Annotated in this window: 26 protein-coding genes (1 of these 26 running past the window's edge); 19 read left to right on the top strand and 7 right to left on the bottom strand. The window is 74.0% G+C overall.

Features of this window, described 5'->3' with window-relative positions; translation table 11 throughout:
- The 6 genes from ACH4NX_RS33340 to ACH4NX_RS33315 all read left to right on the top strand — a co-directional run.
- Positions 1–6,650: the 3' portion of an amino acid adenylation domain-containing protein gene (locus ACH4NX_RS33340; protein WP_398129921.1), read on the top strand. Its footprint begins 1,132 nt before the window's first position; the window shows 6,650 of its 7,782 coding nt (coding positions 1,133–7,782); its start codon lies beyond the left edge, outside the window; it ends in the stop codon at positions 6,648–6,650.
- A gap of 12 nt (positions 6,651–6,662) precedes the next feature.
- Positions 6,663–14,411, top strand: coding sequence for an amino acid adenylation domain-containing protein (locus ACH4NX_RS33335; RefSeq protein ID WP_398129922.1), 7,749 nt, complete (start codon positions 6,663–6,665; stop codon positions 14,409–14,411).
- Between the two features lie 4 nt (positions 14,412–14,415).
- The gene (locus tag ACH4NX_RS33330; protein ID WP_398129923.1) at positions 14,416–18,306 is read left to right on the top strand and encodes an amino acid adenylation domain-containing protein; all 3,891 of its coding nucleotides are present in this window, start codon (positions 14,416–14,418) and stop codon (positions 18,304–18,306) included.
- Between the two features lie 75 nt (positions 18,307–18,381).
- The gene (locus ACH4NX_RS33325; protein WP_398129924.1) at positions 18,382–19,125 is read left to right on the top strand and encodes a thioesterase II family protein; all 744 of its coding nucleotides are present in this window, start codon (positions 18,382–18,384) and stop codon (positions 19,123–19,125) included.
- 25 nt (positions 19,126–19,150) lie between these two features.
- Positions 19,151–20,116: an ATP-binding cassette domain-containing protein gene (locus ACH4NX_RS33320; protein WP_351399783.1), complete on the top strand. Its 966-nt coding sequence runs from the start codon at positions 19,151–19,153 to the stop codon at positions 20,114–20,116.
- The gene (locus tag ACH4NX_RS33315; RefSeq protein WP_351399781.1) at positions 20,113–20,874 is read left to right on the top strand and encodes an ABC transporter permease; all 762 of its coding nucleotides are present in this window, start codon (positions 20,113–20,115) and stop codon (positions 20,872–20,874) included. The genes ACH4NX_RS33320 and ACH4NX_RS33315 overlap by 4 nt, the downstream gene beginning before the upstream one ends.
- Here the strand turns inward: ACH4NX_RS33315 and ACH4NX_RS33310 are convergent.
- Positions 20,858–21,376, bottom strand: coding sequence for a hypothetical protein (locus tag ACH4NX_RS33310; RefSeq protein ID WP_398129925.1), 519 nt, complete (start codon positions 21,374–21,376; stop codon positions 20,858–20,860). The genes ACH4NX_RS33315 and ACH4NX_RS33310 overlap by 17 nt on opposite strands.
- Before the next feature lie 302 nt (positions 21,377–21,678).
- On the opposite strand from ACH4NX_RS33310, the gene ACH4NX_RS33305 reads away from it, so the two are divergent.
- Complete coding sequence (locus tag ACH4NX_RS33305) at positions 21,679–22,905, top strand: cytochrome P450 (RefSeq protein ID WP_398129926.1); 1,227 nt, start codon at positions 21,679–21,681, stop codon at positions 22,903–22,905.
- 18 nt (positions 22,906–22,923) lie between these two features.
- Here the strand turns inward: ACH4NX_RS33305 and ACH4NX_RS33300 are convergent, their stop codons facing one another.
- The 3 genes from ACH4NX_RS33300 to ACH4NX_RS33290 form a co-directional block, all read right to left on the bottom strand.
- Positions 22,924–23,766 carry a DUF4097 family beta strand repeat-containing protein gene (locus ACH4NX_RS33300; RefSeq protein ID WP_351399775.1) on the bottom strand — a complete coding sequence of 281 codons (843 nt, stop codon included), beginning with the start codon at positions 23,764–23,766 and terminating at the stop codon, positions 22,924–22,926.
- A 50-nt stretch (positions 23,767–23,816) separates the two neighbouring features.
- Positions 23,817–24,335: a hypothetical protein gene (locus ACH4NX_RS33295; RefSeq protein WP_351399773.1), complete on the bottom strand. Its 519-nt coding sequence runs from the start codon at positions 24,333–24,335 to the stop codon at positions 23,817–23,819.
- A 141-nt stretch (positions 24,336–24,476) separates the two neighbouring features.
- Positions 24,477–25,979: an FAD-dependent monooxygenase gene (locus ACH4NX_RS33290; RefSeq protein WP_398129936.1), complete on the bottom strand. Its 1,503-nt coding sequence runs from the start codon at positions 25,977–25,979 to the stop codon at positions 24,477–24,479.
- A gap of 409 nt (positions 25,980–26,388) precedes the next feature.
- Here ACH4NX_RS33290 and ACH4NX_RS33285 point away from each other — a divergent pair, with 409 nt between their 5' ends.
- From ACH4NX_RS33285 to ACH4NX_RS33240, 10 genes are all read left to right on the top strand, one after another.
- Positions 26,389–26,652, top strand: a complete 264-nt coding sequence (locus ACH4NX_RS33285) for a phosphopantetheine-binding protein (protein WP_398129927.1) — start codon at positions 26,389–26,391, stop codon at positions 26,650–26,652.
- Positions 26,649–27,899: a cytochrome P450 gene (locus tag ACH4NX_RS33280; RefSeq protein ID WP_351399766.1), complete on the top strand. Its 1,251-nt coding sequence runs from the start codon at positions 26,649–26,651 to the stop codon at positions 27,897–27,899. The genes ACH4NX_RS33285 and ACH4NX_RS33280 overlap by 4 nt, the downstream gene beginning before the upstream one ends.
- Complete coding sequence (locus ACH4NX_RS33275; RefSeq protein WP_351399764.1) at positions 27,896–28,633, top strand: thioesterase domain-containing protein; 738 nt, start codon at positions 27,896–27,898, stop codon at positions 28,631–28,633. Before ACH4NX_RS33280 ends, ACH4NX_RS33275 begins: the two co-directional genes overlap by 4 nt.
- A 55-nt stretch (positions 28,634–28,688) precedes the next feature.
- The gene (locus ACH4NX_RS33270; RefSeq protein WP_398129928.1) at positions 28,689–31,817 is read left to right on the top strand and encodes a type I polyketide synthase; all 3,129 of its coding nucleotides are present in this window, start codon (positions 28,689–28,691) and stop codon (positions 31,815–31,817) included.
- Between the two features lie 40 nt (positions 31,818–31,857).
- Positions 31,858–37,635 carry an SDR family NAD(P)-dependent oxidoreductase gene (locus ACH4NX_RS33265; protein WP_398129929.1) on the top strand — a complete coding sequence of 1,926 codons (5,778 nt, stop codon included), beginning with the start codon at positions 31,858–31,860 and terminating at the stop codon, positions 37,633–37,635.
- Positions 37,636–37,643: 8 nt separating this feature from the next.
- Positions 37,644–44,120: a type I polyketide synthase gene (locus ACH4NX_RS33260; protein ID WP_398153376.1), complete on the top strand. Its 6,477-nt coding sequence runs from the start codon at positions 37,644–37,646 to the stop codon at positions 44,118–44,120.
- Between the two features lie 5 nt (positions 44,121–44,125).
- Complete coding sequence (locus tag ACH4NX_RS33255; protein WP_398129930.1) at positions 44,126–47,248, top strand: type I polyketide synthase; 3,123 nt, start codon at positions 44,126–44,128, stop codon at positions 47,246–47,248.
- A gap of 150 nt (positions 47,249–47,398) precedes the next feature.
- Entirely contained in the window at positions 47,399–50,599 is a 3,201-nt protein-coding gene (locus ACH4NX_RS33250) for an AMP-binding protein (protein ID WP_398129931.1), read from the top strand.
- A 52-nt stretch (positions 50,600–50,651) separates the two neighbouring features.
- Positions 50,652–50,828: a hypothetical protein gene (locus ACH4NX_RS33245; RefSeq protein WP_398129932.1), complete on the top strand. Its 177-nt coding sequence runs from the start codon at positions 50,652–50,654 to the stop codon at positions 50,826–50,828.
- 1 nt (position 50,829) lies between these two features.
- On the top strand, positions 50,830–51,819 hold the full coding sequence (locus ACH4NX_RS33240; RefSeq protein WP_351399752.1) for a ketoacyl-ACP synthase III: 990 nt from the start codon (positions 50,830–50,832) through the stop codon (positions 51,817–51,819).
- 75 nt (positions 51,820–51,894) lie between these two features.
- Here ACH4NX_RS33240 and ACH4NX_RS33235 read toward each other — a convergent pair whose 3' ends face one another.
- Positions 51,895–52,653, bottom strand: coding sequence for an alpha/beta fold hydrolase (locus ACH4NX_RS33235; protein ID WP_351399750.1), 759 nt, complete (start codon positions 52,651–52,653; stop codon positions 51,895–51,897).
- Between the two features lie 224 nt (positions 52,654–52,877).
- A complete protein-coding gene (locus ACH4NX_RS33230) occupies positions 52,878–55,142 on the bottom strand; it encodes an MMPL family transporter (protein WP_398129933.1) in 2,265 nt (754 codons plus the stop codon).
- Positions 55,143–55,419: 277 nt separating this feature from the next.
- On the opposite strand from ACH4NX_RS33230, the gene ACH4NX_RS33225 reads away from it, so the two are divergent.
- Positions 55,420–56,286: a GNAT family N-acetyltransferase gene (locus ACH4NX_RS33225; RefSeq protein ID WP_398129934.1), complete on the top strand. Its 867-nt coding sequence runs from the start codon at positions 55,420–55,422 to the stop codon at positions 56,284–56,286.
- A 61-nt stretch (positions 56,287–56,347) separates the two neighbouring features.
- Here ACH4NX_RS33225 and ACH4NX_RS33220 read toward each other — a convergent pair whose 3' ends face one another.
- The gene (locus ACH4NX_RS33220) at positions 56,348–57,109 is read right to left on the bottom strand and encodes an alpha/beta fold hydrolase (RefSeq protein WP_351399744.1); all 762 of its coding nucleotides are present in this window, start codon (positions 57,107–57,109) and stop codon (positions 56,348–56,350) included.
- Positions 57,110–57,502: 393 nt separating this feature from the next.
- On the opposite strand from ACH4NX_RS33220, the gene ACH4NX_RS33215 reads away from it, so the two are divergent.
- The coding region (locus ACH4NX_RS33215) for a methylmalonyl-CoA mutase family protein (protein WP_398129937.1) at positions 57,503–57,671 on the top strand (169 nt) is incomplete at its 3' end.

The raw sequence follows: 57,671 nt of genomic DNA, 5'->3' as shown, positions 1-57,671 counted from the left end.
CCAAGTTCGACCTCTTCTTCGACCTGCTGCCGGGCGCCTCCGGCGGGGCCGACTGCCGCCTGGAGTACGCCACCGGCCTGTTCGACCGGGAGACGGCCGCGGGCATCGCCGAGCGGTTCGTCCGCGTCCTGGGCCTGCTCGTGGCCGACCCGGAGCGCGCCGTCGCCACCGTCGACGTCCTCGACGCGACCGAGCGGGACCGCTGGCTCACCCGGGCCGCCGGCACCCCGGCCGAGCTGCCCGGGCTGACGGTCCCCGGGATGTTCGAGCGGCAGGCGGCCGCCACGCCCGACGCCCCGGCGCTCGTGTGCGACGGCCGGACCCTGACCTACCGGGAGCTGGAGGACCGGGCGAACCGGGTCGCCTGGGAACTGATCGGGCGCGGAGCGGGCCCCGAGGACCTGGTGCTGCTCGCGCTGCCGCGCACCGAGGACCTCGTCGCCGGCCTGCTCGGCATCCTCAAGTCCGGCGCCGGATACGTTCCGATGGACCCGCGGTACCTCGGCGGGCGGGCGCGGACCGTGCTGTCCGAGGCCCGCCCCCGGTTCGCGGTCACCGACACGGCGACCTGGCGGGAGCTGCCGCCCGGCGACATCACGCCGGTCAACGTCGACGACCGCGCCGACTGGGACGGGCCGGCCGGGGCGCCGGACGACACCGCCCGGACCTCGCCGCTCGGCCCGGACAACCTGGCGTACGTGATGTACACCTCCGGCTCCACCGGCAAGCCGAAGGGCGCGGCGATCACCCACCGCAACGTCGTCAACGGCGTGCGGGAACTGGTCCGCGTCCTCGACACCCCGCCCGGATGGCGGATGCCGGCCGGCACCTCGGTCAACTTCGACGTCTCGGTCTTCGAGCTGCTGACCACCCTGACCACCGGCGGCACGGCCGAGATCCTGCCCGACGCGCTGGCGCTCGGCGAGCGGGACGGCTTCGACGGCCACATCCTCAGCGGCGTCCCCTCCGTACTCGGAGAACTGGTCGGGCACCTCGACAAGGCGGCCGACGTGCGCACCGTCGTCTTCGCGGGCGACGTCCTTCCGGCCCGGCTGGTCCGGCAGGTGCGCGACGCCCTGCCCGACGCGCGGATCGTCAATTCCTACGGGCAGAGCGAGAGCTTCTACGCCACCACCTTCTCCCTCGCCCCGGGCGAGGAGTGGCCCGACGGCGACGTCGCGCCCATCGGCACCCCGCTGGGCAACATGCGCGCCTACGTCCTCGGCCCGGGCCTCGCCCCCGTACCGCAGGGTGTGGTCGGCGAGCTGTACGTGGCCGGGGCCTGCCTGGGCCGCGGCTACCACGGCCGCCCGGGCCTGACCGCCGAACGCTACCTGCCCAGTCCCTTCGGCCCCGTCGGCGAGCGGATGTACCGCACCGGAGACCTGGCCCGCTGGAACGCGCGGGGCGAACTGGAGTGCGTCGGCCGCGGCGACGGCCAGGTGAAGGTGCGCGGCTTCCGTATCGAGACGGCCGAGGTCGAGGCGGTCATCACCCGGCATCCCGGCATCAGCGAGGCCGTGGTGATCGGCCGCGAGCTGCCCTCGGGCGGCAAGCGGCTCGTCGCGTACGTGGTGCACACCGGTGAGGGGGCCGTCGGCGACGACGGCGTCGGCGGCATCGGCGACGTCGACGTGCAGTCCGGGGCCTCCGCCGCCGAACTGCGCAAGTTCGTCGCGGCGCGGCTGCCCGACTACATGGTGCCCTCGGCCTTCGTCGCCCTCGGCGGGCTGCCGCTGGGACCGACCGGCAAGCTGGACCGCTCGGCGCTGCCCGAGCCGGAGTTCCTCGGCGAGACCTACCGGGAGCCCCGCACCGAGGCGGAGCGAATCATCACCGCCGCGTACGCGGACGTCCTCGGCGTGGACCGGGTCGGCGCCGACGACGACTTCTTCGCGGTCGGCGGGGACAGCCTGCGCTCCATCCAGGTGGTGGCGCGGGCCCGCGCCAAGGGCGTGGAACTGACCACCCGGGAGATCTTCGAGTGTCGCACGGCGGCCCGGCTGGCCGAGGTGGCCGCCGACCGCCGCGACCGGGCGCCCGTACTGACCGAACTCGACGGCGCGGGCGTCGGTCCGATGCCGTTGCAGCCGGTGGCGCGGCAGGTGTTCGAGCACGGTGGCGGCACCGACCGGTTCGCCATGTCGATGGTCCTGGAACTGCCCGAGGGCATCGACGCCGACGGCCTCGCCGCGACCCTGGACGCCGTGCTCGACCGGCACGACCTGCTGCGCGCCCGCCTGGTGCGCGGCGACGAGCCCTCCCTCGTCGTACGGGAGACCGGCACCGTCCGCGCGGCGGACCTGATCCGCCGGGTCGGCTGCGACGGCCGCTGGGACGAGCCGGCCACGCTCGAGGCGGCCCGGGCGGAACTGGACGACGCGGTCGGACGCCTCGACCCGGAGGCCGGCACCATGGCGGACTTCGTCTGGTTCGCCGCCGGCTCCGGCCGGGGCCGGCTGCTGGTGGTGCTGCACCACCTGGTCGTGGACGGCGTCTCCTGGCGCATCCTGATGTCGGACCTCGCCGAGGCCTGGCAGCAGGTCCGCTCGGGCCGGGCACCCGAACTGCCGGCGGTCGGCACCTCGGCCCGGCGCTGGGCGTCCGCGCTGGAGGACGAGGCGTACTCCCCCGAGCGGGAGGCGGAACTGGCCCACTGGCAGAACGTGCTGGAGGAGTCCGACCCGCCGCTGGGCGGGCGGCCGTTCGACCCGGCGGTGGACGTGTGGTCCACGGTCGACACCGTGCGGGTGGAGCTGCCCGCCGACGTCACCGAGGCGGTCCTGAGCACGCTCCCCACGGCGTTCCGGGGCACCGGCACCGACGTGCTGCTCGCCGCCCTCGCCCTGGCGATGAAGCGGTGGCGCGGCGCCAACGCCTCGACCCTGGTCCGCCTGGAGGGACACGGCCGCGAGGAGGACGTCGTCCCCGGGGCCGACCTCTCCCGCACCGTCGGCTGGTTCACCAGCATGTACCCGGCCCGGGTCGACGTGCGGGACATGGACCTGGCCGACGTGCTGGCGGGCGGCGCCGCCGCCGGGCAGGCCGTCAAGCTGGTCAAGGAGCAACTGCGCGCCGTTCCCGACAAGGGCGTCGGCTACGGGCTGCTGCGCTGGCTCAACGAGGAGACCGGCGAGCAGCTCGCCGACTGCCCCACACCGCAGATCGGGTTCAACTACCTCGGCCGCATCTCCGACTCCGACGTGCCCGAGCACCTGCGCGCCGAGGGATGGGGGCCGGCGTCCTGGTCCGCGGAGCTGATCGCCCTGCCGGACCCGGACCTGCCGGCGCTGTCCGCGCTGGAGGTCAACTCGGTCGCCACCGACACCCCCGAGGGCACCCGGCTGCGGGCTGCCTTCATGTTCCCCACCGGCGTCCTGACCCGGGAGCGGACCACGGAGCTGGCCGAGCTGTGGGTCGAGGTGCTGCGCGGCATGGCCGCGTACGCCGCACGGCCCGGCATCGGCGGACTCACCCCCGCGGACGCCCCGCTGGTCGCGGTGCGGCAGCACGAGATCGAGGCGTGGGAGGAGCGGTACGGCCGGCTGACCGAGGTGTGGCCGCAGGCCCCCGGACAGTCCGGCATCCAGTTCCAGGCCGCCCTCGCCGAGGGTTCCTTCGACGTCTACCACATGCAGTTCGCGCTGCACCTGACCGGCCACGTCGACCCCGCGCGCATGCGCGCGGCCGGTCAGGCGCTGCTGGAGCGGTACCCGAACCTGCGCTCCGCGTTCCTCACCACCGACGAGGGCGACCCGGTGCAGGTCGTGCCGGAACACGTCGACATCCCCTGGCGGCACCTGGACCTGACCGGCCTGAGCGAGGCCGAGCAGGACGCGGCGCTCGACCGGGCGCTGGCCGACGACCGGGCCGACCAGCTGGACCCGGCCCGGCCGCCGCTGATCCGCCTGGCGCTGCTCACCTGCGGGCCGCGACGCGCCAAGCTCATCGTCACCGCGCACCACACCCTGTTCGACGGCTGGTCGTCACCGATGGTGATCACGGACCTGATCAGGCTGTACTCCGGAACCCGGGAGCTGACGCCGGTCCGTAACTACGGCGACTACCTGACCTGGCTGTCCACGCGGGACCAGAAGGTCTCCGAGGCACGGTGGAAGGCCGAACTGGACGGATTCGACCAGCCGACCCTCGTCGCCCCGAACGCCGCCCTGAAGGGGACGGCGTCCGCCCTCGGACGGGTCGAGGTACCGCTGCCGATCGACAAGGGACGCGAACTCGCCCGCCGCGCCGCGGAGCTGGGCGTCACCCTGAACACCCTCCTCCAGGGCGCCTGGGCGATCCTGCTGTCGCAGCTCACCGGGGAGCGCGACGTGGTCTTCGGCGCCGCCGTCAACGGCCGTCCGGCCGACCTGGCCGGCTCCGACGAGATGGTCGGCCTGTTCATCAACACCCTGCCCACCCGGGTGGTCTGCGGCCCCGACCACACCATGGGCGAGGTCATCACCGACCTCCAGGACCGGCAGACCGCCCTGCTCGACCACCACCACTACGGGCTGGCCGACATCCAGCGCAGCGTCGGACTGCCCGCCCTGTTCGACACACTGATCGTGTTCGAGAACTACCCGATCGACCGCGAAGGCATGGTGGAGGCCAACACCTCGGCGGGCTTCACCATCGACGGCATCCGCCCGTTCGCGGGCTCGCACTACCCGCTCACGCTCAACTCCTCCGACCCCTACCTGAGGCTCTCCCTCGACTACCAGAACAACCTCTACGACCGCGACGCGGCCGAGGAGATCGCCGTCCGGCTCGTGCGGGTCCTCGACCGGCTCCTGGCCGACCCGGCCACGCGCCTCGGCGACATCGACGTACTCGGTGACCGGGAGCGGAACTGGCTGCTGCGCGAGGTCAACGACACCGCCGAGCCGACCCCGGAGGCGGGCCTGGTGGAGGCCGTGCGCCGGCAGGCCGAGGCCACCCCCGAGGCTCTCGCCGTCATCGCCGAGGACGAGTCCCTCACCTACGCCGGACTGGACGAACGCGCCAACCGTCTCGCGCACTGGCTGATCGACCGCGACGTACGGCCCGAGTCGCTGGTGGCCGTGCGGCTGCCGCGGTCCGCGCAGCTCGTGGCCGCCCTGCTGGCGGTGCTGAAGACCGGCGCCACCTACGTCCCGATCGACCCGGACCACCCCCGGTCCCGGATCGACCACATCCTCGAGGACGCCCGTCCCGCGCTCGTCCTGGACGCCGACACGCTCGCCGGCGCCGACTGCTCGGGATACCCGGCCTCGGCGCCCGCCGCGGCCGTCCGCCCGGACAACGCCGCGTACGTCATCTACACCTCGGGTTCCACCGGCAGGCCCAAGGGTGTGTCGGTCACCCACCGGGGACTGGCCAACTTCCTGGCGACCATGCGGCGGCGATTCCCGCTGGCCCCCTCGGACCGGCTGCTGGCCGTGACGACGGTCTCCTTCGACATCGCGGGACTGGAGCTCTACCTTCCGCTGATCTCCGGGGCGGCGGTGGTGCTGGCGGGCAAGGAGACCGTCTCCCAGCCCTCGGCCGTGCGCGAGGTGATGCGCCGACACCGGGTGAGCGTCGTACAGGCGACACCGGCGTTCTGGCAGATCCTGCTCATGGAGGAGCCCGACGGCGCCGCGGGCCTGCGGGTCCTGGTCGGCGGGGAGGCACTGCCGCCGCACCTCGCCGAGGCACTGGCCGGGCAGGCCGCCGAGGTCGCCAACGTCTACGGTCCGACCGAGACGACGATCTGGTCGACGAGCGCGCCGGTCACGCCCGGCGCGGGCGCCCCCTCCATCGGGACACCGATCGGCAACACCCGGGTGTACGTGCTCGACGCCCGGCTGCGGCCCGTCCCACGCGGGGTGCGGGGCGAGCTGTACATCGCCGGCGACGGCCTGGCCCGCGGGTACCAGGGCCGGCCCGACCTCACCGTGGGACGGTTCACGGCCTGCCCGTTCGGTGACCCCGGCACGCGGATGTACCGCACCGGCGACCTGGTGCGCTGGCGCGAGGACGGCCGGCTGGAGTACGTCGGGCGCACCGACTTCCAGGTCAAGATCCGGGGCTTCAGGATCGAACTGGGCGAGATCGAGCACGTCCTGGCCGAGCATCCCGCCGTGGCGCGGGCGGTCGCCCTGGTACGGGAGGACCGCCCCGGCGATCCGCGGCTGGTCGCCTACGTGGTGCCGGCCGACAGGACCGACCCGGCGGCGACGGACCTCGCGCCCCTGGCGGAACTGCTGCGCCGGCGTCTGCCGGACTACATGGTCCCGTCGGCGATCGTGCCGCTCGCCGACTTCCCCACGAACCCGAGCGGCAAGCTCGACCGCGGCGCGTTCCCCGCCCCCGACCAGGGCAAGGCCCAGGCCGGACGGGCGCCGCGCACCCCCACCGAGGAAGTCCTGTGCCGGCTCTTCGCCGACCTGCTCGGCAGGGAGGAGATCGGCATCGACGACGACTTCTTCGGCAACGGCGGCCACTCCCTGCTGGCCACCCGGCTCAGCGGACGCGTCCGCAACCAGTTCGGCGTCGACTCCAAGGTCACGATGGTGTTCCGCAATCCGACCGTCGCTCAACTGGCGGAACGTATCGAGGAACTGACCGCGGACGACTCCCGGCCGCGCAAGAAGAACCGCCCCCAGCTGCGCCCGATGACCGTGTAGGAGTTTGCGCCGATGATTCCGCTGTCGTTCGCCCAACGCCGGCTGTGGTTCCTCCACCGTCTGGAAGGCCCGTCCGCGACCTACAACATCCCCTTCGCGCTGCGCCTGGAAGGGCCGCTGGACACCGCGGCCCTGGCCGCGGCCGTGACGGACGTCGTGACCCGGCACGAGACGCTGCGCACCCTGGTCGCCGAGAACCCGGACGGCACACCGGAGCAGCGCGTCCTGCCCCCGCAGGAGGCACCCGTCCCGTTCCGCGTGGCCGACGTGACGGCGGACGCGGTCGACGCCGCGCTGGGCGAGGTCCTGCGCGAGGGGTTCGACCTGGAGACGGAGCTGCCGCTGCGCACCACCGTCCTGCGGCTCTCCCCCGAGGAGCACGTCGTCGCGTTCGTGTTCCACCACATCGCCGTGGACGGCGCCTCCATGGCGCCGTTCCTCAAGGGGCTGGTGTCGGCGTACGCGGCCCGCCACCGGGGTGAGGCCCCCCGGTGGGAGCCGCTGCCGGTGCAGTACAAGGACTACACGCTGTGGCAGCGGGAGGTGCTGGGCGACGAGGCGGACCCGGAGTCGGTCGCCGCGGCGCAGATCGACTACTGGCGCCAGGAACTGGAAGGGGTGCCGCAGCCGGTCCAGCTCCCCCTGGACCGGCCCCGCCCGACGATGTCCGACCACCGCGGCGGACACGTCTCCTTCGAGCTGGAACCCGAGCTGCTCACCGGACTCGGCAGGCTGGCCGCCGAGCGCGGCGCCACACCGCCGATGGCCGCCCAGGCCGCGCTGGCGGTGCTCCTGCACAAGCTCGGCGGCGGCACCGACCTGACGATCGGCAGCCCCATCGAGGGCCGCGCCGACGAGCAGCTCGACGACCTGATCGGGTTCTTCGTCAACACCTGGGTGCTGCGCGCCGACCTGTCGGGCGACCCGTCGTTCGGCGAACTGCTGGAGCAGGTGCGCGACAAGGCCCTGGCCGCGTACGACAACCAGGACGTGCCCTTCGAGCGCCTGGTGGAGCTGCTGGGCCCGGAACGCGCCACCTCCTACCAGCCGCTGTTCCAGACGATGCTGGCCTGGCAGTTCGTGTGGCCGCCCATCGAGATGCCGGGGCTGAGGGCGACGCCCGTCGCGGCGGACACCGGGACCGCCAAGTTCGACCTCTTCCTCAACGTCGTCCCGCACGCGGACGGGGGCGCCTACGGGCGGCTGGAGTACGCGACGGAACTGTTCGACCACACCACGGCCCGGGCGATCGTCGACCGCTTCGTGCGCGTCCTGCGACAGGTGGTGGCAGACCCCCGGGCGCCGCTGGGCGCGGTGGACGTCCTCACCGACGCCGAACGGGACCTGCTGACACGGGTGAACGACACGGCGGCAGCGGTGCGCGGATCCACGGTGCCGGAGCTGGTCGCCGCCCAGGCCGCCCGCACCCCCGACGCGACGGCGGTGGTGTCCGCGGGCACCTCGCTGACGTACCGGGAACTGGACGCCCGCGCCGGCCGGCTCGCCGCGGTGCTGCGGGAGCACGGCGTCGGGCCGGACGTCCTGGTCGCCGTGGCCCTGCCCCGCTCCGCCGACCTGGTGGTCGGGATGCTCGCCGTGCTCAAGGCCGGCGGCGCCCACCTGCCGGTCGACCCCGGCCACCCGTCCTCACGGATCGGCCTGCTGCTCGACACCGCCCGTCCGGCGCTGGTGCTGACCGGCCACGAGGCGGCGGCGGCCGTGGCCGGCTGCGCGGCGCCGGTGCTGCGCCTGGAGGACCTGAGCCTGGACGGCCCCGGCCCCACCGCACCGGACGTCCGCCTTTCGGCGGACGACCTGGCCTACGTGATGTTCACCTCCGGCTCCACCGGCACCCCCAAGGGCGTCGCCGTCACCCACGGCGCCGTGGTCAACGGCGTACAGGACCTGAGCCGCACCGTGGGCGTCGAGGCGGGGTCCCGGATGCTCGCCGCGACGTCCGTGAACTTCGACGTCTCCGTCTTCGAGATCTTCACCGCCCTCACCACCGGGGCCACCGTGGAGATCGTCCGTGACGTGCTCGAACTGGCCGAACGCGGCACGTGGGCGGGCACCACGATCAGCGCCGTGCCCACGGTGTTCTCCGCGCTGCTCGACCAGCTCGGTACCGCGCGGGCGGACGGCGGCGGCCCCGGACTCGACGTCGCGACCGTCGTCTTCGCCGGCGAGGCCCTCACCGCCGACCTGGTGCGCAAGGTGCGCGACGCCCTGCCCGGCGTCCGCGTCGTCAACGCCTACGGGCAGACCGAGAGCTTCTACGCCACCACGCACACCCTCCCCGGGCGGCCGGACCCCGCCGGCGCGGTCCCCGTCGGACGGCCCCTGGCCAACATGCGCGCCCACGTCCTCGGCCCGGACCTCGCCCCGGTGCCGCCCGGCGTCATCGGTGAGCTGTACGTCGCCGGCCGGCTCGCCCGCGGCTACCACCGCGACGGCCGGGCCACCGCGGAGCGGTTCGTGCCCTGCCCCTTCGGCGAGCCCGGCGCGCGCATGTACCGCACCGGTGACCTGGCGCGGTGGGACGCCGAAGGCCGCCTCGTCTACGCGGGACGCGCCGACACCCAGGTGAAGGTCAACGGCATCCGCGTCGAGCCCACCGAGATCGAGACGGTCCTCGCCCAGCACCCAGCGGTCGGCCGGGCCGTGGTCACCGTGCGCGAGGACCCCGCCGGCAACGCCCGGCTCGTCGGCTACGTGGCACCGGCCCGGACCACCCCCGACGGCACGGACGCCGGCACCGTCCCGGCCGCGGAGCTGAGGCGGTTCGCCGCCCGACGGCTGCCGGACTACATGGTGCCCGCCCTGCTCGTGACGCTGGACCGGCTGCCGCTGACCGCGAGCGGCAAACTGGACCGGGCCGCGCTGCCCGAACCGGAGTTCGCCGGTGCCGAGTACCGGGCACCGCGCACCGGGACCGAGCGGATCCTCGCCGAGGTGTACGCGGACGTGCTCGGCGCCGAACGCGTCGGCATCGACGACGACTTCTTCACCAGCGGCGGCGACAGCATCCGCTCCATCCAGGTCGTCGCACGGGCCAGGACGCGCGGCGTCGTGGTCAGCACACGGGAGGTCTTCGAGCACCGCACGGTCGTCCGGCTCGCGGAACTCGTCGAGGGCCGCGCGGAACAGGAACCGGTGACCCTGGCCGAGCTGCCCGGCGGCGGCACCGGCCGCTCCCCGCTGCCGCCGACCGCGGCCCACGTCCTCGAACTCGGCGGCGGCCTCGGCCGGTTCTGCATGTCCGCGCTGCTGACCCTGCCCGAGGACATCGACCGCACGGGACTGGCCGCCACGCTGCGGGCCGTACTGGACCGCCACGACGTCCTCAGGTCCCGCCTCGACCGCACCGAGCCGTGCCTGGTCATGGCCCCGGCCGGCAGTGTGGACGCCGGCGCCCTGCTGCGCGAGATCCCCTACGACGACGCCGACGTGCGGGCCGAGCTGGACGCGGCGGCCGGCCGGCTCGACCCGGACGCGGGCGTCATGGCGCAGTTCGTGCGGTTCACCTCCGCCACGGACGCGGACCGGCTGCTGATCGTGCTGCACCACCTGGTCGTCGACGGGGTGTCCTGGCGGATCCTGCTGCCGGACCTGGTGTCCGCCTGGCAGCGGGTCCGCGACGGGCTCCCGCCACAACGCGCCGGGGCGGGCACCTCACTGCGCCGCTGGACGCACGCCCTGGCCGACGAGGCGGCCGCCCCCGAGCGCGTGGCGGAGCTGCCCGTGTGGCAGGAGATCCTGCGCGGCGAGGAGCCCCCGCTCGGCTCACGGGAGACGGACCCCGCCCGCGATGTCGCGGCCACCGTGGAAACGGTCCGCGTCCAGGTGCCGGCCGACGTCACACGGACACTGCTCGACACGGTGCCGTCGGTGTTCCGCGGCGGCGCCGACGACGGGCTGCTGGCCGCCCTGGCACTGGCGCTGGTGCGCTGGCGCCGGACGCGCGGCGTGCCCGGGTCGGCCGCCCTGGTCCGGCTGGAGGGACACGGCCGGGAGGAGCACCTGGTGCCAGGCGCCGCCCTGTCCGGCACGGTCGGCTGGTTCACCGCGATGTTCCCGGTGCGCCTGGACCTGGCCGGCGTCGACGTGGCGGACGCCTTCGCCGGCGGCCCGGCGGCCGGGCGGGCGGTCAAGGCCGTCAAGGAGCAACTGCGCGCGGTACCGGACAACGGCATCGGCTACGGCATGCTGCGCCACCTCAACCCCGCCACCGCCGCCGCCCTCACCGGGCAGCGCCGGCCCCAGATCGGGTTCAACTACCTCGGCAAGTCCTCCGCGGCGGACATCCCCGAGGAACTGCGCGGCCTGGGCTGGACGCCGGACACCACCCACCGCGACCTGATCGCCGCGCCGGACGCCGACATGCCGGTGCTCTCCGCGCTGGAGATCAACGCGGTCGCCACCGCCACCCCCGCCGGCGACGAGCTGACCGCCTACTTCGGCTTCCCGACCGGCGTGCTCTCCCGCGACGAGGTCACCGAGCTGGCCGGGTTGTGGGTGGAGGCGCTGACCGCCCTGGCCCGGCACGCCGAGGCCCCCGACGCCGGCGGGCTGACCCCGAGCGACGCGCCCCTGGTCGACGTGAGCCAGGAGGAGATCGACACCTGGGAGGCCCGCTTCGGCCGGCTGGCCGAGGTGTGGCCGGTGACGCCGGCGCAGTCCGGGATGCTGTTCCACACCATGCTGGCCGGGTCGTCCTTCGACGCCTACCACATGCAGATGGTGTTCCACCTCTCCGGCGGGATCGACGCCGAGCGGATGCGCCGCGCCGGACAGGCGCTGCTGGACCGGCACGCCAACCTCCGCGCCGCGTACGTCGAGCAGGCGGACGGCGACGTGGTCCAGGTGGTGCCGCGGGCGGTGGCCCTGCCCTGGCGCCACCTCGACCTGACCGGGGCCGGCGGGACGGAGGCGACCGGGACGTTCGAGCGGTTCCTCGCCGAGGACCGGGCCGCGCACTTCGACCGGGACGCCCCGCCGCTGTTCCGGCTGGCCCTCGCCGTCCTCGGGCCCGAGCGCACCGAACTGGTGATGACCGCCCACCACGTCCTGTTCGACGGCTGGTCCACCCCTCTGCTGATGCGGGACCTGCTGCTGCTCTACGCCTACGACGGCGACCAGTGCGCCCTGCCGGCCGTGCGCGGCTACGGCGACTTCCTGACCTGGCGCGCACGGCAGGACCGTCAGGAGTCGGCCCGGGCCTGGGCGGCCGAGCTGGAAGGGCTCCAGGAGCCCACCCTGCTCGTCCCCGGCGCCGAGGGCGCGGGCGACGACGGCCTCGGCCGGGTCGAGGTCGCGCTGCCGCCGGAGGTGGCCCGCGATGCCGGCCGCGCCGCCGCCGAGCTGGGCGTCACCGTCAACAGCCTGGTGCAGGGCGCGTGGGCGCTGCTGCTCGGCCAGCTCACCGGCCGCCAGGACGTGGTGTTCGGCGCGACCGTCTCCGGGCGCCCGCCCGCGGTGACGGACGTGGAGTCGATGGTCGGACTTTTCATCAACACCCTCCCCGTCCGCGTCCGGTACGAGCCCGGGGACACCCTCGCCGACATCCTCACCCGCCTGCAGAACCGCCAGGCCGGCCTGCTGGAGCACCACCACCACGCGCTCACGGAGATCCAGCGGGCCGCCGGGCTGCGGTCCCTGTTCGACACACTGGTCGTCTTCGAGTCCTACCCGGTCGACCGGGAGAGCCTCGGCGCCGCCCTCGACGCCACCGCCGGGATCACCCTCACCGGCATGACCGCGGACACCGGCACCAACTACCCGCTGACCCTGATGGCACTGGTCGAACCCCACCTCCAGCTGTCCCTCCAGTACGCCGAGAAGGTCCTGGACCGCGAGACGGTGGAGACCTACGCGGCCCGCCTCGTCCGGGTCGTGCGGCAGCTCACCGCCACCCCCGGGCTGCCGGCCGCCCGACTGGAGACCCTGGACGCGGCCGAGCGCCACCGGTTGCTGGCCGGCTTCAACGACACGGCCGAACCGACCCCGGACACCACGATCGGCGGGCTCGTCGAGGCGCAGACGGCGCGCACCCCGGACGAGACCGCCGTGGTCGCCGAGGGAGTGACGCTCACCTACCGCGAGCTCGACACCCGGGCCGGCCGCCTGGCGGCCGAACTGGCCCGCCGGGGCGTCGGACCGGAGTCGGTGGTCGCGGTGTCCCTGCCCCGGTCGGCGGACCTGGTCGTCGCCCTGCTCGCGGTACTGAAGTCGGGCGGCGCGTACCTGCCGGCCGACCCCCGCTACCCCGGCCACCGTCTGCGGGCCGTCCTCCGGGACGCGCGGCCGTGCCTGGTCCTGACGGACTCCGCCACGGCCGGCACGCTGCCGGAGCACGACGCCCCGGACCTGTGCCTCGACACGCTCGACCTCACCGAGGGCCCCGCCGGTCCGGTGCCGCCCACGCACGCGCAGCAGCTGGCGTACGTGATGTACACCTCCGGCTCCACCGGCACCCCCAAGGGCGTCGCCATCACCCACGCCAACGTGGTCAACGGCGTGCTCCGGCTCGCCTCCCGCGTGGGGCTCGGGCCGGGCAGGCGGATGCTGGCCGGCGCGTCCGTCAACTTCGACGTCTCCGCGTTCGAGATCTTCACCACGCTCGCCACCGGCGGCGTCGTCGAACTGGTCCGGGACGTCCTGGTGCTGGGGGAGCGGAAGAGCTGGAGCGGCGCCGTCATCTCCACCGTGCCGTCCGCCTTCGCCGAACTCGTCGACCGGATCGCGGACCGCACCAGCGTGGAGACGGTCGTCTTCGCCGGCGAGGCCCTGCCCGTCCCGCTCGCCGAGAAGGTGCGCGCCGCCTTCCCGGGGGTGCGGATCGTCAACGCCTACGGGCAGAGCGAGTCGTTCTACGCCACCACCTGCGACGTCCCCGGCGGCACACCGGACGCGTCGGGCAACGCGCCCGTCGGCACCCCGCTCGGCAACATGCGCGCCTACGTCCTCGGCCCCGGCCTCGCCCCGGTGCCGCGGGGCACGGTCGGCGAACTGTACGTCGGCGGCAGCGTGGGCCGCGGCTACCACCGCCGCGCCGCACTGACCGTCGAGCGGTTCGTCGCCGACCCGTACGGCCCGCCCGGCTCGCGCATGTACCGCACCGGCGACCTGGCCCGCTGGAACGCCGACGGCCTGCTGGAGTACGCGGGCCGCGCCGACACCCAGGTCAAGGTGCGCGGCTTCCGCGTCGAACCCGGCGAGGTCGAGGCCGCGTTCACCGCGCACCCCGACGTCGCCCAGGCCGCCGTCGTCGCCCGGGGCACCGGCGTCGGCAAGCGGCTCGTCGCCTACGTGGTGCCCTCGGGCCGGGCGACGACCGCGCAGGAGCTGCGCGGATTCGTCGCCGAGCGGCTGCCGGACTTCATGGTGCCGTCCGCCCTCGTCCTCCTGGACCGGCTGCCGCTGATGCCCAACGGCAAGCTGGACCGGGCCGCGCTGCCCGAGCCGGAGTTCACCGGCGCCCCCTACCGCGAGCCCCGCACCCCCCGTGAGAAGGCCCTGGCCGAGCTGTTCGCCGAGGTGCTCGACGTGGACCGGGTCGGCCTCGACGACGGCTTCTTCGCGCTCGGCGGGCACTCCCTGCTCGCCACCCGGCTGATCAGCCGCGCCCGCGCCGAGCTGGGCGTCGAGATCCCCATCCGCCAGGTCTTCGACCAGCCGACGGTCGCCGCGCTCGCCGCGTGGTCGCAGGCCTCGGCCGCTCCCCGTCGCCCCAGCATGCGCCAGATGTTCAATAAGGAGTGAAGCAATGATTCCGCTGTCATTCGCACAACGCCGCATGTGGCTGCTGCACAAACTGGAGCGGGGCGCGGCGACCTACAACATATCGGCGGCGTTCCGGCTGACCGGCACCCTGGACCAGGACGCCCTGGTCGCGGCGATCCACGACGTGGTCGAGCGGCACGAGATCCTGCGCACCACGTACGGGACCGACGACGCCGGCGAGCCGTACGCGCGGATCCGGCCGGTGGCCGAGGCGGCGCCGCGGGTGCCGGTGGCCGAGGTGACGCCCGAGGAGCTGCCCGCCAAGGTCGACGAGGCCGTCGCGCACCGCTTCGACCTGGCGGCCGACCTGCCGTTGCGGGCCACCCTGCTGCGCTGCTCGCCCGAGGAGCACGTCCTGGTCCTGGTCATCCACCACATCGCCTCCGACGGCAGCTCCAGCGCGCCGCTGATGCGGGACCTGGTCGACGCCTACACCGCCCGCCGGGGCGGCCGGGCACCGGCGTGGGAGCCGCTGCCGCTCCAGTACAAGGACTACGCGCTGTGGCAGCGCGAGGTGCTCGGCGACGTGGCCGACCCGGGCAGTCTCGCCGCGGCGCAGATCGAGTACTGGCGGGGGGAACTGGCGGGCGTGCCGCAGCCGCTGAACCTTCCGCTGGACCGCCCGCGGCCCGCGGAGGCCGGTTCCCACGGCGACACGGTCGGCATCGAGGCGCCCCCCGAGGTGGCGGCCGGGCTCCAGAAGCTCGCCGACGAGCGCGGGATGAGCCTGTCGATGGTCGTGCAGTCCGCGCTGGCGGTGCTGCTGAGCAAGCTCGGCGGCGGCGAGGACGTGACGATCGGCTCCCCGATCGCCGGGCGCACCGACGAGGCGCTGGCCGACATGATCGGCTGCTTCGTCAACACCCAGGTGCTGCGCGCCGACCTCTCCGGCAACCCGAGGTTCACCGACCTGCTGGCGCAGGTGCGGAACAAGGCGCTGAGCGCCTACGAGCACCAGGACGTGCCGTTCGACGTGGTCGTCGAGTCGATCAACCCGGACCGCTCCGCGGCGTACCAGCCGCTGTTCCAGGTGATCTTCTCCTGGCAGAGCTACGAGAAGCCGGACCTCGCGCTGCCCGGCCTTCAGATGAGGTTCGAGCAGGCCATCCCGTCGACCGCCATGGTCGACCTCACCTTCTTCCTCGCCGTGGACGGTACCGGCGCGCTGCGGGGCGACCTGCAGTACGCGACCGACCTGTTCGACCGCGGCACGGCCGAGGAGATCTCCGCCCGCCTGGTGCGGGTGCTGGAGCGGTTCGCCGCCGACCCGGACCTGCGCGTCGGGGACGTCGACGTGCTGAGCGCGCGGGAGCGCGAGCGGCTGCTGGTGGAGGTGAACGCCGCCGGTGAGAGAGTCGACGAGGTCACCCTGGTGGAGCTGTTCGAGCGGCAGGCGGCGCGGCGGGCCGACGAGGTCGCCGTGGTGTACGACGGCACCACCCTCACCTACGGGGAGCTGAACGCCCGCGCCAACCGGCTCGCCCGGCACCTGGTCGCCCGCGGGGTGGGCCCCGAGTCCCTGGTCGGGGTCTGCCTGGAGCGCTCGGCGGAACTGGTCGTCGCGCTGCTGGCGGTGCTCAAGGCGGGCGGCGCCTACCTGCCGATCGACCCCGACTCCCCGGCCGACCGCATCGCCCACATCGTCGAGGACGCGGCACCGGTCCTGCTGGTCACCACCGGCACCACCGGCGCCGTGCCGGATCTCGCGCACGACCTCCCCCTGGTCCACCTCGACCGGGCCGGGGCCTTCGAGGGGGAACCGGCCGCCGACCTCACCGACGCCGAGCGCCGCACGGTGCTGCGCCCCGCGCACCCCGCGTACGTCATCTACACCTCCGGGTCGACGGGCCGCCCCAAGGGCGTGCTGATCCCGCACCGCAACGTGGTCGGACTCTTCACCGCCACCCGGGACTTCGGCTTCGGCGCGGACGACGTGTGGACCCTCTTCCACTCCTACGCCTTCGACTTCTCGGTGTGGGAGCTGTGGGGCCCGCTGCTGCACGGCGGACGCCTCGTCGTGGTCCCCTTCGACGTCTCGCGCTCCCCGGCCGACTTCCTCCGGCTCCTCGCCCGCGAGCGGGTCACCGTCCTCAACCAGACGCCCTCGGCCTTCTACCAGCTGGCCCAGGCCGACGCCGACGCCCCCGGCCAGGACCTGGCCCTGCGGTACGTGGTGTTCGGCGGCGAGGCCCTGGACCTGAACCGCCTCACCGACTGGTACGCGCGCCACGCCGGTGACGCGCCGGTGCTGGTGAACATGTACGGCATCACCGAGACCACCGTCCACGTCACCCGCGTCGACCTGGACGAGCACTCCGCGGCCCGCTACCGGGGCGGCGTGATCGGCCCGGCGGTCCCGGGGCTGCGCGCCTACGTCCTGGACGCGCACCTGAGGCCGGCGCCCGCCGGCGTGATGGGCGAGCTGTACGTGGCGGGCTACGGCCTGGCCCGCGGCTACCACGGCCGCCCCGGCCTGACCGCGCAACGCTTCGTGGCCTGCCCGTTCGGCGGGCCGGGCGAGCGGATGTACCGCAGCGGCGACCTGGTCCGCTGGGGCCGCGACGGACGGCTGGAGTACGTGGGCCGCGCCGACTCCCAGGTGAAGATCCGCGGTTTCCGTATCGAGCTGGGCGAGATCGAGCACGCGCTGGCCGGGCACCCGGACGTGGCGCAGGCGGTGGTCCTGGTCCGGGAGAACCAGGAGGGCGACAAGCGCCTCGTGGGCTACGTCGTACCCGAGCCCGGCGCCGCCCGCACGGGGGAGGAGCTGACGGAGTACCTGCGCGGGCGCCTGCCGGACTACATGGTGCCGTCCGTGGTGATCCCGCTGGCACAGATCCCGCTGACCTCCAACGGCAAGCTCGACAAGCGGGCCCTGCCCGCGGAGGACGCGACGGCGACCGCGGCCGGCCGGGAGCCGCGCAACGCCTACGAGCGCGCGCTGTGCGAGCTGTTCGCCGAGCTGCTCGGCCTGGAGAAGGTCGGCATCGACGACGGCTTCTTCGCCCTGGGCGGCCACTCGCTGCTGGCCACCCGGCTCAGTGTCCGCGTCCGCGACCGGTTCGACATCGACATCCCCATCCGGACGATCATCCGGTACCCCACGGTGGCCGAACTGGCCGCGCTGATGCTCGCCGGCGGTGTCCCCGACGACGACGCCGACTCCTTCGCGGTCGTCCTGCCCCTGAACAACGACCCCGGCACGGGCAAGAAGCCGGTGTGGTTCTTCCACGGGGGCGGCGGTCTGGGCTGGGCGTACTACAGCTTCGTGCTGCACCTGCCGGACCGGCCCGCCTACGCGCTGCAGTCCCGCGGCTCGGACGGCGTGGAGCCGCTGGCCGGCTCCGTGCCGGAGATGATCGAGGACTACGTCGGCCAGATCCTGAAGACCCAGCCGGAGGGTCCGTTCAACCTCATCGGCTGGTCCTACGGCGGCTCCGTCGTCCAGGCCGTCGCGGACGCCCTGGAACGGCGCGGCCACGAGGTCGCCCTGGTGGCCGTCCTGGACGCGCAGCCGGGCGGGCACGGCTTCGAGGAGGTGCACGCCGGAAAGGACTCGTCGGACTTCCGGGCGGAACTGGAGGACGACTTCGGCCAGTACATCCGCACCGGCAACCGGCAGCGGTTCCTGGACACCATGTCGAAGGTCCTGGCGAACAACACGGCCCTGATGATGGACTTCGAGTCCCCGGTCTACCGCGGCGACGTGGTGTATTTCAACGCCACGCTCGAGGACACGTCGTACGCGCACCTGTGGCGGCCGTACGTCCAGGGCTCCCTGGAGGTGCACGACGTACGGGTCACGCACCACGAGATGCACATGCCCGGGCCCGTGGCGGAGATGTTCGAGGTCCTCCACCGAAAGCTGGCGTAGCGCACGCGCGCCCGAGCCGGTTTCAACGAACAGTCGAATGGATGATGGGGGTTGGTCGTGGTGACGGATCCAGGCGTGTCCGCGGGGCACGGCGAGGGGAGCACGCTGTTGTGCGTGCCGTTCGCGGGGGCGGGTCCCTCGTTCTTCCACCCGTGGCGGGAGCTGGCCGACGGCCGGTGGCGGGTGACCTCGGTCGAACTTCCGGGCCGGGAGCGGCGGTTCCTCCAGACGCCGTACCGCAACGTGGTCGAGGCGGCCCGGAGCGAGATCGACGACATCGTCGCGGACCTCGGTGAGGGGACGCGGACCGTGCTGTTCGGGCACAGCCTGGGCGCGGTGCTCGCCTACGAGCTGGTGCACCTGCTGAGCGCGCGCGGCGTGCCCGTCGAACGGCTGGTCGTCAGCGGCTCGCCGGGACCGTGGACGCGGCGCGAGCGGCGGGCGGCGGGGCTCGAGGGCGACGAGTTCCTCGCCCGCGTCGAGGAGTTCGCCGGATTCCGGCACGAGGCGCTCGACCATCCGGAGATGCGGGAACTGATCCTCCCCACGCTCCAGGCCGACTGCGAGATGCACGAGGCCTACGTGCCCAGCACCGACGACCCGGTGTCGGTGCCGATCACCTCGCTGCGGGGCGACCACGACGGGCTCGTCACCGCTCAGGAGGCCCGGCAGTGGCAGGCGGCGACCACGGGCCGCTTCGACTACGTGGAGTTCCCCGGCGACCACATGTACCTGGTCGACCTCGGCCGGCAGGTGCTGGACGTGATCGGGGAACGGTCCGCGCGCGAGCGCCGTGTCAGCGCCGCGACAGGCCCGTGACAGGTCCCCGGAGGAAGGTGGGACCATGAGAAGTTCAGCGATCGCGGTCTCGGGGCTGCGCAAGGCACATGGCGACAAGGTCGTGCTCGACGGCGTCGACTTCCATGTCGCCGAGGGGTCGGTCTTCTCCCTGCTCGGCCCGAACGGGGCGGGCAAGACGACGACCGTCAACGTCCTGACGACACTGATGAAGGCCGACGCCGGCACGGTGCGCGTCGCCGGACACGACGTGGTGACCGAGACCCGGCAGGTGCGCGCGGCCATCGGCGTGACCGGACAGTTCGCCGCGGTCGACGAGCTGCTGTCGGGCCGCGAGAACCTGCGGCTGATGGTGGACCTGAAGCGCGTGCGCTCGGGCGACCAGGTCGTCACGCGGCTGCTGGAGCGGTTCGACCTGGAGGAGTCGGCGGACAAGCTGGCGGGGACCTACTCCGGCGGTATGCGCCGCAAGCTCGACCTGGCGATGACGCTCGTCGGCGATCCGCGGATCATCTTCCTGGACGAGCCGACGACGGGTCTGGACCCGCGCAGCAGGCGCACCATGTGGAGCATCGTCCGCGAGCTGGTGGCCGACGGCACCACCGTCTTCCTCACCACCCAGTACCTGGAGGAGGCCGACCAGCTCGCCGACCAGATCGCCGTGCTCGACAAGGGCAGGCTGGTCGCCCGGGGCACCCCCGAGGACCTCAAGCGCCAGATCCCCGGAACCCACGTCCGGCTCCGGTTCGCCGGCGCCCACGAACTCGACGCGGCGGCGCGGCTGTTCACCGGCGCCACGCGGGACGACGAGGAGCTGACCCTGCGGGTGCCCAGCGACGGAGAGTCGCGGTCGCTGCGGCTCCTGCTCGACCGGCTCGACGAACACACACTCAACGCCCAGGGCTTCTCCGTGCACACACCGGACCTCGACGACGTCTTCCTCGCCCTGACCGACACCACCGGCGCCCCGGTCGCCGACGAGCACACGAGCAAGGAGGCGATCGCGCGATGAGCACCCTCTCGACGGCGCTGACCGACTCGTCGATCATGCTGCGCCGCAATCTGAAGCACACGATGCGCAACCCGGTCACGGTGTTCAACGGGGTCCTGCTCCCCATCGTGATCATGCTCATGTTCGTCAAGGTGTTCGGCGGTGCGTTCAGCGTCGGTGACGACTACATCGACTACGCGACCCCGGGCCTGCTCGTGATGGCCATCAGCTACGGGCTGGGAGCCACCGCGACGGCCGTGAACGACGACATGACCAAGGGCGTCATCAACCGGTTCAAGGTCATGGACGTCTCCCGCGGATCCGTCCTGACCGGGCACGTCGTGGTCACCACCGTGCGCTGCGTGGTGGCCTGCGCGGCCATCGTCGCGGTGGCCTTCGCGATGGGGTTCGACCCGGACGCGAGCGGACTGGAGTGGCTGGGCGCGATCGGACTGATCCTGCTGCTCAGCTTCGCGGCGGGCTGGCTCACCGTCGCCGTGGGGCTGGCCGCCAAGACCGCGGAGTCGGCGGGCATGGCCACCGTGCCGCTGATCATGCTGCCGTTCCTCAGCAGCGCGTTCGTGCCCGCGGACACGATGGGGGCGGGCGTACGGCAGTTCGCGGAGTACCAGCCCTTCACCCCGGTCATCGAGGCGCTGCGCGGGCTGCTGACCGGCAACCCGTCGAGCGGTGACACGATCGCGGCACTCGCCTGGTGCGCCGGGTTCGCCGTCCTCGGATACGTGTGGGCGGTCTCCACGTTCAAGAAGCGAGCGTGACGCGGGCCGGCTCGCCCGGCATCCCCTTCAGCGCCGCCCCGGTGAGGCAAGTGCCGCCGGGGCGGCGCCGCGCTGTCCGCCCGCCGCGTGCGAAGACCACGAGCCGCAGCACCAGGAACCGGCCCACACCGGCGAGCGCCGAGGCGGACAGGTAGACGGCCTGCTCCAGCACCGTGCCGGGCGCCGCCACCAGCAGGTGCAGGGCGAGCGTCGCCGCGCACGTCACCGCGTACGCGACCGCGGCCGACCCGGCCGACTGCATGTGCTGGCGCCGGGTCGCGCGCCCGCCGGCGCCGAAGGTGAAGCGCGCGTGCAGTTCGGTGGCGAGGAGCGTGGACGCCACGGTGATCACGGCGTTGGCCAGCGCCCAGGGGAGCCGGGTGGCGAGGGCCGCCACGGCGAAGCTGGAGGCGAGCCCCACCCCGCCACCGCAGAGCACGAAGCGCGCGAAGGCCGTGCAGGCGCCGGGTGCCGTCCCCGGCCGACGCGGTGCTGTCTCCATGGTCCGGCCCCCTTTCTGGCTCACTCGCAACATCGTGGTGCCATCGTGGCACACGAGTGGCGCCACGTCGAGGCGTTTTTTCGGTGACAGCCGTTGCCCAGGGAACGCCCGGCGAATTCCGGTCATGTTGGAGTGCGGGCGCGGTGATCCTCCGGCCTGGCGCTTCAAGGGGTGTGGCGGTTCACTTGACTCCGGCTCGGTGGGCGTCGGGGCCAGAATGGCTCGGTATGGCGCTATGCGTGTGCCATGGTGGAGTCACCGGTGTTGGCCGGTGCTCCAGCCGTGCTGCGAAAGGAAACCCGATGAGCCAGACGGTTCCCGTCCCGAACGGCCTGCCCACGGAGCGGGACGCGGGCCCCTTCGACCCGCCCCGCGCGATCACCCGGCTGGCCGCGGCCCGCCCGGTCAGCCCCCTGCGATTCCCCGACGGACACGAGGGCTGGCTGGTCACCGGCTACGAGGAGGTCCGCCGGCTCATGGCCGACACCCGCTTCAGCTCCCGGCAGGACCTCGGGGTGCTCCACGTGCCCTACGACATCCCCGGCATGCCCGTCCCCACCGAACCCTCCCCCCAGATCCCGGGCGTCTTCATCGCCATGGACCCGCCGGACCACACCCGGCTGCGGCGCAGGCTCACCGGTGCCTTCACCGTCAAGCGGATGAAGGAGCTGGAGGAGTACATCACCGACGTCGCCGAACGGCAGCTGGACGCTCTGGCGCGGCTGACCCCGCCGGTCGACCTGGTCGAGGAGTTCGCGCTGCCGGTGCCCTCGCTGGTCATCTGCGAACTGCTCGGTGTCCCCTACGAGGACCGGGCGACCTTCCAGAGCAACACCGCCAAGTTCCTCGTGAGGGACCAGGCGTTCGACGAGAAGATGGCCGCGTACGGCGCCATGACCGCGTACCTCGCCGAACTGGTCACCCGCAAGCGCGCCGAACCCGGCGAGGACATCCTGTCCGACCTGGCCCGCCAGGAGGACCTCACCGTCGAGGAACTGACCGGCTGCGCCTTCCTGCTGCTGCTCGCCGGCCACGAGACCACCGTCAACCAGCTCTCGCTCGGCACCTTCGCGCTCCTGGAGCACCCCGAGCAGCTGGCCGCCCTGCGGGCCGACCCGGAGCTGATCCCCGACGCCGTCGAGGAACTCATGCGCTACCTGTCCGTCGCCGACATCTTCTACCGGTACGCCACCGAGGACATCGAGCTGGGCGGCGAGACCATCGGCGAGGGGTCGACCGTCGTCGTCTCCCTGCTGGCCGCCAACCGCGACCCCCGGCGCTTCGAGAACCCCGACACCCTCGACATCCGCCGCGGGGCACGCGGGCACCTGGCCTTCGGCCACGGCGTCCACCAGTGCCTCGGCCAGCAACTGGGCCGCATCGAGATGCGCGCCGGATTCGGCGGACTGCTGCGCCGCTTCCCGACCCTGCGGCTCGCCGTCCCCGCCGGCGAGGTGCCGCTGAGGACCGACATGAACATCTACGGCGTCCACGCGCTGCCGGTCACCTGGACGACGACGGCACCGTGAGCCGCCGGCCGGGAGCGGTCAGGGCCTGGCGCGGCGGACGTCGATGTTGCCGTGGCGGGTGCGGGCCCGGATCGTGACCGTCTCCTCGGAGCCGCCCGGAGCGTCGGAGGCGGTGAGGGTGTTGCGCACCTGCCCGGAGCCGGAGTGGGCGTCGAGCCAGGCGGCCGTGCCCGCGCGGACGCCCACCTCGATGGCGCCGCTGGAGGTCTCCAACTGGACGGTGCCCCGGGCCACCTCGCCCAGCCGTACGGTGCCGTGCGCGGTGGTCGCGGTGACCGAGTCCTCGGCGCGGGCGACGTCGATGTCGCCGTGGGCGCCGCTGACCCGCAGCTCGCCGGTGGCCGCGCCGACGGTGGTGGTGCCGTGGGAGTTCTTCAGGACGGCGGGACCGTCCAGCAGACCGGCGCGCACACTGCCCGAGCTGGTGGTGATCCCGGCGGCGCCGGCCACGCGGTCCACGGTGACGGAGCCGTGGGAGGCGGTGACCGTCAGCGGACCGGTCGCCCCGAGGCGGACGTCTCCCGAGGAGGTCTTCACCCTGACCTCGCCGAGCAGGCCCTCGCCGAACACCTGTGTCCAGGCGCCGGTCAGGTCGACGCGCGAACCCGTCGGCAGGTCGACGGACACATCGACGGTGCCGGTGCGGCCGAACAGGCCCGACTTGGGGGTGCGCACGGTCAGCACGCCGCCCGCGCACGCGACCTCGGTCTGGCCGGCCGCGCGGACGTCCACATCCTTGTCCGGGTCGCGGGGCCGTACCTCGACGACGGTGTCGGCTCGGTCGCCGGCGGTGAACTGGATGGACCCGGCCTCCACACGCGCGATGACCGAGATCGCCTCGGGGGTGTCGAAGGAGGACATGGCGGTCCCGTCTGGTGAGGTGGGTGACGTGGTGCGGGAAGCGGGAGCGGTCAGCGTACCCAGCCCGTGAGGCTCTGTCCGGCGCCGCGGGCCTTCTGCGCCGGACGCGGCGGGGCGCCGTTGCCGACCGCGGCCGACACGGCGCGCACCAGCCACGCGTTGACCGACAGGCCCTCACCGGACGCGGCCTCCTCGGCGCGGACCTTGAGGTGGGACGGCAGACGCAGGTTGACGCGGACGGTGCCGCCCTCGTCGCCCGCGGGCGGTACGGAGGTCCGCGGTGGTTCGGCGGGCGTGGCGGGCTGCCCGGCACCACCGCCGTCGGCGGGCGGCGGTGTCACCACGAAGTCGGGGTCGAGCCCGCGCAGCCGTACGTCGACCGAGCCCGGGGCGAGTTCGCGGGTGATCTCGTCCATCGCGGCGGAGAGCACGCTGAGCATGGTCAGCCGGGCCGCCGACTCCAGCGGAGCGGACAGCCGGTCGGCCAGCTCGCGGGCTTCGCCCCCGCCGGCCTCGGCGGCCACCGCGAGGGTGCGGCGGAGAGTGTCGACGTACGGCGTGAGGTCCATGACGTCATGGTGGTACTGCCGTGGCGCCATACGCAAGCCCGGTGAGCTGCGACGAAACGGGACCCCGGCACCCCCGGGGGAACGGCGGGGCGCCGGGGTGGTGTGAGGTGGCGTCGTTGTGGCGCGGCGGCGGACGGCCGCTCACCCCCGCAGAGCCGGGCCGAACCAGGTGGTGAGGGCCGCCCGGAGCGCGGAGAGGTCGAGGGGACCGTCGGCGGCGGCCGCCCACGCGACATGGCCGTCGGGCCGGATGAGCAGCGCGGCGGGAGCGGGGACGCTGCCGAGGGCCGGGACCGTCCAGAGGTCGTCCGCGCTGCGCGCCTCGACCAGGTCGACGCGGTCGGCCCAGCCCTTGACGGCCGCCGCCACCTCGGCACTGCCGCCCAGGTCGAGCAGGACGGGCCGGGCGGCGTGCAGCAACTCGTGGACGAACGCGGGACCGCCGGACGTGTCGAGGTCGGCGTCGGGGACCCGGCGGCCCTCGAGCGGGTGGTCGCCGTCGACCGGGTAACGGATGTCCAGGGCGTTCAGCATGTGGCGCAGGTACCGGTTGACGTCGTCGAACACCATGAGCGAGCCGAACACCTCGCGCAGCGCGTCCGTCTGGGCGCCGGGGCGGACCAGCGCCGACTGGGCGCGGGTGTTCTGCAGCACGCGCTCCCCCACGGGGTGGCGCTCGGTGTGGTAACTGTCCAGGAGACTCTCCGGCGCCTGGCCGCGCACCACCGCGGCGAGCTTCCAGCCGAGGTTCACCGCGTCCTGCACGCCCATGTTCAGGCCCTGGCCCCCGGCCGGGAAGTGGATGTGCGCGGCGTCGCCCGCGAGCAGCACCCGGCCCGCCCGGTACCGGGCCGCCTGCCGGGCGGCGTCGGTGAAGCGGGAGGTCCACCGGGGCTCGCGCATGCCGAAGTCGGTGCCCGCGACCCTGATCAGCGACTCCCTGAGCTGCTCGAACGTCACCGGCTCGTCGCGTTCGGGGACGCGGTCGTACTCCGAGGTGATCACCCGGTACCAGCCGGGCTCGAACGCGATCGCCGAGTAGTCGCCGGCCGGGCGGCGCCGCACCCAGACGTAGTCCTCGGGCAGGTCGGGCAGTTCGACGTCGCCGATCAGCGCGGTCATCGTCGGCTCGGTGCCGGGGAAGTCGACGCCCGTCAGCTTGCGCACGGCGCTGCGCCCGCCGTCGCATCCCACCAGGTAGCGGGCGCGCAGCGTCTCGGGCGCCGCCTCCCCGGTGTCCAGCCGGGCCGTCACGCCGGTCTCGTCCTGGCTCAGGCCGCTCACCGGGGACGACCAGCGGATCCGCACGCCGAGTTCGGTCGCCCACTCCTCCAGCAGCCGCTCGATGGCGGACTGAAGGATCATCAGCGGGTACGGGTGCCGGGACTCGGACTCGTCGAAGTCCAGGTAGAGCCCCGAGAAGTGGCCCACCGGCTGCAGTTCGCCCTGGGCGAGGAAGCGGTCCAGGACGCCGCGCTGGTCCAGTACCTCCAGGGTACGGGAGTGGATCCCGCCGGCACGCGACTCGCCCGTCCGCTCCGCGAGCCGCTCGACCACCAACACGTCGGCGCCCGCGAGCCGCAGCTCACAGGCGAGCATCAGACCGGTCGGCCCGGCGCCCGCGATGACCACGTCCGCGTCCATGCCGGAGTTTCCCACGTTGTCCGCCCCTCTGCGTTCCTGCTCGTCGCGATTTCCAGTGCGTTCCAGCGGTAATCCAGTACGCCTCCAGAGCCTGTCCGGCGAAATTCCCCGTCCGCCCGCGGGGCAGGCGGAGTTGTCGGAATGGCCCTGGCGCCTCGCATCACTTTCCCCTTGCCCTGTCCCGCCGGCGGGACGGTTTCGGCAAGCGGATGCCGCGGGGGTTTCAGCATGCGAGGACGCGGGCCCATCCTCAACCTCACCGGCCGACGCGAGTCGGCAGGCCGCCGGCACGGTGGGAGCGGACCCGCGTTCACGCGACACTCGGTCCGGCCATTCACCCGGCCCTCAAGGGATTTCGTCCCGTCGGCGGGACGGCGGAAAAGAGCTCGGCGGAGGAAGGAAAATGGCAATGGAGCGACAGGCCGCGCCTTCGAGTGCGCCGGTTTCCCTGGTGCAGGAAATAGCGACGCTGTGGGGAGAGTGCCTGGGCGGCCGTGAGGTCGGGGCGGAGGACGACTTCTTCGCGCTGGGCGGCAACTCACTGGCCGGAATCAAAATCATCGAGAGGGTGGCCGAGGACTACGGCGTCCAGCTCTCCGTACGCGACTTCTACCTGGCGGGAACCCCGGCCCGCTGCGCCGAGTTGATCGAAAAGGGGAGGGCGGGGACGTGAGGCTGACGCCGGGCCCCGCGCACGACGCCGACCTCACCGGCATCGACCTGTTCGACCTGGACCTGTACACCGGGGGCGACCCACACCCCGTCTGGGACGTGATGCGGGAGAAGGCGCCACTGCACCACCAGGTGCTGCCCGACGGCCGGGAGTTCTGGTCGGTGACCCGCTTCGACGACGTCTGCCGGGTCCTCGGCGACCACCGCGAGTTCACCTCGGAGCGCGGCACCGTCCCCACCCACCTCGGGACGGACGACGTCGCGGCCGGCGTGCTGCTGACCTCCACCGACCCGCCCCGGCACACCGAGGTCCGCCGGCCGCTCGGCTCCAAGCTCACCGCGCGCGCGGTGAAGTCCTGGGAGGACTCCGTCCGGGGGACGATCATCCGCTTCCTGGAGCCCGCGCTCGACGGCGAACCCTTCGACCTGGCCGAGCGGGCGCTGCTCCTCCCGGCGATGGTCACGGGACCGCTGCTGGGCATCCCCGAGAAGGACTGGGCCGAACTCGTCCAGCTCACCGCGATGGTGACGGCCCCCTCGGACCCGCACTTCCTGGAGGGCAGCGAGGCGGCCACCCTGGCCATCGCCCACCACGAGCTGGTCACCTACGTCAGGGAGTGGGTCCGCACACGGCGGGCGTCCGGCTTCGAGGACGACAGCCTCCTGCACCACCTGATGAACGTCCGCCCGGGCGGGGCCCCGCTGTCCGATGAGGAGATCGCCCTCGACGGCTACAGCATCCTGCTCGGCGCCAACGTCACCACCCCGCACACCGTCTCGGGCACCGTGCACGCGCTCGTCGAACGGCCCGAGCAGTTCGCCAAGGCCCAGGCCGACCCCACGCTGATCCCCAACCTCGTCGAGGAGGGGCTGCGCTGGACCTCGGCCGCGTGCAACTTCATGCGGTACGCGGTGGACGACGTCGAGATCGCCGGAGGCACGATCCCGGCCCGCGGGGCGGTCGTCGCGTGGATCGGCTCGGCCAACCGGGACGCGTCCCGGTTCCCCGACCCGCACACCTTCGACATCACGCGCGCCAACGCCAAGCGCCAGGTCGCGTTCGGGTTCGGACCGCACTTCTGCATCGGGGCACCGCTGGCCCGGCTGACCCTGCGCGTCTTCTTCGAGGAACTGCTCCAGAGGTTCGGCTCGATCGACCTCGCCGGCGAACCGCAGCACCTGCGGTCGTACTTCATCGCCGGGATGACCCACCTGCCCATCACCGCCCAGAAACGGCAGACGCCATGACCTCCGGCCCCACCACCGTCGCGTCGCCGTGGTTCGTCCGGCCGCCGGCCGCCGGCCACGCCGCCCGGCTCTTCGCCTTCCCCTTCGCCGGGTCCGGCGCCTCGGCCTTCAGCGCCTGGCCGGCCGCGCTCGGCGACACCGAGATCTGTCCGGTGCAGTTCCCCGGCCGCGAGAACCGCCTGGCCCACCCCCACTACGGCACCTACGAGAACCTCGCCGCCGGCCTGGCCGAGGCGCTGCGGCCGCTGCTGGACGTGCCGTACGCGTTCTTCGGGCACTGCGCGGGCGCGCTGCCCGCCTACGAGACCGTGCTCCGGCTCGCCGAACTCGGTCTGCCCACGCCCGCGTGCCTGATCGTGTCGGGCCAGCCGGCACCGCACGACGCCTCGCGCGACCGGATGCTGGCCCTGACCGAGCCCGAACTGCGCACCGAGGTGGAGTCGTTCCTGCGCGGCCGGGGCATCGAGCCGCGGCCCGACATGGTCGACCTAGGCCTGATGGTGCTGCTCCGCGACCACGCCGCCGCGTCCGCCTACCGGCGGACCGAGCCGGTTCCCCTGCCCTGCCCCGTCGTCGTCCTGCACTGGCGCGACGACCCCGACGTGAGCCCCGACCAGCTCCAGGGCTGGCGCCGGTACGCGGACCCCGTCGAGTTCGTGTCCGTCGACGGCGGTCACTACGACTTCATGGACGCGCCGGACGAGCTGCGGAACGTGCTGACCCGTTGGCGATGAGCGCGGCACAGCCGCCCGCGAGAGCCGTACACCGAGGGAACCGGAAGGAATTCGAATGAGTGGTGCAGCCACCGGCATCGCCGTCATCGGGATGTCGTGCCGCTTTCCCGGTGTGCACGACGTGGACGCCTTCTGGCGCCTGCTGCTCGACGGCGAGTCGACCTTCGGCACGTTCCCCGAGCACCGGACGGTCCCGGACCGCACGCCGCACCCGGACGCCGCGACCGTGAACTCCGGGTCGTTCCTCGACGCCGTCGACGCCTTCGACGCGGAGTTCTTCGGCACGCCCGCGGCGGAGGCGGCCGCCATGGACCCCGTGCAGCGGCTGGGCCTGGAGCTGGCCTGGGAGGCCGTCGAGAACGCCGGCGTCCCGGCGACCGCGCTCGCGGGCCGCGAGGTCGACGTCGTGGTCGGCGCCGGCCCTTCCGGGTACGAACTGCTGCGCAGACTCTCCGGCAGCGACAGGGACGACCACTACGCCGTCCTCGGGTCGGGCGGCTCGCTGATCGCGAACCGGATCTCGCACCTGTTCGACGTGCGGGGCATGAGCCTGTGCGCGGACTCCGGTCAGTCCTCCTCCCTGGTGTCACTGGCGCTGACCTGCGAGCGGATCCGCGGCGGCGCGGTCGACATGGCGCTCGCCGGCGGTGTGCACCTGATCGCCGACCCGGAGGCGGGACTGGGCCTGGCCAACCTCGGCGCCCTGTCGCCCGACGGCCGCTGCCACCCCTTCGACGCGCGCGCCAACGGCTTCGTGCGCGGTGAGGGCGGGGCGTTCGTCCTGCTCAAGCGGCTCGACCGGGCCGTCGCCGACGGCGACCACGTCTACGCGGTGGTCCGCGGCTGGGGCGTCGGCAGCGGCGGCGCCTCCTCCCGGATGCCGGACCCCAGCCCCACCGGGCAGGCGGCGGCCGTGCTGTCCGCCCTGAAGGCCGCGGACGTCACCTTCGACGGTGTCGACTACGTCGAGGCGCACGGCACCGGCACCCGGCGCGGCGACCCGGCCGAACTCGCCGGTCTGCGCGAGGTGTCCCGGCACACCGGCCGCGGCCGCCCCCTGGTGATCGGCTCGGTGAAGGCGAACGTCGGGCACCTGGAGCCGGCCGCCGGGATCGTCGGCTTCGTGAAGGCGGCGCTCTGCCTGGACCGCGCCCACCTGGTCCCGCATCCCGGCTTCCGGTCCCCGAACCCCGACGTCCCCGGCTTCCAGGAGGACTTCGAGATCCTGAACACCGCGCGCCCCTGGCCCGACACCCCCGACCGGCCGCGGCGGGCCGGAGTGACATCGGTCGGCATGGGCGGCACCACCGCCCACGTGATCCTCGAACAGGCCCCCGAGACGCCGGCCGGACCCGAGCCCGAGGACCGGGCGCCCGGCGTCCCCGCCGCCGTGCCGTGGGTGCTGTCGGCACGTTCCGAACCGGCCCTGCGGCAGCAGGCGGCACGGCTGCGCGACCGCGTGACCGCGGACCCCTCGCTGACGGCGGCCGATGTGGGGCACTCGCTGGTGACGACGCGGACGGCGTTCGCGCACCGGGCCGTGGTGCTCGGCGCCGACCGCGAGGAGGCGCTGGCCGGTCTCAACCTGGTGGCGGCGGGCGGCGGCGCGGCCCGCGCCGTGCGCGGGGTGGCCGGCGGGCCGGCGGGGCCGGTCGTCCTCGTCTTCCCCGGCCAGGGCTCGCAGTGGCTGGGCATGGGCCGGGAGCTGTACGCGCAGTCGGAGGTCTTCGCCCGCGCGATCGACGACTGCGCGCAGGCGCTGGAGCCGTGGCTGGACTGGTCCCTGCCGGACCTGGTGACCGGCGCGCGGTCGGCGCCGTCGCTGGAGCGCGGGGACGCCGTGGTCCAGCCGGCGCTGTTCGCGATGATGGTGTCCCTGGCCCGGGTGTGGCGGTCGCTGGGTGTCGTGCCCGACGCGGTCGTGGGGCACTCGCAGGGTGAGATCGCCGCGGCGTGCGTGGCGGGCGCGCTCTCCCTCGAGGACGCGGCCCGGGTGGTCGCCCTGCGCAGCCGGGCGCTGACCGCGCTGGCGGGCCTCGGCGGGATGAACGCGGTCGCCGCGCCCCTCGCCGAGGTCGAGGAACGGCTGACCCGGTGGCCCGGGCGGCTGTCCGTGGCCGCGGTCAACGGGCCCGGCTCCGTGGTGGTCTCCGGAGATCTGGAGGCACTCGACGAGTTCGCGGCCGAGGCCGCCGCCGACGGGGCGCGGGTGCGCCGCGTCAGGATCGAGTACGCCTCCCACTCCCACCAGGTCGAGCGCATCCGCGACCAGGTGCTCGCCGCCGCCGCGGACGTGACGCCGCGGCGGACTCCGGTGGAGTTCCACTCCACGGTCACCGCGGGGCGGCTCGACACCCGCGTCCTGGACAGCGCGTACTGGTACGACAACCTGCGCTCGACGGTGCGGTTCGGCGAGGTCGTCGGCGCGCTGATGCGGGAGCGCGGCGGTGTGTACGTGGAGGTCAGTCCGCATCCCGTGCTCCAGGTGGCGATGGAGGAGACCGCCGACACGCTGGCGAGCCCGCCCCTGGTGGTGAACACCCTGGACAAGCATGACGGCGGCGCCGCCAAGATCCTCGCGTCGGCGGCCGAACTGCATGTGCGGGGTGTGCCGGTGAGCTGGGAGACGGCGTTCGCGCCGGCCCGGCCGCGCCGGATCGGCCTGCCCGCCTACCCGTTCCAGCGGCAGCGGTACTGGCTGACCGCGCCGGACGACACCCCCGCCCCGGACACGACCTCCGCGGGGCCGGACCTGGCCTCGGAGGCGTCGGTCCGCGCGCTGGTGTGCGCCGAGACGGCGGCACTGCTGACCGCGAAGGACGCGGACCTCGCGGGCGTCGACCTCACGTCGAGGTCGGGCGAGACCTTCAAGGCCCTGGGGTTCGACTCCTCGATGGTCGTGGCGCTCCGCAACCGGCTCACGGCGGTGACCGGAGTGCGTCTTTCGGCCACCGTCGCCTTCACCTACCCCACGCCGCGGCAGCTCGCCCAGCACCTCTTCTCCCTCCTGACGCCGGCGCGGCCCGGCCCGGCGGAGACGGTGCCGGGAGCAGCACGGAAGACGGCAGCGAACACGGCAGCGAACACGGCAGCGAAGACAGAGCAGGAGACAGTGCCGGATGAGCGCCCGGAAAGTCGTAGTGATGACGATCTGTACGCATTGATCGACCGTGGATACGTGTAGCAACACCGTTCGTCTCAGCAACCGTTAGGGGGAGGCCCTGGTGGAGGATGTCGACAAGCTCCGGTCCTATCTGCGTCGCGCCGTCGGTGACGCGCAGCACCTGCGTGAGCGTGTGCGCGAGCTGGAGGAGTCCGCGCGCGAGCCCATCGCGGTCGTGGGTGTGGGGTGTCGCTTCCCGGGTGGGGCGACGTCCCCCGAAGGGCTGTGGGGCCTGGTGTCCGACGGCGTGGACGCGGTGGGCGACTTCCCGTCGGACCGCGGCTGGGACGTGGAGGCGCTCTACGATCCGGACCCCGAGGCGCACGGGAAGACGTACACCCGCTCGGGCGGGTTCCTGCACGACCTCCCCGAGTTCGACGCGGAGTTCTTCGGCATCAGCCCGCGCGAGGCGCTGGCCATGGATCCGCAGCAGCGGCTGATGCTGGAGACGTCGTGGGAGGCGCTGGAGCGGGCGGGCATCGACCCGGCAGGGCTGCGGGGTTCGGCGACCGGGGTGTTCACCGGGATCTACGGCGTCGACTACGGCCCCCGGATGGGCGGCGGGGCGGCCGGCGAGGTCGAGGGATTCACGCTCACCGGCACCTACCTGAGCGTGGCCTCGGGCCGGGTGGCGTACACACTGGGCCTGCACGGTCCGGCGGTGTCGACCGACACCGCGTGCTCGGCGTCACTCGTCGCCGTCCACCAGGCCGTGCGGTCGCTGCGGTCGGGGGAGTGCACCCTGGCGCTGGCCGGTGGAGTGTCGACGCTGCCGACCCCGGGGATGTTCGTGGAGCTGTCCCGGCAGCGGGGCCTGTCCGCGGACGGGCGGTGCAAGGCATTCGCCGAGGCGGCCGACGGCACCGGTTTCTCCGAGGGGGCGGGCGTACTGGTCCTGGAGCGGCTGTCCGACGCGCGGCGGGCCGGACGTCGCGTCTGGGCGGTGATCCGGGGATCGGCGGTCAACCAGGACGGCGCGTCCAACGGGCTGACCGCGCCCAACGGTCTGGCGCAGCAGCGGGTCGTCCGGGCGGCCCTGGCCGACGCGGGACTGACGGCCCGTGAGGTGGACGCCGTGGAGGCGCACGGGACCGGCACGCGGCTGGGCGACCCGCTGGAGGCGGAGGCGCTGCTGGCCACCTACGGGCAGGAGAGGGACTCGGCCGGCCCGCTGTGGCTGGGGTCGCTGAAGTCGAACATCGGCCATACGCAGGCGGCGGCCGGTGTCGGCGGCATCATCAAGATGATCATGGCGATGCGGCACGGGGTGCTGCCCCGGACGCTGCACGTCGACCGCCCCTCCACGCACGTGGACTGGTCGGCCGGGGCGGTGGAACTGCTCACCGAGGCCCGGGAATGGACCACGGAGGCGGGCCGGCCCCGACGCGCGGGCGTGTCGTCCTTCGGCATCAGCGGCACCAACGCGCACCTGATCCTGGAGCAGGCCCCGGAGCCCGCCCAGGCCGCCGACGCTCCCGAGCCGTTCCAGGCGCCGGAGCCCGCCCAGGCCGCCGACGCTCCCGAGCCGTTCCAGGCGCCGGAGCCCGCCCAGGCCACCGACGCTCCCGAGCCGTCCCGGGCCCCGGAGCCCGCCCAGGCCACCGACGCTCCCGAGCCGTCCCGGGCTTCTGACGCCTCCGAGGAGCCCGGCCCCGCCCAGGCACCCCAGGCCCTTCGTGCCGCTCAGGCCCCCGAGGCTCACGAGCGGAACAGGCCCCCCTCCCGTGAGACCGACGTGGTGCCATGGGTGCTGTCGGCGCGCTCGCGGCAGGCGCTGCGCGAGCAGGCGCGGCGGCTGCGCGACCATGTCGCCGCCGACCCCGCCCTGCCGGTCGCGGACGTGGGCCACGCGCTGGTGACGACACGGTCGCTGTTCGAGCACCGCCAGGTGGTCGTCGGCGCCGACCGGGAGACCCTGCTCGCCGCCCTCGCCGCCGTGGCCGCGGGCGAGGAGCCCGGCTCCGCCGCCGCGGTGTCCGGCGTAGCGCGGCCCGTCGGCAGGACGGTCTTCGTCTTCCCGGGCCAGGGGGCCCAGTGGGCCGCGATGGGCCGGGAGCTGTGGGAGACCTCCCCCGTCTTCGCCGAGCGGTTGCGCGCCTGCGCCAAGGCGCTGGAGCCGTGGGTGTCCTGGTCGCTGGTCGACACCGTGTGCGGCGGACCGGACTCCGCCGACCTGGAGGACATCGCCGTCGTCCAGCCGGTGCTGTTCGCCGTGATGGTGTCCCTGGCACGGGTGTGGCAGTCACTGGGCGTGGTGCCGGACGTCGTGATCGGCCACTCCCAGGGCGAGATCGCCGCCGCCCACGTCGCGGGCGCGCTGACCCTCGAGGACGCGGCCAGGATCGTAGCCCTGCGGTCCCGGCTCCTGGCCACCGTCGCCGGACAGGGCAGCATGGCCGGGATCCTGCTGCCCGAGCAGCGCGTGCGGGAGCTGATGGCGGGCCAGGAGTCCCGGATCGGGATCGCCGCCGTGAACGGGCCCCGCTCCACCACCGTGTCGGGCGAGACCGGGGCGGTCGAGGAGCTGGTCGAGGCCTGCCGGGCCGAGGGCGCCCGCGCGCGGCTGATCAAGTCCAGCGTCCCCGGCCACTCGCCGCTGATGGACCGCTTCGCCGAGCGGCTCCCCCGGGAACTGGGCCGCGTCACCCCGGCGCCCACGCCGGTCGAGATCTACTCCACGGTCACCGGCGGCCCGATCGACCCGACGGCGCTGGACGCCGCCTACTGGTTCCGCAACCTGCGCGAGCCGGTCCAGTTCGCGGCGGCCATGGGGCGCCTGGTCGAGCAGGAGCCCGACGGCGCGGTCGTCGAACTCAGCCCGCACCCGCTGCTCGTGATGAACATCCAGGAGATGTTCGACACCACCCCCGGCGCCACCGGCTTCGTCGTGGGCTCCCTGCGCCGCGACGAAGGCGGCCTCGCCCGGCTGTACCAGTCGGCGGCGGAGGCCTTCGCGGGAGGCGTCGAGGTGGCGTGGCGGGCGGCGTTCCCCGGCCGGGACGGCCGTTGGGCCGAGCTGCCCACGTACGCCTTCCAGCGGCGGCGCTACTGGCTGAACACCCCTCAGGAGACCACCACCGGCGCCACCTCCGACCATCCGCTGCTCGACGCCGTGGTCGACCTGCCCGCCGACGGCGGGCCCGGGGGAGTGGTCGCCGGCGGACGCCTGTCGCTGGAGCGCCACCCCTGGCTCGCCGAACACGTCGTCCACGGCGCCCACCTGGTGCCGGCGACCGTACCGATGGAGCTGGCGGCGTGGGCCGCGCACAAGGCCGGGTACGACACCGTCGGCGAACTCACCCTGGAGACCCCCCTGGTGCTGTCCCGCACGGCCGAGCGGGAGATCCGCGTCGTGCTCGACGGCACCGGCACCGTCGGCGTGCACTCGCGCGGCGAGGGCGAGAGCGAGTGGACGCGCAACGCCGTCGGCACCGTCGGCACCGCGGCACCCGCCGAGGACGGCCTCGTCGCATGGCCCCCGCCGGGCGCGGACCAGGTGCCGTTCGAGGAGGAGTACACCCGGCTGTCCGACCTCGGCTTCGGCCACGGTCCCGTGTTCCGCGGCCTGAAGGCGGTGTGGCGGCAGGGCCAGACCCTGTTCGCGGAGGTGGAACCGCCCGCCGTCGGCGGCGCCGGCCAGGACCGCTTCCGGATCCACCCGGCGCTGCTGCACGCCGCGCTGCTCCCGGTCGGCCTGGGCCGGCTCGTCGACACCTCCCGCCCCGAGGGCTGGCTGCCGTACCGCGCCACCGGCATCCGGCTCGGCTCCGCCCGTCCGGCCGCGCTGCGCGTCCGGCTCGCGCCGGCGGGCGAGAACACACTGTCCGTGACCCTCGCCGACGAGCGCGGCACACCCGTCGGCGGCATCGCGTCGCTGACCCTGCGTCCCGCGGACGTCGAGCGGCTGACCGCGCTGAGCTTCGACCACCAGGACGCGTTGTTCCGCCCGGACTGGACACCTGTGCCCGCCCCGTCCGAGGCGACGGCCGCTCCCTACGCGGTGCTGGGCACGCCCGCGTTCCCGGCACCGGACACGGCGGTCGTCGCGGGCCTCGACGAACTCACCGCCGGCGGCGGTCCCGTGCCCCCGGTCGTGATCGCCGCCGTGGACCGCGCCGACCCGGACGGCGCGGACACCCCCGCCGCCGTCGAGCGCGCCCTGCACCAGGTGCTGCGCTGGACGCGCACCTGGCTGTCCGACGACCGCTTCGCCGAGTCGCGGCTGGTCGTCGTGACCCGGGGCGCGTTCCACGACGGGCAGGTGTCCCGCCCGGACCCGGCGGCAGCCGCCGTCTGGGGATTCGTGCGCAGCGCGCAGACCGAGAACCCGGGCCGGTTCACGCTCGTGGACACCGACGACCGGCCGGCCTCGTGGGACCTCCTGCCGGCCGTGACCGGAACCGGGGAGGCCCAGCTCAGGATCCGCGCCGGCGCACTGGACGCCCCCCGGCTGGCCCGCGCCGACGCCGGCGCACGGGCCGGAGCCGGGGACGTACCCGCCCTCGGCTCCGGAACGGTGCTGATCACGGGCGGCACCAGCGGCCTGGGCGCGCAGCTCGCCCGGCACCTCGTGGACCGGCACGGTGTGCGCCGCCTGCTGCTGACCAGCAGGCGGGGACCGGCGGCCCCGGAGGCGGCCGGGCTGGCCGCGGAGCTGACCGGAGCGGGCGCGCACGTCGACATCGAGGCCTGCGACGTCACCCGCCGCGACTCCGTCGCCGCGCTGCTCGCCGCCGTACCCGACGAGCACCCGCTGACGGCGGTGATCCACTGCGCCGGTGTGCTGGACGACGGTGTCGTCGAGGCGCTGACCGAGGACCGCCTGGACGCCGTCCTGGCACCGAAGGTGCGCGGCGCCTGGCACCTGCACGAGCTGACCCGGTCGCTGGACCTGTCCGCGTTCGTACTGTTCTCCTCGGTCGCGAGCGTCCTGGGCACCGCCGGACAGGCGAACTACGCGGCGGCCAACGCCTTCCTCAACGGCCTCGCGGACGCCCGCCGGGCCGACGGGCTGCCCGCCACCGCGCTGTGCTGGGGCTTGTGGGCCGAGCGCAGCGAGATGAGTGCCGGCCTCGACGCCACGGACCTCGGGCGCCTGCAACGGCAGGGCGTGCTGCCGATGTCCTCGCGGGAGGGCCTCGCGCTGTTCGACACGGCGGTCCTGGTGGACGACGCGCCGGTGCTGGTGCCCGCCCGGCTGAACCTCGCGGCCCCGCGGACCGGCCGGCTGGGCTCCCCGCTCCTGCGCGGCCTCACCGGGACGTCCGCCGCGGCAGGCGGCCCGGAGGGCCGGGAGACCGCGGACGGCTCGCTCGCGGACGACCTGGCGTCGTTGCCGCCGGCCGAGGCCGAGGCGGCGCTGCTCGACGCCGTCCGGGCCCGGACAGCGACCGTCCTCGGTCACGCCGACCCCACGCGGATCGGCCCCGCCGTGGCGTTCAGGGAACTGGGCATCGACTCGCTCACGGCGCTGGAACTGCGCAACAAACTCGCCGCGGTGACCGGTCTGAAGCTGCCCGCCACCCTGGTGTTCGACCACCCCAACCCGGGCGCCCTCGCCCGGTTCCTGACCGGGAGGATCACGCCCGGCGACACGGCCACAGGGCAGTCACCGGCCGCCCACCTGATCAAGGAGATCGAGCAACTGGGCGTCCGGCTCCAGGACGCCTTCCCCGACCTCGCGGCTCAGGAGCGGACCACCGTCTCCACGCTGCTCGGTGAACTCCAGGGCCGGGTCCGTTCGATGGCGAGCGCCGGAGCACCCGTCGGCATCGCCGACCAGATCGGTTCGGCCTCGGCGGGAGAGCTTCTCGCGCTGCTGGACAAAGAGCTCGGCTAGGGAGAGCCATGACGAACGACAACAACGCCGACGTTCTCGACTACCTGAAGCGGACGTCGATCGAACTGATCGAGACCCGCGAGCGCCTGCGGGAGCTGACCGACGCCGCCGCCGAGCCCATCGCGGTGGTGGGCGTCGCCTGCCGCTTCCCGGGCGGGGCGGCGTCCCCCGAGGAGCTGTGGGAGCTGGTGCGGTCGGGCGCGGACGTCGTGTCGGACCTCCCGCGGGACCGCGACTGGGACGTGGAGAACCTGTACGACCCCGACCCCGACCGGCCCAACAGCTGCTCCGCCCGCGCGGGCGGGTTCCTCTACGACGCGGGCGACTTCGACGCCGAGTTCTTCGGGATCAGCCCGCGCGAGGCGCTGGCCGCCGACCCGCAGCACCGGCTGCTCCTGGAAACCTCCTGGGAGTCCCTGGAACGCGCCGGCATCGACCCGCACGCGCTGCGCGGCAGCGACACCGGCGTCTTCGCGGGCCTGGCCTACTTCGGGTACGGCAACCACTTCTTCACCCCCGAGGCCATCGCGGGCTACGCGCAGACCGGCTCCCTGCTGAGCGTGGCGTCCGGGCGGGTGTCGTACGCCCTGGGCCTTCAGGGGCCGGCGGTGTCGACCGAGACCGCGTGCTCGTCGTCGCTGGTGGCGGTGCACCAGGCGGTGCAGTCGCTGCGGCAGGGAGAGTGCGGCCTCGCCCTGGCCGGCGGCGTCACCGTCATGGGGACCACGCAGGTGCTGCGGGAGATGACCCGGCAGCGGGGCCTGGCGGAGGACGGCCGGTGCAAGGCGTTCGCGGACGCCGCGGACGGCGCCGGCTTCTCCGAGGGCGTCGGCGTGCTGGTCCTGGAGCGGCTCTCCGACGCGCGGCGCAACGGGCGCCGGATCTGGGCGGTGATCCGGGGCTCGGCGATCAACCAGGACGGCGCGTCCAACGGGCTGACCGCCCCCAACGGCCCGGCGCAGCAACGGGTGATCCGGGCGGCGCTCGCCAACGCCCGGGTGCGGGCGGCCGACGTGGACGTCGTCGAGGCGCACGGAACCGGCACGACGCTGGGCGACCCCATCGAGGCCCAGGCGCTGCTGGCCACCTACGGGCAGGAGAGGGACCCCGGCAGGCCACTGTGGCTGGGTTCGCTGAAGTCCAACATCGGCCATGCCCAGGCGGCGGCCGGCGTCGGCGGCATCATCAAGATGATCATGGCGATGCGGCACGGGACCATGCCCCGCACGCTGCACATCGACCGCCCCTCGACCCACGTGGACTGGTCGGCCGGAGCGGTCGAACTGCTCACCGAGGCCAGGCCGTGGCCGAGCACCCCGGGCCGGCCCCGGCGCGCGGGCGTGTCCGCCTTCGGCGTCAGCGGCACCAACGCGCACATCCTCCTCGAAGAGGCCCCCGAGGACGAGGAGGCTCCCCACACCGCCGGGCAGATGCCCGGCGCCCTGGTGCCGTGGGTCGTCTCCGCGCGCTCGGAGCAGGCGCTGCGCGCCCAGGCGCGCAAGCTGCGCGGCCTCGCCGCCGCCGACCCGGACCTGGACCTCGCCGACGCCGGGTGGTCACTGGTGTCCGGCCGGGCCCGGCTCGAACACCGCGCCGTGGTGCTCGGACATGACCGTGACGAACTGCTCGGCGGCCTGGCGGCGCTGGCCGAGGGCGAGGAGTCGGCCGCGGTGGTGCGCGGCGTCGCCGGGGAACCGGGCGGTTCCGTCTTCCTGTTCCCCGGCCAGGGCTCGCGGTGGGCCGGCACGGCGGGCCCGCTGTACGAGGCCTTCCCCGTCTTCGCCGAGGCCCTCGACGAGGTGTGCGCGCACTTCGACGCCCACCTCCCCTTCGCCCTGAAGCCGCTGCTGCTCGCCGCCGAGCCCGCGGACCGCGAGCGGACGGACGTCGCGCAGCCCGCGCTGTTCGCCCTCCAGGTCGCCCTCTACCGGCTGCTGACCCGATACTGCCCGGCGCCGGACCGCCTGATCGGCCACTCCGTCGGCGAGATCGCCGCCGCGCACGTCTGTGGAGCGCTCGGCCTGGACACCGCGACCCGCCTCGTGGCCGCCCGCGGACGGACCATGCAGACCGTCACCGAGCAGGGCGCCATGCTGGCCGCACGCCTCCCGGAGGCCGAGGCGACCGCCCTGCTCGGCGCGTACGACCGGGTCGGCCTCGCCGCCGTCAACGGCCCCGAGTCGATGGTGTTCTCGGGCCTGCGCGAGCAGGTCCACGCCCTGCGCGACCGGCTCCTGGCCGACGGCGGGTCGGCGAAGCTCCTGCCGGTCGACCACGCCTTCCACTCCCCGCTGATGGAGCCGGTCCTGGACGACTTCGCGGCCTCGCTCGGCGAGCTGCCCGCCGTCGAGCTGCCCGCCGGCGAGCCGACGATCCCCGTCGTCTCGACCCTGCTGGGCCGTGAGGCCACGTCCGAGGAGCTGACGTCCGCCGCGCACTGGGTGTGTCACGTCCGCGAACCCGTCCGCTTCCACGACGCGGTGGAGCACGCCCGCGCGGCCGGCGCGGACGTCTTCGTCGAGGCCGGCCCGGGCGCCACCCTCACCGGCCTCACCAAGGACGCCTTCGCCACAGCCGGCGTCGACGACGTGCTCGTCGTCCCGGCGTCCCGACGGGACCGCGAGGCTGCCCCGGCACTGGCCGGCGCACTGGCCGCACTGCACGTGCGGGGCGTCCCGGTGGACTGGTCCGCGCTGTTCGGGACGCGCCGGCAGGTGGACCTGCCGACGTACGCCTTCCAGCGGCAGCGGTACTGGCTGGACTTCCTGGCCGGGACAAGGCCGGCGGACGTGGCCTCGGCCGGACTGGCGGCGCCGGACCACCCGCTGCTGGGCGCCGTGGTGGACCACCCCGGCACCGACGAGGTCGTGTTCACCGGCCTGTGGTCCCTGAGGACGGACGACTGGCTGGCCGGCCACATGGTGTTCGGCGCCGTCGTCGTACCGGCGACGGCCTATCTGGACCTGGCCCTGACGGCGGGCGGGCACGTCGGGTGCGCCACGCTGGAGGAACTCGCCCTGGAAGTCCCGCTGATCCTCCCCGAGACGGGCGACGTGCAGGTGCGGGTCGTCGTCGGCGCGGCGGACGGGACGGGGCGCCGCTCGCTGGAGGTGTACTCGCGTCCCCGCGAGGACGCCCGGACCGTCGGCGGCTGGACCCGCCACGCCCTGGGCGGCCTGGCACCGGGCACCCCGCCGGCCGGCGACGCCGCCCGTTCGCTCGCCGTCTGGCCACCGGCCGGCGCGAGCCGGCTCGCCCTCGACGGCCTCTACGACTCCTTCGCCGACGCCGGGTTCGACTACGGCCCCGCCTTCCGCGGCCTGCGGGAGGTGTGGCGGCACGGCGACGACCTCTTCGCCCTCGCGACCCTCCCGGAGAGCGCCGGGACGGGCGCCTTCGCCCTGCACCCGGCGCTGCTGGACACCGTGCTGCACGCGTCGGTGGCCGGCGGCGTCATCGAGGTGACGGGCGAGCGGGGCCGGATGCCCTTCGCGTGGGCCGGCGCGCACCTGTCCGGCGCGTGCGGACCGACCGTCCGGGTCCGGCTCACGCCGGCCGGCGAGGACGCCGTGTCGCTGACCGTCGCCGACGAGGACGGCCGCGAGATCGCCTCCGTCGCCTCGCTGACGTTCCGCCCGGCCGGCGCCGAGCAGGTGCGCTCGGCGCTCGTCGGGCGGCAGAGCCCGCTGTACGAGGTCCAGTGGCGGCCCGCTCCACGGAGCCGGCCCGCCGGCCGGCCCGGCCGGTGGGGCGTCGTCGGCGCGCGCGCCGGCCTGGCCGCCCGGCTCCTGCGGGCGGGCGGCGACCGCGCCGTGTCCTACGCGTCCCTCGACGAGCTCCGCCCCGGGGACGCCCCCGCGCACCTCGTCCTGTGCCCGGACGACCACATCACCGGCGAGCCCGATCCGCTCACCGCCGTCGGCGCCGCCGACCGGCACGTCCTGGACCAGGTCCAGCGGTTCCTGACCGAGGAGGCGTACGCCTCCTCCACGCTGGTGGTCCTCACCCGCCTGGCCCTCGACACCGGCGCGGGGGAGCACGTGGAAAGCCTCCCCGGCGCGTCCCTGTGGGGCCTGGTCAGGTCCGCCCAGACCGAACACCCCGGCAGGTTCCGGCTGGTGGACATCGACGACGAGGAGACCTCCTGGGCGGCCCTCCCGGACGCGCTGGCCCTCGGCGAGGAGCAACTGGCGCTGCGCGACGGTACCTCCCTCGTCCCCCGCCTCGCCCCGGCCACGCCCGCGGACCAGCGGCTCCAGGACCCGCCGGACGGCGCGTACCGGCTGGGCATCCCGGACAAGGGCACCCTGGAGAACCTGACCTGGGTGCCGTGCCCCGACGCCGAGGCGCCCCTGGCGAGCGGACAGGTCCGCATCGCCGTCCAGGCCGCCGGACTCAACTTCCGCGACGTCACCATCGCCCTGGGCCTGGTGGACCGCACGGCCATCGACGCCGGCATCGGCAGCGAGGGCTCCGGCGTGGTCCTGGAAGTGGCGGACGACGTCACGGCCTTCGCGCCCGGCGACCGGGTGACCGGCATCTTCACCGGTGCCTTCGGCCGCGTGGCCGTGGCCGACCACCGCCTGCTCACGGCCGTCCCCGACGGGTGGAGCCACGCCGAGGCGGCCTCCATGCCGAGCACCTTCCTCACCGCCTACTACGCGCTCTTCCACGTCACCCGGCTCGAGAAGGGACAGCGGATCCTCATCCACGCCGCGGCCGGCGGCGTCGGCATGGCCGCCGTCCAGCTCGCCCGGCACGTCGGCGCCGAGATCTACGCGACCGCCAGCCCCGCCAAATGGCCCGTCCTGCGCGGCCTGGGACTGGACGACGCGCACCTGGCGTCCTCCCGCGACCTGGAGTTCGCCGACACGTTCCTGGCCGCCACGGACGGCCGGGGCGTGGACGTCGTCCTGAACTCCCTCGCGCACGCCTTCGTCGACGCCTCGCTGACGCTGCTGCCCGAGGGCGGACACTTCATCGAGATGGGCAAGACCGACATCCGCGACCCCCGCCAGGTGGCCGCCGACCACCCGGAAGTGGCGTACGACGCCTTCGACCTGTACGCGGCCGGGCCCGACGCCATCCACGCGATGTTCCGCGACGTCATGGCACTGTTCGCCGACGGGCGGGTGCGCCTGACGCCGGTTTCCGTCCGCGACATCCGCGACGCGCGCGGGACGTTCCGTGAGATGAGCCAGGGCCGCCACGTCGGCAAACTCGTCCTCGACGTCGGCGGCGGCTTCGGCGGCGGCACCGTGCTGGTCACCGGCGGCACCGGGGGAGTGGGCTCCCTGGTGGCGCGGCACCTCGTCACCGGGCACGGGGTGCGCTCCCTGGTGCTGGCGAGCCGCCGGGGGGCGGCCGCCGACGGGGCCGACGCCCTGGTCGCCGAACTTCGGGACGCGGGCGCCGAGGTCCGCGTCGTGGCCTGCGACATCGCCGACCGGGCCGCCGTGGCGGACCTGCTCGCCGACATGCCCCCGCGGTATCCGCTGACGGCCGTCGTGCACGCGGCGGGTGTACTGGCGGACGGCACCGTGGAGTCGCTGACGGCCGAGAGCGTCGAGCGGGTGCTGCGGGCCAAGGCCGGCGGCGCGCTCGTCCTGCACGAACTGACCCGGGACCGCCCGCTGACGGCGTTCGTGCAGTTCTCCGCCCTCGCGGGCACGCTCGGCACCGCCGGACAGGCGAACTACGCCGCCGCCAACGCCTTCCTGGACGGCCTGGCGGCGCGGCGCAGGGCGTCCGGCCTGCCCGGCACCTCGCTGTGCTGGGGCTGGTGGGAGCAGAGCAGCGGCATGACCGGGGATCTGGACGAGGCGGACCTCGTGCGGCTGCGGCGGATGGGCATCGCCGCGATGCCCACGCCCGAGGCGCTGGCCCTGTTCGACGCGGCGTGTGCGAGCGGCAAGGCGGTCCTCGTCCCGGCCCGGGTGGACGTCGCCGCGCTGCGCGGCAGGACCGACGCGGAACTGCCACCGCTCCTGCGTGGCCTCGCCGACCTCCGCCGCCCCCGCCGCGACCAGGCCGGGGGCACCGGGGACGACGGCCGGCGCGACCTGCCCGCCCTGCTGGCCGGCGTGCCGGCCGACGAGGCGGAGACGGCCGCCCTGGACTGGCTCCGCGACCAGGTCGCCCTCGTGCTCGGCTACCCCTCCGGCGCGTCCGTCGACGCCGAGCAGGCGTTCACCCAGCTCGGCTTCGACTCGCTGACCTCGGTCGAACTGTGCAACCGCCTGGCGTCCCGGACCGGACTGCGCCTGCCGACCACCCTCGTGTTCAGCTACCCGACGCCTCGCGAGCTGAGCGACCACCTCGTCGGCCTGCTGCGCCCGGCACCCGACACCGCCACGGCGACCGCGGCCGACGCCCTGACCGCGGCGGACGCACTGGCCGACGCGGACACCCTGGCCGAGGCGGAGGAGCTGTCCGAACTGGACCTGGACGCACTGGTCGACCTGGCTCTGGAAGAGAAGAGGTAAGTGAGATGACCAACTCCGCGGAACGCACGGCGGACGGCGCGGACCGGGTCCAGCGGGCGCTCCGCACCCTGCTGGAGGAACGCGACCGACTCCGGCGTGAGAACGACGCCCTGAAGGCCGGCCGCGGCGAGCCCGTCGCCGTCGTGGCCATGGCCTGCCGCTACCCGGGCGGTGTGTCCTCGCCCGAGGACCTGTGGGACGTGGTCCGCGACGGCCTGGACGTCGTGGACGACTTCCCCGCCGACCGGGGCTGGCGGGACGTGTACGACCCGGACCCCGACGCCGTCGGCAGCTCGTACACCCGTCAGGGCGGCTTCCTGAAGGACGTCGCCGACTTCGACGCCGACTTCTTCAACATCAGCCCGCGCGAGGCCCTCGCGGTCGACCCGCACCACCGCCTGCTGCTGGAGACCTCCTGGGAGGTCTTCGAACGGGCCGGTATCGTCCCCGCCGACGTACGCGGCACGGACGTCGGCGTCTTCTCCGGCGTCAGCTCCTCCGAGTACGGGTGGCGCTTCCTGGACGGCGGCCAGAAGGAGCTGGAGGGCTACCTGCTGTACGGCAGCGCGCTGAGCGTCGCCTCCGGCCGGGTGGCGTACGAGATGGGGCTGACCGGACCGGCCGTGTCCGTGGACACCGCCTGCTCGTCGTCCCTGGTGGCCCTGCACATGGCGGTGCGGTCGCTGCGCTCGGGAGAGTGCTCGCTCGCGCTGGCGGGCGGGGCACTGGTGATGGCGACACCCGCGATGTTCGTGGAGTTCTCCCGGCAGGGCGCCCTGTCGGCCGGCGGCCGGTGCAAGGCGTTCGCGGACGCTGCCGACGGGACCGGCTGGGCCGAGGGGGTGGGCGTCCTGCTCCTGGAGCGGCTGTCCGACGCCCGGCGCAACGGCCACCCGGTGCTGGCCGTCGTCCGCGGCAGCGCGGTCAACCAGGACGGCGCCAGCAACGGGCTGACCGCCCCCAACGGCCGCGCCCAGGAGAAGGTGATCCGGCAGGCTCTGGCCAACGCGGGCGTCGCGCCCGGCGAGGTGGACCTGGTCGAGGCCCACGGCACCGGGACCACGCTGGGCGACCCCATCGAGGCGGACGCGCTGCTGGCGACCTACGGCCGGGACCGCCCCGCGGACCGGCCGCTGTGGCTCGGGTCCCTGAAGTCGAACATGGGGCACGCCCAGGCCGCCGCCGGGGTCGGCGGAGTCATCAAGGCCGTGCAGGCCATGCGGCACGGGTACATGCCCAGGACCCTCCACGTGGACGCGCCCTCACGCCATGTCGACTGGTCCTCGGGAGCGGTCGAACTGCTGGTGGAGGGCCGCGAGTGGACCCGGCGGGACGGCCCCCGGCGGGCCGGGGTGTCGTCGTTCGGCGTCAGCGGCACCAACGCGCACGTGGTCCTGGAGGAGGCGCCGCCCGAGGAACCGCCCGAGGAGCGGGCCGAGGAGCACGGGCCGGACGCGGGCGTCGTCGGCGGACCGGTGCCGTGGGTGCTGTCCGCCAAGAGCGCCCGGGCCCTGCGCGGACAGGCGGGCAGGCTGCGCGACTTCGTCGCCGCCGGCGCGGACCCGGACGACGCCGCTGTCGGCTGGTCGCTGATGTCGGGCCGGTCCCGGTTCGGGCACCGCGCGGTGGTGCTGGGACGCGGCCGGGACGAGCTGCTGAGCGGCCTGACCGCGCTGAGCGAGGGCGCCGAGTCCCCCTCGGTGGTGAGCGGCAGCGCCGGCAAGCTCGGCGGCGTCGCCTTCGTCTTCCCCGGCCAGGGGTCGCAGTGGTCCGGCATGGGCCGGCGGCTCTACGACACCTTCCCGGTCTTCGCACGGTCCCTCGACGCGTGCGCCGACGCCCTCGCCGAATGGGTCGACTGGTCGCTCCTCGACGTCATACGCGAGGTGCCCGGAGCGCCCGCCCTGGACCGGGTGGACGTGGTCCAGCCCGCGCTGTTCGCGGTGATGGTCTCCACGGCCGCGCTGTGGCGGTCCTGGGGCGTGGAACCGGGCGCGGTGGTCGGCCACAGCCAGGGTGAGATCGCCGCCGCCTGCGTCAGCGGCGCGCTGTCGCTGCGGGACGCCGCCCGGACCGTGGCACTGCGCAGCAAGGCGCTGGTGGGCCTCAAGGGCCACGGCGGGATGGCCTCGGTCGCGGAGTCCGCGGACGTCGTGGCACGGCGACTGGCTCCGTGGGGCGACCGGGTGGGCGTCGCCGTCGTCAACGGACCCCGCTCCGTCGTGGTGTCCGGGGAACCGGACGCGCTCGACGAATTCGTCGAGAAGACGAAGGCCGACGGCATCCAGGCCCGCCGGATCCCGGTCGACTACGCCTCCCACTCCCCGCAGGTCGCCCGGGTGCGCGAACAGGTGACCGGCGCGCTGACCGGCGTACGCCCGAGAACGTCGGACATCCCCTTCTGCTCGACGCTGTACGGCGAGGTCGTCGACACCGCGGGGCTGAACGCCGAGTACTGGTACGACAACCTTCGCGAAACGGTCCTCTTCGAAACCGCCGTCCGGCGGCTGGCCGACGACGGTTTCCGGGTGTTCGTCGAGATGAGCCCGCACCCGGTGCTGACCGTCCCCGTGCAGGAGATCGTCGAGGACCTGGACGACACGCTGGTGCTGTCGTCCTCACGGCGGGACCGCGACGAGGCGGAGGCGCTGCTGGGCTCGCTGGCCCAGCTCCACGTCCGGGGCGGGCCGGTGGACTGGGACGCCCTGTTCACCACGCGCCGGCGGGTGGATCTGCCGACGTACGCGTTCCAGCGGCAGCGGTACTGGCTCAGCTCCCTCGCCGGCGCGGCGGCGACGGCCGAACTGCCCGCGGCCCGGCCCGCCGAGGGCGACGAGCAGGCCGTTCCCCTGCCGGAGCGGATCGCGGCCCTGAGCGACCACGACGCGGAGGCACTCGTGCTGGAGCACGTGAGGGAGAAGGTCGCCGTCGTGCTCGGCCGGCCCTCCGCCGAAGTCGTCGACCCCGACCAGGAGTTCAAGGAGCTGGGCTTCGACTCGCTGCTGTCGGCGGAGCTGAGCAAGCGTCTGACCGCGACGACCGGACTGAAGCTGAGGGCGAACGTGGTGCTGCGGCACCCCTCGCCGCGGCGGATCGCCGGGCACATCGTGTCCTCGCTCGCGGCGTAGGACCGTCCCGCCGGCGGGACACCGCAAGGGCTGCGCGCGGCCCGTCCCGCCGGCCCCGAGTTGTCTCGAACGGCCGGCCCACTTCCCGGAAGGTGGGGGTGATCCGCGAATTGCCGATGTCCGGGTCTGTTTGCTGAGGGGTTGATCTGTGTGTCTTCGTTCGGAGCGTCGTCCGCGCATACGGGCATGTGGCGAGCGCAGGAAATGGCTCCCGACACGCCGAACCACGCGCTGACCATGTGGGACGTGGCGGGCGAGTTGGACGCGGCCGTCATGGAATCCGCTTTCCTGCACGTGATGGGCGAGGCGGAGGTGCTGCGCGTCAACTTCGTCGACGACGGGGGCGGACTGCGCCTCGTGCCCCGCCCCCTGGGCGACTGGCGGCCGTTCTTCTGGGACCTCTCCGCCGAGGCCGACCCCGAGCAGGCGGCCCGCGAGGCCCTGGCCGACCTGGTGCGCCGGCCGTTCGACCTGGGACGCGACCTGCTGTTCCGGCTGGGAGTGGTCAGGCTCGCCGACAACCGCTCCCTGCTGGTGATCGCCTACCACCACCTCGTCTCCGACGGATTCGGCGCCGGCGGCCTGCTCTCCCGGCGCCTCGCCGAGGTCTACACGGCGCTGGCGCGCGGCGAGCGGGTGCCCGGGCTGCCGCACCCCTGGGACACCGCCTCCTTCGCGAACGAGGCGGTGGAGTACCTCGCCTCCCGGAAGTTCGCCGAGGACAAGGAGTTCTGGGGCGACTACCTCAAGGACGCGCCCCCGCCCGCGCGAATCCCCCGCGTCGCCCTGTCCGAAGCGCGGCGCACCGCGCTGTCGGAGCCGCTCAGCAGCGTGGACCGCTGGTCGGAGGTGGCCGAGACCATCGGCATGGTGAGCCGGACCCTGACCGTCCCGCGCGCCGAGGCCGACCGGTGGACCGAGACCGCGCGGTCCATGGGCGTGTGGATGTCGCAGATGCTGACCGCCGCCGCGGCGGTGTACTTCCGGCACCGCTGCGACCGCCCGGAGTTCCTCCTGTCCCTCGCCGTCGGCAACCGCGTCGGCGTGGCGAGCAGGACGCCCGGCCTCGCCGTCAACGTGGTGCCGGTGCGGGTGAAGGTCCCGCTCGGCGCGACCTTCACCGAGATCGCCGACACGCTCGTCGACGAGACGTACGAGATCTTCGACCACACCGCCTGCCACTACTCCGACATCCAGCGCGCGAGCGGTACCGCCCTCAGCGGCCGCGGCAGCTTCGGAGCCGTCGTGAACGTCGTCGAGTTCGCGGAGCAGCTCCACTTCGGCGACAGCCCGGCGCGCTACTCGGGCGCCACGACCGGCACCTTCGAGGAGCTGTCGATCGGCGTCTACACCGACGGCAGCCCCGACAGCGACCTGTACATCCGGCTCGACGCCCCCGCGGGCCTGTACCACCGCGCCGAACTGCGCTTCGTCGGCGAGGAGCTGATCTCCTACATCCGCGCCGCGCTGGACGCGGGCACCCGGCCGGTCGGCGCCCTGGACGTGGTCGACGGCGACGAACGGGACCGGGTGCTCGCGGCGCCGGACGCCGTCGAGGCGCCGCTGCCGGGGCTGTCGGTCCCCGAGCTGTTCACCCGGCAGGTCCGGCGCGACCCGCACGCCGTCGCACTGGTCTCCGGCGGCACGTCGGTCTCCTACCGCGAGCTGGACGAACGGTCCGGCCGGCTGGCCGAGGCGCTGCGCCGCCGGGACATCGGCCCCGAGACGGTCGTCGCGGTGGCCCTGCCCCGCTCGGTGGAGCTGGCCGTCGCCCTGCTGGCCGTGGCGAAGGCGGGCGGCGCCGCCCTGCCCCTCGACCCGGCGGCACCGGCCGACACCGCTTTGGCGGGCGCCCTGCTCACCGACGCAGCCACGGCCGGCACGCTCCCGGCGGGCCCGGACGTACCGGTGCTGCTGCTCGACGACCTTCACGCGGACCCCGCCGACGAGAGCGTCACCGGCCCCGCGACCGCCGCCCCGCCGCACCCCGACAACCTGCTGACCGTGCTGCACGGCACCGGACCGGACGCCGCCGCCGGACCGGTCGCCGTGACCCACCGCAACATGGAGCGGTTCGTCCTGGACCGCCGGTCCCGGGACGCCGGGCGCGGCACGGTGCTGTGGCACGCGCCGCACACCTCCGACGCGCTCCCCCTGGAGCTGTGGACGCCCCTGCTGAACGGCGGCCGCGTGGTCGTGGCCCCCGAGGGGGAAGGGGACACCGAGGCACAGGCCGGACCGCGCGCGGCCCACGGCATCACCACCGTGTGGCTGTCCGCGAGCCGGTTCATGGCGATCGCGGCCGCGCACCCCGGTCGCCTCGCCGGGCTGCGCGAGGTGTGGACCGGCGGCGACCGGGTGTCCACGGCCGCGCTGCGCCGGGTCCGCGAGGCCTGCCCCGAGCTGACGATCGTCACCGGGCACGGCCCGGCGGAGACGACCGTCCTCGCCGCCTGCCACCGCCTGCCCGCGGGCGAACCCGTCCGCCACGCGGGCGCCGTCGGGCGCCCGGTGGACCACACCGCCCTCTACGTCCTCGGCCCCGGCCTCGCCCCGGTCCCCGTCGACGTGGCCGGAGAACTGTACGTGGCCGGCCCCGGCGTGGCCCGCGGCTACCCCGGACGGCCGGCGGCGACCGCGGAACGCTTCGTGCCCTGCCCGTTCGGCCCGGCCGGCACGCTCATGTACCGGACCGGGGACCGGGTCCGGTGGACCGCCGACGGCCGGCTCGTCCACGTCGGCCGCGCCGACACCCGGGCCGACGTCCGGGGCGTCCGCGTCGAACTGGCAGAGGCCGAGGAGACGCTGTCCGAGCACACCGCGCTCGCGCAGGCCGTCGTGGCCGTCAAGGAGGACGCTTCCGGCCGGCGGCGCCTGGCCGCCTACGTCGTCCCGGCCGCCGGCCGGACCGTGTCCGCCGACGAACTGCGCGGCTTCGCCGCCGAACGGCTGCCGGAGGCCACGGCACCGTCGGTGTTCACCGTCCTGGACCAGCTGCCCCTCACTCCGGGCGGCCGGGTGGACCGGGCCGCGCTGCCGCGGCCCGCCGGCGACGACGAGAAGTACCGGGCACCGCGCAACGAGACCGAACGGGCGCTGGCCAAGGCCTTCGCCGAGGTACTGGAACTGGACCGGGTCGGCATCGACGACGACTTCTTCGACCTCGGCGGCAACTCGCTGCGGGCGATCAGGCTGGTCGGCCTGATCCGGGCGGAACTGAACCAGGAGGTGTCGATCCGCAGGCTGTTCGCGGCCCGCACCGTCCTCGGACTGTCGGACATGTGGAAGGACCTCGGCCGCTCCAGCCGGCCGGCCCTGCGCAGGCGGACGAGGGAGGGCGCGGTCCTGTGAGCACCGCCGAGAGTGCGTTCGCCGTCGATCTGCCCAGCGGAGGAAGGGAATCATGGACGCGTTGACACAGACCCCGCCGTCCGGGGCCGGCCCGGAGGAGCCCGGGCGCCACGCACGGCCGGCGCGGTACGGGACCGCGCTCCTGCCCGCCTGTGGAAAGGGCCCCGGCGTCACCCGAGCGGCCCGGCCCGGCCCGCTGCGCCCGTCCGCCTTCGCAGGGGTGTCCTGACATGGGCATCGGCATACTCTCCACCGGCTCCTACCTGCCCAAGCACGAGGTGGGCAACGAGGAGGTCGCCGAGCGCGTCGGCGTCACCGCGGAGTGGATCGAACGCAAGACGCAGATCCGCTCCCGCCGTTACGCCGCCCCGCACGAGGCGACGTCCGACCTCGCCGCCAAGGCCGCCGAACGCGCCCTCGCACAGGCGGGACTGACCGCCGACGACATCGACTACCTCATCGTCTCCACCTCCACCGGCGACCACCCGCAGCCCCCCACGTCCTACCTGGTGCAGCACCTGCTGGGCGCCTACGGCGCCGCCTGTTTCGACGTCAACGTCGTGTGCAGCGGCTTCGTCTACGCCCTGTCGCTGGCCCACAGCCTGGTGACCGTACGGCCGGACACCCGGGTCCTGGTGATCGGGGCGGACGTGTACTCGCGGATCCTGGACTTCACCGACCGCAGGACGGCGATCCTGTTCGCCGACGGCGCGGGCGCCGCGGTCGTCGGGGCGGTGCCGGAGCCCTACGGCATCATCGCCACCGACCTGTCCAGCCGCGGCGACGCCCATCACCTGATCCGCGTCGAGGCGGGCGGCAGCCGCCACCCGGCGTCGGCGGCGACCCTCGCCGAGGGCGGTCACTTCTTCCGGATGGACGGCCGCGGCGTACGGGACTTCGTCGCCGAACACGTCCCGCCGGCGCTGACCGCGCTGGCACGCCGGGCCGGCGTCGACATCGGCGCCGTCGACCACTTCGTACCGCACCAGGCCAACGGCGTGATGCTGACCGAGGTCGTCGAACGCGCCGGCCTGGGCGCCGCACGAACCCACCGCACGCTCGTCGAGTACGGCAACGTCGGCAGCGCCTCGGTACCGGTCGCCCTCGACGAGGCCAACCGCACGGGCGCGCTGACACCGGGCGACCTGGTGCTGCTCGCCGGCTTCGGCGGCGGCATGTCGATCGGAGCGTCCCTCCTCACCTGGGGCGCCCGCACCTGACCAGGCGCCCGGCCCGCGTCTCACGACGCCGCCGCGCCGTACGCGTGACACCGCCCGGGGACGGCCCCGGGCGGTTCAGGAGGCGGGAGCCTCGGTGAGGAGCCCCTCGGTGACGGCCGCGGTGACCGAGTCCAGGTGGTCGAAGAGGTAGAAGTGACCGCCGGGGAAGACCTTCACCACGACGTCCTCCCGGGTGTGCGCCCGCCAGGTCCCGGCCTCCTCGACCGTCACCATCGGATCGCTCTCCCCGACCAGCACGGTCACCGGGGCGGCGAGCGGTTCGCCCCCGCGCCAGCCGTACGTGCCGAGCGCCCGGTAGTCGGCCCGCAGCGCCGGCAGCACCATCTCCATGATGTCCGGGTCATCGAGCATGGACTGGTCGGTGCCGCCCAGCCTGCGCACCTCGGCCAGCACGTCGGCGTCGTCGTACAGCCCGAAGCGGGCCGTGCTGTGCGCGTCCGGCGCGCCCCGCCCGGACAGGAACAGCCGCCGCGGCCCGGGCAGCGGGCCGCGCGCGATCAGCCGGGCCGTCTCGAACGCGACGAGCGAGCCCATGCTGTGGCCGAAAAGGGCGTACGGCCGCCCGGGGTCCGCGGCCAGCACCCGCGCCAGCTCCTCGGCCACCGCCTCGGCGAGCCGCGTCAGGTCGGTGAAGGGCGCCTCGAGGTAGCGGTCCTGACGGCCCGGGTACTGCACGCACATCACGTCGAGGTCCGCGGGCAACGCCTGCGCGAGGGGCCTGTACGCCGTCGCCGAACCCCCCGCGTGCGGGAAGCACACGAGCAGCGGCCCGTTCCCCGGGGTGGTGAAGCGCCGGAACCACGTGTTGTTCACAGTCGGTGTGTCCCTTCGTCTGGGCCGGCCGGTCCGCGCGGAAACGGCCCGCCGGTGCCCTCGGTGGAGAGTGGGGCACCGGCGGGCCATCGCCCCGCGAGGGCTCACGCCCGTCCGTCACCGGAGCTCGCGCCCCGAGCGTCCCACCCCGTTCTCGACGGGGGGTCGCGAGGCGGTCGAGAGCCTGGCCCGCTCCGCGCGTGCGGCCCGGCCGGCGCGGCGTCTCAGTGCACGAGGTCCCGCTCGTGGTCCGCCGCTCCGCGCTGCTGTGGCGGTGCGGCGGACCGCAGCCGCCGCTGGAGCTTCTCGCCCTCGACGTCCACGTTCGGCAGCAGCCGGTCGAGCCACCGCGGCAGCCACCAGGCCACGTCGCCGAGCAGCGAGTGCACGGCGGGCACGATCACCATCCGGACCACGAAGGCGTCGAACAGGACGGCCGCGGCGAGGCCGAAGCCCATCATCGCGACGAGGTCGTCGGTCTCGAGGACGAAGCCCGAGAAGACGCTGATCATGATGATCGCGGCGGCCGCGACCACCCGGCCGCTGTGCCGGAAGCCGGTGACGACGGCGTCCTTGGCCGAGGCGCCGTGGACGTACGCCTCACGCATCCGCGTGACCAGGAAGACCTCGTAGTCCATGGCGAGGCCGAAGACCACGCCGATCATGAAGATCGGCAGCGTCGTCATGATCGGTCCGGCCTGCTCGACGCCGAAGAAACCGGAGGCCCAGCCGAGCTGGAACACCGCGACCAGCGCGCCGAGGGCCGCGCTCACCGAGAACAGGAAGCCGAGCGCCGCCTTCAGCGGGACCAGGACCGAGCGGAACACCAGGAGCAGCAGCAGGAAGGCGAGGCCGACCACCAGGCCCAGGTAGGGCAGCAGCGCGTCGGACAACGTCTGGGAGAAGTCGATGAACATCGCGGTCTGGCCGGTGACCAGGATCTCGGTGGCGCCCGAGGCCCCCTCCAGCGCCGTCGCCCGCGCGCGGATGTCCTTGACCAGTTCCTCGGTCTCGGTGTCGGTCGGACCCGTCTTCGGGACGATGCTGAAGATGGCGGTGTCGCCGGCCTCGTTGGCGGTGGCCGCGGACACCGAGGCGACGCTCTCGTCCTTCTTCAGCTCCGCGCCGATCCGCCGGCCGGCCGCGGCCGCGTCCTCGCCCTCGACGGCCATCGTCAGCGGGCCGTTGAAGCCGGGTCCGAAGGAGTCGGACAGCAGATCGTAGGCCTTGCGCTGGGTGGTCTCGGTCGCCATCGTGCCCTCGCCGGGCAGGCCGAGCTCCAGCCTGGTGGCGGGCAGGGCGATCGCCCCGAGGCCGACCACCGCGAGGAGCAGCACACCGAGCGGGCGGCGCACCACGAAGGACGCCCAGCGCGTGGACAGGTTCGGCCTGGTCCGCGCGGCCAGCTTCGCGGCCTTCGCCTCGGACTTGCGCTGCGTGCGCGCCGACAGCGGCTTCCCGGCCCGCACGAGGCGCCGGTCGGCGACGCGCATCACCCGGCGCGGCGCGAAGCCGAGCAGGGCGGGCACGAAGGTGACCGCGATCAGCACGGCCACGGCGACCGTACCCGCCGCGGCCGTCGCCATCTTGGTGAGGATCGGGATGTTGACGACCGCGAGGCCGCCCAGCGCGATGATGACGGTGAGCCCGGCGAAGACGACGGCCGAGCCGGCGGTGCCGGTCGCGATGCCCGCGGCCTCCTCCGGGGCGCGGCCCTCGGCGATCTCGGACCGGTAGCGGGAGACGATGAACAGGGCGTAGTCGATGCCGACCGCGAGGCCGATCATCATCGCCAGCGTCGACGTCGTGGCCGACAGCCCGAGAGTGGAGCCCAGCGCGGTGATGCCCAGGACACCGACCCCGACACCGATCAGGGCGGTGAGCAGCGGCATGCCGGCGGCGATCACCGAGCCGAAGGTGAGGAGCAGGACGATGGCCGAGATCAGCACGCCGATCTGCTCACCGGTGCCGGACACGGTCTGTTCGATCGGGACGGCGTCACCGCCGGTCTCGACGGTCAGTCCGCCGTCGCGGGCCCGGTCGGTGGCCTCGGTGAGCGCGTCGTGCGCCTCGTCGGTGAGGTCGGGCCCGGTGACCTCGTACGTCACCACGGCGTAGGCGGTCCGGCCGTCCTGGCTGACGGTGCCGGCGGCGAAGGGGTCGGCGACGCCGGCCACCTGGGGCGCCTCGCCGAGTTCGCCGAGGAGCGTCTCGATCGCCGGCTTCTCGTCGGCGATCTTCTGGCCCTCGGGCGCGCGCATCACGACACGGGCGGTGGCACCGTCGGCGCCCGCGGCGGGGAACTTCTCCTCGAGCAGGTCGAACGCCTTCTGCGATTCGGTGCCCGGCATCGAGAACTGCTCGGCCGGCGGCGGGGGCGCGGAGGAGGCCGCGGCACCGACGCCGACGACGATCAGCATCCACACAAGGGTCACGAGGCCCCGCCGCCGGAAGGCGAAGCGGCCGAGTCTGTACAGGAAGGTAGCCACGGGTAACCGCACTTCCGTCGAGTGGGGGGCAGGGGGAACCTGTGCGGCCGACCGCCCCGGCTGAGCACAGGGCGGTGGCTCTGACACGCACACACGTTGACCCGTCGAGTGGCCGACGGGCCGGATCGTGCGGCAGAACGGAACCGACACTCGAGCGACCGTCGAGCGGACAGGCCGGATCCGGCCACCGACGGTGCTGCGCGGGGCCGCTCGCCGAGAGCCGTCCTGACCGCCGGGACGGGCTTCCCCGGGCCGGGCGCATCCGCGATCATGCGGCATGCGTCCGGACGAATGGCACCTCACCGAAGACATCGACGGCTTCCTCACCCGCGCCGGGGACTTCCTGCGCTCGAGCCCCGCCCTGCACAACACGCCGCTCACCGTGCTGGAGAACTGGCGGACCCGCCCCGGCGCGTTCCGCCCCGGAACCGTCCTCTTCGGCCGGCTGGAGTCGGGCGGCGAGACCCGGGCGGTCTTCTACCGCCCCGCCACCCGCCGCCTGACCCTCACCCCGCTCTCCCACGACCGGGCCGACGCCCTCGCCGCCCACCTCGCCGGCCTCGGCCACACGCTCGCCGGAGTCACCGCGGACCACGACACCGCCACCGCGTTCGCCGGGGCCTGGCAGCGGCACACCGGCGCGAGGCCGGCACTCCGCGTCCGGATGCGCCTGTACCGCCTGGAATCACTCACCCCGCCCGACCCGCGTCCGCGGGGACACGGGCGGATCGTGGGCGATCAGGACCACGAGCACCTCATGCGCTGGTGCCGTGAACTCGCCGCGGACCTCGGGGAGACCGTGACCGTCGACGCCGCCTCCTGGCCCGGCACCCGCTTCGCCGAGAAGCGCTACACCTTCTGGGAGACCCCGGACGGCACCCCCGTCTCCATGGCGGGCGTGAACCCGATGGTCGCCGGCATGGTCCGGCTGGACCCGGTCTACACCCCGGCCCACCTCCGCGGCCGGGGCTACGCGGCCGCCGTGACCGCCGAGGTGAGCGGGGCCGCGCTCGACGCGGGCGCCACGGAGGTCGTGCTGTACACGAACGCGGCCAACCCCACCAGCAACGCCCTCTACCGGCGTCTCGGCTACCGCCGGATCACCGACTGGGCGCCGTACGACTTCGAGGAACCGGGATCCTGACGCCGTCCTCGTAGCCCGCCGACCGCCTCGATCGGCCGACGGGGTCCGCCAGGACGTACGGTCAGGAAACGGCGGTTCCGGAGAGCAGCCCTGCGGTGACGGTCGCGGCGACGCGGCCGACCTGGTCGGCGAGGTAGAAATGGCCGCCGGGGAAGACCTCGAGACGGAAGTCGCCGCTGGTGTGGTCCCGCCACGTCGCCGCCTCCTCGACCGTCACCATCGGGTCGCGGTCCCCGATCAGGACGGTCAGCGCGGTGTCGAGCGGCTCTCCCCCGTGCCAGTCGTACGAGGCCAGGGCCCGGTAGTCGGCCCGCAGCGCCGGCAGGACCATCTCCAGCACCTCGGGATTGTCGAGCATGGTGTGATCGGTGCCGCCCAGCCTGCGCACCTCCGCCAGCACGTCGGCGTCGTCGTACAGGGGGACGTCGGCGCCGGCCCGCAGGCCCGGCGCGCCCCGGCCGGAGAGGAACAGCCGCTGGGGCCGCGGCAGTCCGCGCCGGCGGAGCAGCCGTGCCGTCTCGAACGCGACGAGCGCTCCCATGCTGTGACCGAAGAACGCGTACGGCCGTCCGGGGTCCGCGGCCAGTTCGTGGACCAGTTCCCCGGTCACCGCCTCCACGAGAGGGGCCAGGGACGTGAAGGGCGCCTCGTCGTACCGGTCCTGACGGCCCGGGTACTGAACGGACACCACGTCGAAGTCCGCGGGCAGCGTACGCGACAGGTGCGTGTACGCCGTCGCGGAGCCCCCCGCGTGCGGAAAGCACACGAGCCGCGGCCCCTTGCCCGTGGCCGTGGTGAAGCGCCGCAACCACGTACTGTTCACTGTCGGTGTCCCTTCGTCCGTGCCGGCCGGCCCTTCTTCGACAGGCGAAGGCCCGCCGGTGCCCTCGGGGGATGCGGGCGCCGGCGGGCGGGTCGCTCCGTGGGGGCCAGTGCCCGTCCCTACCGGAGCTCACCACCCGAGCGTTCCGTCCCGCCCTCGACCGAGGCTCGCACCACGGTGGATCGCCGGCGCCCGGCTCCGTCGTCCCGGCCGCTCCCGGATGCCTGCCCACGGCCCACGCTGTCCGACCGCACAAGCGCTCCTCCACCCGCCCTGCCTAGCCTCCGCGGAAGTGCGTACGACCCCGCTCCGGCCTCGCCGACAACCTCCCCCGGACGGCCGGCGCCGCTCCCTCGCCCCAGCGGACCAGTGAGTGTTCGGGAAAGAGAGACAATGGACCACACGAGAACACGCGAGTCTGAGTCCGGACTGCCCATCGAACCGGTCTACGGGCCCGGTGTCCGGGCGGGCTGGGATCCGGTGGAGAAGCTGGGTGAGCCGGGGAGGTATCCGTTCACGCGGGGTGTGTATCCGTCGATGTACACGGGGCGGCCGTGGACGA

The organism is Streptomyces sp. NPDC017225 (assembly GCF_044331465.1).
Taxonomy (GTDB): domain Bacteria; phylum Actinomycetota; class Actinomycetes; order Streptomycetales; family Streptomycetaceae; genus Streptomyces.
This window is presented reverse-complemented; position numbering and strand designations above follow the sequence as displayed.

Coding starts and splice junctions, on each gene's coding strand:
- ACH4NX_RS33335 (WP_398129922.1), top strand. CDS start 6,663: ATGATTCCGCTGTCGTTCGCCCAACGCCGGCTGTGGTTCCTCCACCGT.
- ACH4NX_RS33330 (WP_398129923.1), top strand. CDS start 14,416: ATGATTCCGCTGTCATTCGCACAACGCCGCATGTGGCTGCTGCACAAA.
- ACH4NX_RS33320 (WP_351399783.1), top strand. CDS start 19,151: ATGAGAAGTTCAGCGATCGCGGTCTCGGGGCTGCGCAAGGCACATGGC.
- ACH4NX_RS33315 (WP_351399781.1), top strand. CDS start 20,113: ATGAGCACCCTCTCGACGGCGCTGACCGACTCGTCGATCATGCTGCGC.
- ACH4NX_RS33310 (WP_398129925.1), bottom strand. CDS start 21,376: ATGGAGACAGCACCGCGTCGGCCGGGGACGGCACCCGGCGCCTGCACG.
- ACH4NX_RS33305 (WP_398129926.1), top strand. CDS start 21,679: ATGAGCCAGACGGTTCCCGTCCCGAACGGCCTGCCCACGGAGCGGGAC.
- ACH4NX_RS33300 (WP_351399775.1), bottom strand. CDS start 23,766: ATGTCCTCCTTCGACACCCCCGAGGCGATCTCGGTCATCGCGCGTGTG.
- ACH4NX_RS33295 (WP_351399773.1), bottom strand. CDS start 24,335: ATGGACCTCACGCCGTACGTCGACACTCTCCGCCGCACCCTCGCGGTG.
- ACH4NX_RS33290 (WP_398129936.1), bottom strand. CDS start 25,979: ATGGACGCGGACGTGGTCATCGCGGGCGCCGGGCCGACCGGTCTGATG.
- ACH4NX_RS33285 (WP_398129927.1), top strand. CDS start 26,389: ATGGAGCGACAGGCCGCGCCTTCGAGTGCGCCGGTTTCCCTGGTGCAG.
- ACH4NX_RS33275 (WP_351399764.1), top strand. CDS start 27,896: ATGACCTCCGGCCCCACCACCGTCGCGTCGCCGTGGTTCGTCCGGCCG.
- ACH4NX_RS33270 (WP_398129928.1), top strand. CDS start 28,689: ATGAGTGGTGCAGCCACCGGCATCGCCGTCATCGGGATGTCGTGCCGC.
- ACH4NX_RS33260 (WP_398153376.1), top strand. CDS start 37,644: ATGACGAACGACAACAACGCCGACGTTCTCGACTACCTGAAGCGGACG.
- ACH4NX_RS33255 (WP_398129930.1), top strand. CDS start 44,126: ATGACCAACTCCGCGGAACGCACGGCGGACGGCGCGGACCGGGTCCAG.
- ACH4NX_RS33245 (WP_398129932.1), top strand. CDS start 50,652: ATGGACGCGTTGACACAGACCCCGCCGTCCGGGGCCGGCCCGGAGGAG.
- ACH4NX_RS33240 (WP_351399752.1), top strand. CDS start 50,830: ATGGGCATCGGCATACTCTCCACCGGCTCCTACCTGCCCAAGCACGAG.
- ACH4NX_RS33225 (WP_398129934.1), top strand. CDS start 55,420: ATGCGTCCGGACGAATGGCACCTCACCGAAGACATCGACGGCTTCCTC.